At 58.6% G+C, this 57,671-nt stretch carries 46 protein-coding genes and 1 pseudogene; 21 read left to right on the forward strand and 26 right to left on the reverse strand.

Annotated features, from left to right (window positions below; all coding sequences use genetic code 11):
• Nucleotides 1-152 precede the first annotated feature (152 nt).
• Complete coding sequence (locus tag KGB06_RS14110; protein WP_223516705.1) at nt 153-2,552, reverse strand: GGDEF domain-containing protein; 2,400 nt, start codon at nt 2,550-2,552, stop codon at nt 153-155.
• A gap of 141 nt (nt 2,553-2,693) precedes the next feature.
• The gene (gene rlmKL, locus KGB06_RS14115; RefSeq protein WP_223516707.1) at nt 2,694-4,964 is read right to left on the reverse strand and encodes a bifunctional 23S rRNA (guanine(2069)-N(7))-methyltransferase RlmK/23S rRNA (guanine(2445)-N(2))-methyltransferase RlmL; all 2,271 of its coding nucleotides are present in this window, start codon (nt 4,962-4,964) and stop codon (nt 2,694-2,696) included.
• A gap of 529 nt (nt 4,965-5,493) precedes the next feature.
• Between rlmKL and rmf the strand changes: the two genes are divergently transcribed.
• A complete protein-coding gene (gene rmf / locus KGB06_RS14120) occupies nt 5,494-5,712 on the forward strand; it encodes a ribosome modulation factor (RefSeq protein ID WP_007948532.1) in 219 nt (72 codons plus the stop codon).
• A 218-nt stretch (nt 5,713-5,930) separates the two neighbouring features.
• Here rmf and KGB06_RS14125 read toward each other — a convergent pair whose 3' ends face one another.
• A complete protein-coding gene (locus KGB06_RS14125) occupies nt 5,931-6,950 on the reverse strand; it encodes a quinone-dependent dihydroorotate dehydrogenase (RefSeq protein ID WP_223516708.1) in 1,020 nt (339 codons plus the stop codon).
• Nucleotides 6,951-7,176: 226 nt separating this feature from the next.
• Between KGB06_RS14125 and KGB06_RS14130 the strand changes: the two genes are divergently transcribed.
• The 8 genes from KGB06_RS14130 to cobA all read left to right on the forward strand — a co-directional run bounded on the left by KGB06_RS14130 (nt 7,177) and on the right by cobA (nt 18,896).
• The gene (locus KGB06_RS14130; protein ID WP_223516710.1) at nt 7,177-8,388 is read left to right on the forward strand and encodes a CmpA/NrtA family ABC transporter substrate-binding protein; all 1,212 of its coding nucleotides are present in this window, start codon (nt 7,177-7,179) and stop codon (nt 8,386-8,388) included.
• A gap of 15 nt (nt 8,389-8,403) precedes the next feature.
• On the forward strand, nt 8,404-8,979 hold the full coding sequence (locus KGB06_RS14135; RefSeq protein ID WP_223516712.1) for an ANTAR domain-containing response regulator: 576 nt from the start codon (nt 8,404-8,406) through the stop codon (nt 8,977-8,979).
• A gap of 340 nt (nt 8,980-9,319) precedes the next feature.
• Nucleotides 9,320-10,531 carry a nitrate/nitrite transporter gene (locus KGB06_RS14140; protein ID WP_223516714.1) on the forward strand — a complete coding sequence of 404 codons (1,212 nt, stop codon included), beginning with the start codon at nt 9,320-9,322 and terminating at the stop codon, nt 10,529-10,531.
• 7 nt (nt 10,532-10,538) lie between these two features.
• Nucleotides 10,539-12,209 (forward strand): bifunctional protein-serine/threonine kinase/phosphatase, encoded by a 1,671-nt coding sequence (locus tag KGB06_RS14145; RefSeq protein WP_223516716.1) that lies wholly within the window; start codon nt 10,539-10,541, stop codon nt 12,207-12,209.
• Nucleotides 12,210-12,636: 427 nt separating this feature from the next.
• Nucleotides 12,637-15,090, forward strand: coding sequence for a nitrite reductase large subunit NirB (gene nirB / locus KGB06_RS14150; protein WP_223516717.1), 2,454 nt, complete (start codon nt 12,637-12,639; stop codon nt 15,088-15,090).
• Nucleotides 15,087-15,404, forward strand: a complete 318-nt coding sequence (gene nirD / locus KGB06_RS14155; RefSeq protein WP_223516719.1) for a nitrite reductase small subunit NirD — start codon at nt 15,087-15,089, stop codon at nt 15,402-15,404. The genes nirB and nirD overlap by 4 nt, the downstream gene beginning before the upstream one ends.
• Nucleotides 15,404-18,121, forward strand: coding sequence for a nitrate reductase (locus KGB06_RS14160; RefSeq protein ID WP_223516721.1), 2,718 nt, complete (start codon nt 15,404-15,406; stop codon nt 18,119-18,121). The genes nirD and KGB06_RS14160 overlap by 1 nt, the downstream gene beginning before the upstream one ends.
• Nucleotides 18,122-18,131: 10 nt before the next feature.
• Nucleotides 18,132-18,896, forward strand: a complete 765-nt coding sequence (gene cobA / locus KGB06_RS14165; RefSeq protein ID WP_223516723.1) for a uroporphyrinogen-III C-methyltransferase — start codon at nt 18,132-18,134, stop codon at nt 18,894-18,896.
• Nucleotides 18,897-18,981: 85 nt separating this feature from the next.
• Here cobA and KGB06_RS14170 read toward each other — a convergent pair whose 3' ends face one another.
• From KGB06_RS14170 to ppsA, 8 genes are all read right to left on the reverse strand, one after another.
• A complete protein-coding gene (locus tag KGB06_RS14170; RefSeq protein WP_223516725.1) occupies nt 18,982-20,025 on the reverse strand; it encodes an OmpA family protein in 1,044 nt (347 codons plus the stop codon).
• 107 nt (nt 20,026-20,132) lie between these two features.
• Entirely contained in the window at nt 20,133-20,723 is a 591-nt protein-coding gene (gene sigX / locus KGB06_RS14175) for an RNA polymerase sigma factor SigX (RefSeq protein ID WP_223516727.1), read from the reverse strand.
• Nucleotides 20,724-20,810: 87 nt separating this feature from the next.
• Complete coding sequence (locus KGB06_RS14180; protein ID WP_046053154.1) at nt 20,811-21,635, reverse strand: mechanosensitive ion channel family protein; 825 nt, start codon at nt 21,633-21,635, stop codon at nt 20,811-20,813.
• 1 nt (nt 21,636) lies between these two features.
• Nucleotides 21,637-21,885 carry a CrfX protein gene (locus KGB06_RS14185; protein ID WP_223516729.1) on the reverse strand — a complete coding sequence of 83 codons (249 nt, stop codon included), beginning with the start codon at nt 21,883-21,885 and terminating at the stop codon, nt 21,637-21,639.
• 63 nt (nt 21,886-21,948) lie between these two features.
• Nucleotides 21,949-22,944 carry a zinc transporter ZntB gene (locus tag KGB06_RS14190; RefSeq protein WP_223516730.1) on the reverse strand — a complete coding sequence of 332 codons (996 nt, stop codon included), beginning with the start codon at nt 22,942-22,944 and terminating at the stop codon, nt 21,949-21,951.
• A gap of 24 nt (nt 22,945-22,968) precedes the next feature.
• Nucleotides 22,969-23,460 carry a ribonuclease E activity regulator RraA gene (gene rraA, locus KGB06_RS14195; RefSeq protein WP_027922555.1) on the reverse strand — a complete coding sequence of 164 codons (492 nt, stop codon included), beginning with the start codon at nt 23,458-23,460 and terminating at the stop codon, nt 22,969-22,971.
• A gap of 120 nt (nt 23,461-23,580) precedes the next feature.
• On the reverse strand, nt 23,581-24,570 hold the full coding sequence (locus tag KGB06_RS14200; protein ID WP_223516732.1) for an alpha/beta fold hydrolase: 990 nt from the start codon (nt 24,568-24,570) through the stop codon (nt 23,581-23,583).
• Nucleotides 24,571-24,661: 91 nt separating this feature from the next.
• Nucleotides 24,662-27,037 carry a phosphoenolpyruvate synthase gene (ppsA, locus tag KGB06_RS14205; RefSeq protein WP_007944516.1) on the reverse strand — a complete coding sequence of 792 codons (2,376 nt, stop codon included), beginning with the start codon at nt 27,035-27,037 and terminating at the stop codon, nt 24,662-24,664.
• A gap of 174 nt (nt 27,038-27,211) precedes the next feature.
• On the opposite strand from ppsA, the gene KGB06_RS14210 reads away from it, so the two are divergent.
• Nucleotides 27,212-28,030, forward strand: coding sequence for a pyruvate, water dikinase regulatory protein (locus KGB06_RS14210; RefSeq protein WP_223516734.1), 819 nt, complete (start codon nt 27,212-27,214; stop codon nt 28,028-28,030).
• Between the two features lie 122 nt (nt 28,031-28,152).
• Here KGB06_RS14210 and prpD read toward each other — a convergent pair whose 3' ends face one another.
• From prpD to KGB06_RS14240, 6 genes are all read right to left on the reverse strand, one after another.
• The gene (gene prpD / locus KGB06_RS14215) at nt 28,153-29,637 is read right to left on the reverse strand and encodes a 2-methylcitrate dehydratase (RefSeq protein WP_223516736.1); all 1,485 of its coding nucleotides are present in this window, start codon (nt 29,635-29,637) and stop codon (nt 28,153-28,155) included.
• 174 nt (nt 29,638-29,811) lie between these two features.
• Entirely contained in the window at nt 29,812-31,002 is a 1,191-nt protein-coding gene (prpF, locus tag KGB06_RS14220; protein WP_223516738.1) for a 2-methylaconitate cis-trans isomerase PrpF, read from the reverse strand.
• Nucleotides 31,003-31,068: 66 nt separating this feature from the next.
• Nucleotides 31,069-33,663 (reverse strand): Fe/S-dependent 2-methylisocitrate dehydratase AcnD, encoded by a 2,595-nt coding sequence (gene acnD, locus KGB06_RS14225; protein ID WP_223516746.1) that lies wholly within the window; start codon nt 33,661-33,663, stop codon nt 31,069-31,071.
• A gap of 203 nt (nt 33,664-33,866) precedes the next feature.
• Entirely contained in the window at nt 33,867-34,994 is a 1,128-nt protein-coding gene (gene prpC, locus KGB06_RS14230; protein WP_223516748.1) for a 2-methylcitrate synthase, read from the reverse strand.
• Between the two features lie 43 nt (nt 34,995-35,037).
• The gene (prpB, locus tag KGB06_RS14235) at nt 35,038-35,928 is read right to left on the reverse strand and encodes a methylisocitrate lyase (protein WP_027922545.1); all 891 of its coding nucleotides are present in this window, start codon (nt 35,926-35,928) and stop codon (nt 35,038-35,040) included.
• The gene (locus KGB06_RS14240; RefSeq protein WP_404942948.1) at nt 35,925-36,641 is read right to left on the reverse strand and encodes a GntR family transcriptional regulator; all 717 of its coding nucleotides are present in this window, start codon (nt 36,639-36,641) and stop codon (nt 35,925-35,927) included. Before KGB06_RS14240 ends, prpB begins: the two co-directional genes overlap by 4 nt.
• A 302-nt stretch (nt 36,642-36,943) precedes the next feature.
• Between KGB06_RS14240 and KGB06_RS14245 the strand changes: the two genes are divergently transcribed.
• From KGB06_RS14245 to pabB, 4 genes are all read left to right on the forward strand, one after another.
• Nucleotides 36,944-37,480: an ATP-dependent zinc protease gene (locus KGB06_RS14245; protein ID WP_223516750.1), complete on the forward strand. Its 537-nt coding sequence runs from the start codon at nt 36,944-36,946 to the stop codon at nt 37,478-37,480.
• Nucleotides 37,481-37,485: 5 nt separating this feature from the next.
• Nucleotides 37,486-39,021 carry an inactive transglutaminase family protein gene (locus KGB06_RS14250; protein WP_223516752.1) on the forward strand — a complete coding sequence of 512 codons (1,536 nt, stop codon included), beginning with the start codon at nt 37,486-37,488 and terminating at the stop codon, nt 39,019-39,021.
• Nucleotides 39,021-40,007, forward strand: coding sequence for an alpha-L-glutamate ligase-like protein (locus tag KGB06_RS14255; protein WP_223516753.1), 987 nt, complete (start codon nt 39,021-39,023; stop codon nt 40,005-40,007). The genes KGB06_RS14250 and KGB06_RS14255 overlap by 1 nt, the downstream gene beginning before the upstream one ends.
• A 215-nt stretch (nt 40,008-40,222) precedes the next feature.
• Nucleotides 40,223-41,560, forward strand: a complete 1,338-nt coding sequence (gene pabB, locus KGB06_RS14260) for an aminodeoxychorismate synthase component I (protein ID WP_223516755.1) — start codon at nt 40,223-40,225, stop codon at nt 41,558-41,560.
• Nucleotides 41,561-41,672: 112 nt separating this feature from the next.
• Here pabB and thrH read toward each other — a convergent pair whose 3' ends face one another.
• A complete protein-coding gene (thrH, locus tag KGB06_RS14265; protein WP_223516757.1) occupies nt 41,673-42,290 on the reverse strand; it encodes a bifunctional phosphoserine phosphatase/homoserine phosphotransferase ThrH in 618 nt (205 codons plus the stop codon).
• A 173-nt stretch (nt 42,291-42,463) separates the two neighbouring features.
• Here thrH and KGB06_RS14270 point away from each other — a divergent pair, with 173 nt between their 5' ends.
• The 3 genes from KGB06_RS14270 to KGB06_RS14280 all read left to right on the forward strand — a co-directional run bounded on the left by KGB06_RS14270 (nt 42,464) and on the right by KGB06_RS14280 (nt 46,081).
• Nucleotides 42,464-43,204, forward strand: a complete 741-nt coding sequence (locus KGB06_RS14270; protein ID WP_223516759.1) for a phosphoadenylyl-sulfate reductase — start codon at nt 42,464-42,466, stop codon at nt 43,202-43,204.
• 552 nt (nt 43,205-43,756) lie between these two features.
• Nucleotides 43,757-45,295, forward strand: a complete 1,539-nt coding sequence (locus KGB06_RS14275; RefSeq protein ID WP_223516761.1) for an NCS1 family nucleobase:cation symporter-1 — start codon at nt 43,757-43,759, stop codon at nt 45,293-45,295.
• Between the two features lie 57 nt (nt 45,296-45,352).
• Complete coding sequence (locus tag KGB06_RS14280) at nt 45,353-46,081, forward strand: aspartate/glutamate racemase family protein (protein ID WP_223516762.1); 729 nt, start codon at nt 45,353-45,355, stop codon at nt 46,079-46,081.
• 119 nt (nt 46,082-46,200) lie between these two features.
• Here KGB06_RS14280 and KGB06_RS14285 read toward each other — a convergent pair whose 3' ends face one another.
• Nucleotides 46,201-47,124: a LysR family transcriptional regulator gene (locus tag KGB06_RS14285; protein WP_223516764.1), complete on the reverse strand. Its 924-nt coding sequence runs from the start codon at nt 47,122-47,124 to the stop codon at nt 46,201-46,203.
• A gap of 124 nt (nt 47,125-47,248) precedes the next feature.
• Between KGB06_RS14285 and KGB06_RS14290 the strand changes: the two genes are divergently transcribed.
• On the forward strand, nt 47,249-47,995 hold the full coding sequence (locus tag KGB06_RS14290; RefSeq protein ID WP_223516766.1) for a 3-oxoacyl-ACP reductase family protein: 747 nt from the start codon (nt 47,249-47,251) through the stop codon (nt 47,993-47,995).
• A 126-nt stretch (nt 47,996-48,121) separates the two neighbouring features.
• On the opposite strand, the gene KGB06_RS14295 is transcribed toward KGB06_RS14290, so the two are convergent.
• Nucleotides 48,122-48,817, reverse strand: coding sequence for an HAD-IA family hydrolase (locus KGB06_RS14295; RefSeq protein ID WP_223516767.1), 696 nt, complete (start codon nt 48,815-48,817; stop codon nt 48,122-48,124).
• A gap of 252 nt (nt 48,818-49,069) precedes the next feature.
• Here KGB06_RS14295 and KGB06_RS14300 point away from each other — a divergent pair, with 252 nt between their 5' ends.
• The 3 genes from KGB06_RS14300 (at nt 49,070) to KGB06_RS14310 (ending at nt 54,834) form a co-directional block, all read left to right on the forward strand.
• The gene (locus tag KGB06_RS14300; protein WP_223516768.1) at nt 49,070-53,932 is read left to right on the forward strand and encodes an RHS repeat-associated core domain-containing protein; all 4,863 of its coding nucleotides are present in this window, start codon (nt 49,070-49,072) and stop codon (nt 53,930-53,932) included.
• A complete protein-coding gene (locus tag KGB06_RS14305; protein WP_223516770.1) occupies nt 53,919-54,308 on the forward strand; it encodes a hypothetical protein in 390 nt (129 codons plus the stop codon). The genes KGB06_RS14300 and KGB06_RS14305 overlap by 14 nt, the downstream gene beginning before the upstream one ends.
• A gap of 97 nt (nt 54,309-54,405) precedes the next feature.
• Nucleotides 54,406-54,834, forward strand: a complete 429-nt coding sequence (locus tag KGB06_RS14310; protein ID WP_223516772.1) for a DUF6896 domain-containing protein — start codon at nt 54,406-54,408, stop codon at nt 54,832-54,834.
• 69 nt (nt 54,835-54,903) lie between these two features.
• Here the strand turns inward: KGB06_RS14310 and KGB06_RS14315 are convergent, their stop codons facing one another.
• From KGB06_RS14315 to KGB06_RS14340, 6 genes and pseudogenes are all read right to left on the reverse strand, one after another.
• Nucleotides 54,904-55,248: a hypothetical protein gene (locus KGB06_RS14315; protein WP_223516774.1), complete on the reverse strand. Its 345-nt coding sequence runs from the start codon at nt 55,246-55,248 to the stop codon at nt 54,904-54,906.
• A gap of 81 nt (nt 55,249-55,329) precedes the next feature.
• Nucleotides 55,330-55,542 carry a hypothetical protein gene (locus KGB06_RS14320; RefSeq protein WP_223516776.1) on the reverse strand — a complete coding sequence of 71 codons (213 nt, stop codon included), beginning with the start codon at nt 55,540-55,542 and terminating at the stop codon, nt 55,330-55,332.
• Nucleotides 55,543-55,746: 204 nt separating this feature from the next.
• A pseudogene (locus tag KGB06_RS14325) lies at nt 55,747-55,929 on the reverse strand (hypothetical protein); the annotation flags it as partial.
• A 126-nt stretch (nt 55,930-56,055) separates the two neighbouring features.
• A complete protein-coding gene (locus KGB06_RS14330; protein ID WP_223516778.1) occupies nt 56,056-56,532 on the reverse strand; it encodes a glycine zipper domain-containing protein in 477 nt (158 codons plus the stop codon).
• Between the two features lie 113 nt (nt 56,533-56,645).
• Nucleotides 56,646-57,017, reverse strand: coding sequence for a bacteriocin (locus tag KGB06_RS14335; protein WP_223516780.1), 372 nt, complete (start codon nt 57,015-57,017; stop codon nt 56,646-56,648).
• Between the two features lie 328 nt (nt 57,018-57,345).
• Nucleotides 57,346-57,534 carry a hypothetical protein gene (locus KGB06_RS14340; RefSeq protein WP_223516806.1) on the reverse strand — a complete coding sequence of 63 codons (189 nt, stop codon included), beginning with the start codon at nt 57,532-57,534 and terminating at the stop codon, nt 57,346-57,348.
• Between the last annotated feature and the right edge of the window lie 137 nt (nt 57,535-57,671).

Genomic DNA, 57,671 nt, shown 5'->3' on the forward strand with positions numbered 1-57,671 from the left:
AAGCACCATGCTTGAAGCATTGAGCTTGAACTCGCTGGAATAGGACTTTCGCATCATCATGCACACCTTAGATTTGGGCGCCATCATAGCGCCCTATTGATGTGTCCAATTTCATTAGGCCAGATCAAGCCCGCTCCTACAGGAGTCCAGTCTTAGCTCATCTGCGCCTCAACCCGATCCCGCCCAGCCAGCTTCGCCACATAAACCCCTGAGTCTGCCCGCAGCAACAGCGCATCCACACCCTCCCCGACGCGCCAACTGGCAATCCCGAAACTCGCGGTGACGATCCCGACGGCGTCGATCGGTGAACTGCGCAGCCCTTGCCACAACTGCAAGGCCAGCACTTGAGCCTGCTCGCTGTCGGTGTCGGGGCAGAGCACCATGAATTCTTCCCCCCCGAGGCGACAGAACACATCCGTGCGCCGCAACCGATGACCGATACGCTCGCACACGGCCTGCAATACCCGATCCCCCATGGCGTGGCCATGCTGGTCGTTGATGCGCTTGAAGTGGTCTATGTCGAGCATGATCACCGACAACTCGCCCCCGCCACGTTGGACCCGAACCATTTCGGTGGTCAGGCGTTCCTGAAAATAACGGCGGTTGTGGATCCCGGTCAGCGAGTCGGTGATCGACAGCGCGCGCAACTCTTCTTCCACTCGCTTCAAGTCGGAGATGTCGGAAATGTAGCCATGCCAGAGAACGCCGCCACCGGGCAGCTCTTCAGGGGTCGCCTCACCACGAACCCAGCGCAGGCCGCGTATGGGCAACTGCACGCGGTATTCCTCGCGCCACGGGCTAAGGGTGTCCGCTGACGCCAGGATCGAAGCACGGACCCGGGTCGAGTCCTGTGGGTGAATGCGCGTGAAGATCGATTCGGCATCGAGCAGCAGCACATCAGGTTCGAGTTCGTAGATCTCTCGAATACCGTCGCTGACGTAGATCACACGGAAGCGACCGTCGAACTCCATCTTGAATTGATAGATGCCACCGGGCACATGGGCGCTGAGTTTTTTCAATAACACGTCCCGCGCCGCCAGTGCCTCATGGACGCGCTTGCGTTCGGTAATGTCGATGCAGATCGCCAGGTGACCGACCCACAGACTTTGCTCGTCGAGCACCGGGGTCACGAGCATGTTCACCGCCAAATGGCTGCCATCGCGGCGAACCAGCGTCCACTCCCGCGCCTCGTGCCCGCCCTCTTCGCCCCCCTTGACCAACATCGCCTGACTGGTCGGAATAGGTTTGCCATACCGCGCACTCAACTCCGCCGCGCGTACCACCAACTCCCGGCGCAAGTGCAGGTTTTCCAGGGTCATGTGTCCCACGACCTCGACGCTGGCGTAACCCAGCATCTGCTCGGCACCGGCATTGAACGTATTGATGATCCCGCGCAGGTCGGTGGCGATGATCGCCACCTGAGTTGCCGCATTCAGCACAGCACGCAACTGGCCGTGAGCGCCACGTAGCTCCTGCTCGCGGGCACGTAATTCCTCAGTCCGCTGCTCCACCATTTTCAGCGCGCGCTGACGCTGACTGACCAACACGTACAACAACACACTGAGCAACAGACTCAGCAACCCGCCCAGCACCATCAGGGTCTTCACCGAAGAATGGTTGGCTTTTACAAAGGCTTCGCTCGGGGTGATGTCGACTTGATAATCGTGATCGGCCAGTCGCAACAGCCGGCTTGCAGACAAACTACTGGCTGCCGGTACGTTGAAGGATTCGAAAAGCGCTTCGTGCTGTTCGTCGATCGACAAGTCGAGAATGCGCACCGAGAGATAGTCGTGCGTGGAGTCCGACAATCCATCTGCCAGCAACTGGCGCATGCTGATCACTGCCATGACATAACCGTAGGGTTTTGCACCCGTAGCGCTTGGCATGTTGCGCAGCATCACCGGGGCCACCAACAGCACGCCACGTTCATAAGCCGGCTCGATACTGACCAGATGCATCGGCTGCGACACCGTCATAGCGCCCAGTCTGTCCGCCCGCTCAACGGTTGATCGACGCATCGACTCGGTCAGCAAGTCGTAACCCGGCAGCGAGCCCAGTCGACTTTGCGTCTGACTGTAAAGCACCGCCACGTATTCATCGCGTTCAGCGGCCAATTGCAGTTGACCGTTGCCGTCAAGTTCACGAATGGTGAAGTCGCGCAATCCCTCGCCCCGCGCCTTGCGCTCGAATTCTGCGCGCTCGGCACGCGTCACTCGCGCCGCGAATTCATAGGCTTGAGTCCGGTGCAACAGGGCTTGGGTGTAACCGTCGAACTCCTCGCGGGAGACCGAACTGGAATTAGAGAAGAACCGGCGCAGGCCGTCGAGGCGCTGCTCCTGGTCTACGAAACGTTCTTCAATGCGGCTAAAACGCTCACTGGCCAGCAGTTGGAAGCGTTGCTTGAGTTGATGGTGGAATACATTGAGCGTTGACCAGGCGAGTATCCCCGTAAGGATGCCACCCATAATCAATACCAGCAGCGCGACCAGCCAGGCCGAGGCATCTTCGCTGATAATACCCAGGATCCTGGGGCGCACGGCGTGCAACGACATAGATGCAACTCAAAACGCCAGGTGCGGGAAAACCCATTGGCCATGAGAAGAGTTATAGCCATTAGCCACTAATTTGACCAGTACTGAAAGAATCCAAAGAGCCTTTAAAAATCAAGGCTCTGTGGATCCACCGTTCAGGTGTCAACGTGCGGTGATTTTCCAGGCACGGTGGATCTTGCCGTTACGGGCGAAATCCGGGTCGATGGTCTGGGCGGTGATTTCTTCAACGGCGTAACGCTCGGTGAGGTTTTCCTCAAGGGCGAACTTGCGGAAGTTGTTGGAGAAATACAACACGCCACCGGGTGCCAGACGCGCCATGGCCAAGTCGATCAACTGCACCTGGTCGCGTTGCACGTCGAAGATCCCTTCCATGCGCTTGGAGTTGGAGAACGTCGGCGGGTCGATGAAGATCAGGTCGTATTCGTCACGGCAGGCGTCGAGCCAGACCATCACATCGCCCTGCTCCAGACGGTTCTTGTCAGAGAAACCGTTCAGCGACAGATTACGTCGCGCCCAGTCCAGGTAGGTTTTCGACAGGTCGACACTGGTAGTGGTGCGTGCGCCGCCCTTGGCCGCGTGAACACTGGCCGTCGCGGTGTAGCAATACAGGTTGAGGAAGCGCTTGCCGGCCGCCTCTTTCTGAATGCGCATGCGCATCGGACGGTGATCGAGGAACAGCCCGGTGTCGAGGTAGTCGGTGAGGTTGACCAGCAGCTTCACGCCACCTTCGTTGACCTCGACGAACTTGCCCTGCGCGGCCTGACGCTCGTACTGCTTGGTGCCGCTCTGACGCTCGCGACGCTTGACCACCACGCGGCTCTTGTCGATGTTCAGGGCCTGCGGAATGGCGGCCAGGGCATCGAACATGCGTGCCGAGGCTTTTTCCGGATCGATGGATTTCGGCGCCGCGTATTCCTGGACGTGGACCCAATCCTGATACAGGTCGATGGCCATGGAATATTCCGGCATGTCGGCATCGTAGACGCGATAGCAATCGATGCCTTCGCGCTTGACCCACTTGCCCATTGCCTTGAGGTTTTTCTGCAGGCGATTGGCAAACATCTGCCCGCCTTCGCTCAAGCGCGGTTGCTCGATCACCACCGGTGCCGGTTTGATCGGGTTACCGTTCTTGTTGTACTTCTCGTACTTGCCCGGCACCACATCGTTGCCGGCGACTTCGACTTCTGCCTGCTCGCGCTCGACCTGGCGTTGTTCCGGGGTACGACGCTCGCCCGTGACGAACTGGTCTGGCGTGACCTTGATCAGCAGCAACTTGCACGGCAGCGCGCCGTTCCAGAACGAATACTGCTTGTGGCTACGAATGCCCATGCGCTTGCCCAAGTCCGGCGCTCCAGTGAACACCGCGGCCTCCCAGTTCAAGCAGGCCTGACGCAGACGCTCGCCGAGGTTCTGATAGAGGTAGAGCAAGCTCGCCTCGTCACCCAGACGCTCGCCGTATGGAGGGTTACAGATCACCAGGCCTTTCTGGTTCTGATCCGGACGCGGCTCGAACGTACCGACTTCGCCCTGGTAGATCTTGATCCACTCGCTCAGGCCGGCACGTTCGACGTTGTTGCGGCCCGGTTGAATCAGGCGCGGGTCGGCTTCGTAACCGCGAATCCACAGTGGTGGCTTGGCCAACCCGGCTGCGCAACGTTCAGTGGCTTCTTCATGAAGCTTTTTCCACAACGCCGGGACGTGGCCCAGCCAATGGGTAAAGCCCCACTGCTCGCGACGCAGGTTCGGCGCCATGTCGGCGGCGATCATCGCGGCTTCGACCAGGAACGTACCGACACCGCACATCGGGTCAGCCAGCGCGCCGCCTTCGGCCGCAATACGTGGCCAGCCGGAACGGATCAGGATCGCGGCCGCGAGGTTTTCCTTCAGCGGTGCCGCGCCTTGCTGCAAGCGATAACCACGCTGGTGCAGACTGTGACCCGACAGGTCGAGGGAAAGAATCGCTTCGCCACGGTCCAGGCGCAGGTGAATGCGCAAGTCCGGGTTGAGTTTATCGATCGACGGACGGTCGCCTTGCGGGGTGCGCAGTTTGTCGACGATGGCGTCTTTGACTTTCAAAGCGCCGAAGTGGGTGTTGTCGATACCCGAGCCATGGCCGCTGAACTCGACGGCCAGGGTACCGGCGTTGAGCATGTGGTCTTGCCACTCGATGTCCAGTACGCCGTGGTACAGGTCTTCGGCATCCTTCATCGGGAAACGCTTGAGCACCAGCAACACCCGGTTCGCCAGACGCGACCACAGGCACAGGCGATAAGCGGTTTCCATGGTCGCCATGCCGCGCACGGCAGAGGTGTGCTCACGCGCTTCTTCAAGGCCAAGCCCGACGGCTTCCTCGATCAGCAGGCCTTCAAGGCCTTTGGGGCAAGTGAGGAAGATTTCGAATTGATCGGACATTGGATTTTCAAAGCCTTTAGCTAAGTGAACCGGCAACGCATTGCCGGCCCGGATTTCAATCAGGCGCTTTTCTAAAAGAGCGCCCGCGTGGCACGAAGGTGTGCCGTCCCACCAGTGCTGCTCAGGTTAGAAGAGCTTAGATGCACAGGCAGATAAAAAAGTTGATGCAACAAAATGTCACAAGTCGACCCTTCGTCGAATAATGCTCCCACGCAACAGAAGTCATTCTCACTAAGGATTAACCCCATCATCCTGCGGGGGGCCGATCATACAGGGCTTTACCAACAAACACGGGGCAAACATCGTGTTACTTATCGCCATAGCATCTTTATCGTTACGTCCTTATGACAAAACGATCATTCCCTCGATGTGACGCATTGGTTAGAACTCAATACAGGTTGACGCCGCAACGACGTCAACACCTTGGCTCGCGACGCCGGCAGCGGGCCCCAACGGCAGAGTTTTTTTCTGCCAGACCTCGATTGAGGTCTACGCGATGAATACAGTCAACAAGTGAGGGCAACACCCTATGAGAAGACTTAAGCGTGATCCGTTGGAAAGAGCATTTTTGCGCGGATATCAATATGGCGTTGGTGGCAAATCCCGTGAGCTTTGCCCATTTACTCTACCGTCAGTACGCCAAGCCTGGATTAACGGCTGGCGCGAGGGACGCGGCGACAACTGGGACGGTATGACCGGCACTGCGGGAATCCACAGACTCAACGAACTTCACGCCGTCGGCAATTAATTACAGGGCCTAACACTCCGACACGAAAATCTGATGACTGACTGAATTAACCACGCACGTCCCATCCGGACGGCGGGCTTCGGCCCAGGGGCTCCTTCGAGGAGCCCTTTTTTATGCCTGCTCTCTGGCTAAACACAATCCTTTGTAGGAAGCCCGGCTTGCCGGCGATAGCGATCTCAAGGACACCATCGCCGGCAAGCCGGGCTCCTACAGGGGGTTTAGCGCAGTGCTGCGATGGCGTCTACCGACTCACGAATCAACGCCGGGCCTTTGTAGATAAAGCCGGAGTAGATCTGCACCAGGCTCGCACCCGCCGTGATTTTCTCGGCCGCATGTTTGCCTTCGGTGATGCCGCCCACGGCGATGATCGGCAAGCGACCTGCCAGTTCTGCCGCCAGCACTCTTACGGTGTTAGTGCTCTTGTCGCGAACCGGTGCGCCGGACAGGCCACCCGCCTCGTCACCGTATTCCATGCCTTCGACGCCAACACGGCTCAGGGTGGTGTTGGTGGCGATCACCGCGTCCATCCCGGTTTCAATCAGCGCTTGTGCGACTTGTACGGTTTCTTCGTCGGTCATGTCCGGCGCGATCTTTATCGCCAGCGGGACATGTTTGCCGTGGCGCAACGCCAGTTCTGCGCGGCGCGTGGCCAGGTCAGCGAGCAACTGCTTGAGCGAATCGCCGAACTGCAGACTGCGCAGGCCCGGGGTGTTGGGCGAGCTGACATTGACCGTCACGTAGCTGGCGTGGGCGTACACCTTGTCCAGGCAGATCAGGTAATCGTCGACCGCGCGCTCAACCGGGGTGTCGAAGTTCTTGCCGATGTTGATGCCCAGCACGCCTTTGTACTTGGCCGCCGCCACGCGAGCCAGCAGGTGATCGACGCCGAGGTTGTTGAACCCCATGCGGTTGATGATCGCCTCGGCTTCCGGCAGACGGAAAATCCGTGGTTTCGGGTTGCCCGGCTGCGGGCGCGGGGTGATGGTGCCGATTTCGACAAAACCAAAACCCAGTTGAGCGAATCCGTCGATGGCCGCGCCGTTCTTGTCCAGACCGGCCGCCAAACCCACCGGGTTCGGGAAATCCAGGCCCATGACCGACACCGGCATTTTCGCCGGGGCCTTGCACAGCAAGCCGTTGAGGCCCAAACGCCCGCCCGCGCCGATCAGGTCCAGGGACAGATCGTGGGAGGTTTCCGGGGAAAGTTTGAACAACATCTGACGGGCCAGGGTGTACATGGGCGGGTTTGACTCTGGGCTGAAAAGTGGCGGCAATTATAGCCGGGCATCCGGTTGCAGGCGAGGCGCGCGATGAAATCAACGAGCGATGGCATATGCCTTGCACCGTCACCGGTATCAGCACTCATGCCAACGGCGCAATGGGTCGCAAGACAAAGGCGTCGTCATTGGGCCTTGCTCTGGCAAGCAGCCCTTGGCGGCGTTTTTTTTTAAAAGGTGTTTATTGATGATTGAAGTTCCAGCCGACCCTCTGGCCTGGGTCAATGGCAGCGATGCCCCGGAAAAGACCGACATCAATCTCGGTTTCATGGCCTTGAGCGACTGTGCCTCGGTCGTAGTCGCCGCGACCCAGGGGTTCGCCCAGCCCTACGGCCTGACCCTGAACCTCAAGCGCCAGTCGTCCTGGGCCAACTTGCGAGACAAACTGGTCAGCGGCGAACTTGATGCCGCCCACAGCCTGTACGGCCTGATTTATGCGGTTCACCTGGGCATCGGCGGCGTCGTCTCGACCGACATGGCAGTGCTGATGGGCCTGAACCAGAACGGCCAGAGCATCAATCTCTCCCACGGTTTGCAGGCGTTGGGCGTGACCAGTCCTGAAGCACTCGACCACCACGTGCACCAAACTCGCTCAAAACTCACCTTCGCCCAGACATTTCCCACCGGCACCCACGCCATGTGGCTGTATTACTGGCTGGCGAGTCAGGGCATCCACCCGTTGCAGGATGTCGACAGCGTGGTAGTGCCGCCACCGCAAATGGTCGCGCACCTGCAAGCCGGACGTATAGATGGTTTTTGCGTGGGTGAGCCATGGTCAGCCAGCGCGGTGCAGCAGAATCTCGGCTTTACCCTGGCGACGTCGCAGACCATTTGGCCCGATCACCCGGAAAAAGTCCTCGGCTGCACTCGTGCGTTTGTCGAGCAATACCCCAACACCGCGCGAGCCTTGGTGATGGCGATTCTGGAAGCCAGCCGGTTCATCGAGCAAAACCCTGAAAACCGCCGCAGCACCGCACAACTATTGAGCGCGCCCGACTACCTCGACGCGCCCCTCGACTGCATCGAGCCGCGCCTGCTGGGCGATTACGCTGACGGGCTGGGCAATCGCTGGCAGGACCCGCACGCGCTGCGTTTCCATGCCGGCGGCGAGGTCAATGTGCCGTACCTATCCGACGGTATGTGGTTCATGACTCAGTTCCGGCGCTGGGGATTGTTGCGAGACGATCCGGATTACCTCGACGTGGCCCGTCAGGTTCAGCAACTGGATCTGTACCGTGAGGCCGCCACCGCTGTCGGTGTCGCCACCAGTGGTCAGGACATGCGCAGCAGCCAGTTGATCGACGGCAAAGTCTGGGACGGCTCCGATCCGTCCGGCTATGCCCGCAGCTTCAAGTTGCACGCCCTGAGCGACAGCTCGCAACGATTCGCTCACCGCTGACAGGAGACTGCAAACATGCTGCGTATCCTGCTGATCAACGATACCGCGAAGAAAGTCGGCCGCCTCAAAGCCGCCCTGACCGAAGCCGGGTTTGAGGTGATCGATGAGTCGGGTCTGACCATCGACCTGCCCGAACGCGTCGAAATGGTGCGTCCGGACGTGATTCTGATCGATACCGAGTCACCGAGCCGCGATGTGATGGAGCAAGTAGTGCTGGTGACCCGCGACCAACCACGGCCGATCGTCATGTTTACCGATGAACATGACCCCGGCGTGATGCGCCAGGCGATTCAGTCCGGGGTCAGTGCCTATATCGTCGAAGGTATTCACGCACAACGCTTGCAGCCGATTCTCGACGTGGCCATGGCACGGTTTGAAAGTGACCAGGCGTTACGCGCTCAGCTTCATGCCCGCGACCAACAACTGGCCGAACGCAAGCGCATCGAGCTGGCCAAGGGGTTGCTGATGAAGATGAAAAACTGCAATGAGGAAGAGGCCTACACCCTGATGCGCCGCCAGGCCATGAGCCGGCAGCAGAAGCTGATTCAAGTGGCAGAGCAGATTATTGCCATGAGTGAGTTGTTGGGCTGAAGTTTTGTGCTGCCTTTGAAGGCCTCTTCGCGAGCAGGCTCGCTCCCACACTGGATCTGTGTAAGACCCAATCCCCCTGTGGGAGCGAGCCTGCTCGCGAATGGCTGCAACTCGGTCCCGGGCTGTTGGCACAAATCTGGCTAAGTAATCACCACAGGTAACCAACGGCGGTTGCCCCACCTACGACAACGACGTCGCTCACCCCATTTGCCTCTGGCGAATCGGGTGGCGGCGTTTTTTCGTTTTGGCCCCACAGCCCGGGGCCGGTGGTGCGGCCCACAGGCGCCCCACCTGCTAGCTCATGACTCCTTCTCGAGACTCTTCACAGCTGAGGTGCGCGATGAATTCAAGCTTCTGGAAATCCGGCCATACGCCAACACTGTTTGCGGCCTTCCTCTACTTCGACCTGAGTTTCATGGTCTGGTACCTGCTCGGCCCGTTGGCCGTACAGATCGCCGCCGACCTGCACCTGACCACCCAACAGCGCGGGCTGGTAGTGGCGACGCCGATTCTGGCCGGCGCCGTGCTGCGCTTTATCATGGGCATGCTGGCGGATCGTCTGTCGCCAAAAACTGCTGGGCTGATTGGCCAGGTGATCGTCATCTGCGCGCTGTTCGGCGCCTGGAAACTCGGGATTCACAGTTACGAACAAGCGCTGGTCCTTGGCTTGTTCCTTGGCATGGCCGGTGCGTCCTTCGCCGTCGCCCTGCCGCTGGCCTCGCAATGGTATCCGCCGCAACATCAGGGCAAAGCCATGGGCATTGCCGGCGCTGGCAACTCGGGCACGGTGCTCGCCGCGCTGATCGCCCCGGTATTGGCGGCCGCTTTCGGCTGGAGCAACGTGTTCGGCTTCGCCCTGATCCCGCTGATCCTGACCCTGATCGTCTTCGCCTGGCTGGCGAAAAACGCACCTGAGCGGCCGAAAGCCAAGTCCATGGCCGACTACTTCAAAGCCCTGGGCGACCGCGACAGCTGGTGGTTCATGTTTTTCTACAGCGTGACCTTCGGCGGCTTCATCGGCCTGGCCAGCGCCCTGCCCGGCTACTTCAACGACCAATACGGCCTGAGCCCGGTCACGGCCGGTTACTACACGGCGGCCTGCGTGTTTGGTGGCAGCCTGATGCGTCCATTGGGCGGTGCGCTGGCGGACCGTTTCGGCGGTATTCGCACGTTGCTGGCGATGTACACGGTGGCGGCGATCTGCATCGCGGTAGTCGGTTTCAATCTGCCGAGTTCCTACGCGGCGCTGGCGCTTTTCGTCTGCACCATGCTCGGGTTGGGCGCAGGTAACGGCGCGGTTTTCCAATTAGTGCCGCAGCGCTTTCGTCGGGAGATCGGTGTGATGACCGGTTTGATCGGCATGGCCGGCGGTATCGGTGGCTTCGCGCTGGCGGCAGGCATGGGCGCGATCAAGCAAAGCACTGGCAGCTATCAACTGGCCTTGTGGTTGTTCGCCAGCCTCGGCGTTCTGGCCTGGTTCGGTCTGCACGGGGTGAAACGTCGCTGGAGAACCACCTGGGGTTCGGCTGCCGTGACGGCGGCTCGGGTCTGAGCCCTCGATGAGCCTGCAACTGAGCTTTGCCCAAGCCAGCGCCACCGGCCCGCGGGAGGAAAATCAGGATGCCCTGCGCCTGGTGACGCCGGCCCCGGCGTTGGCGGTCAGCAAGGGGTACTTGTTCGCCATTGCCGACGGGGTCAGCCAATGCGCCGACGGCGGGCTCGCAGCCCGTTCGACCTTGCAGGCCCTGGCGCTGGACTATTACGCCACCCCGCAAACCTGGGGGGTCGCTCAAGCATTGGACCGCCTGCTGCTGGCGCAAAACCGCTGGTTGCAGGCCAACGGTGGCGGACAACCGCTGCTGACCACCGTCAGTGCTTTGGTCATGCGCGGCAGGCGTTTTACTCTGGCCCATGTAGGAGATTGCCGGGTGTATCGCTGGCACGCGGACCAGTTGCAGCGCGTCAGTGAGGATCATGTCTGGGACCAACCGGGCATGCAGCATGTGCTCAAGCGCGCGCTGGGGCTGGATCAACATCTGGTGCTGGATTTTCTCGATGGCGAATTGCGCCTGAACGAAAGTTTCGTACTGCTCAGCGACGGCGTTTGGGCGGTGTTGGGCGACACCGCCATTGCCGCTATTCTGCGAGATCAGCCCGATCTGGACAGCGCGGCACAGACCCTGGTGAATGCCGCGCATCTGGCCGGCAGTCAGGACAATGCCAGCGCCCTGCTGGTGCGGGTCGATGCCTTGGGAGAAACAAGCATTGGCGATGCGCTGATGCATTTACAACAATGGCCACTGCCCCCCACGCTGAAACCCGGTCAATCCTTCGAAGGCTGGCACGTCGAAGGCGTACTCGGCCACAGCCAGCAGTCACTGCTTTACCGGGTTCGCGACGGGCAACAACAACCCTGGCTGTTGAAAACCTTGCCCGCTGCGCTACGCGACGATCACCTGGCGGGGCAAGCGCTGCTTTCGGAAGAGTGGTTTCTAAAACGCGTGGCGGGACGGCACTTTCCTGAGGTCCATGCCGCCAGTCAGCGTCAGCATTTGTACTACGTGATGCGCGAATATTCCGGATCTACGCTGGCAGAACTGCATACGGGCGTAGGCTCCATGCCGCTTGAGCAATGGCGGGATCTGGCCGAACGCCTGCTAAGGGCGGTCGGCATGCTGCATCGACGGCAGATTCTGCACCGCGATATCAAACCGGAAAACCTGATGCTGGGTGACGACGGCGAGTTGCGCCTGCTGGATTTCGGCCTCGCGTATTGCGCCGGCCTGTCGGAGGATCAACCTTCTGCGCTGCCTGGAACGCCCAGTTACATTGCACCGGAAGCCTTTCGCGGAGATGCACCGACCCCGCAACAGGATCTGTACGCGGTTGGCGTGACGCTGTACTTCCTGCTGACCGGGCATTATCCCTACGGTGAAATCGAAGCGTTCCAGCGACCCCGGTTCGGTGTACCGGTCAGTGCCAGTCGTTATCGGCCGGACTTGCCGGAGTGGATTGCGCAATGTCTGGAACGCGCCGTCGCGGCGGATCCGCTTCAGCGCTTTGAAACGGCGGAGGAATGGCTGCTGCTTCTGGAACAAGGCGAGCGCCGCAGTTTGAGCGTGCGGCCCAGACCTTTGCTTGAGCGCGAACCGCTGAAGGTCTGGCGGACAATCGCACTGGCTTCATTGCTGCTGAATCTGGTGCTGCTGGTTTTGGTATTTCATCGCTGATACCGAGTCACGCCCATCGCGAGCAGGCTCGCTCCCACATGGGTTTTATGAACGCCACAAATCCATTGTGGGAGCGAGCCTGCTCGCGAAGGCGGCCTAACAGTCTCATCACATCCATCGACAAAGCGCTCCATAACCGGGCAACGCGCTTCGATGCGGTGCAAAAACCTCGATAACGACCTGTAAAAACCCTCTTGCCCCCAACAAATCCGCAGTTCTTAAACTTGGCACAACCACTGCATTACCCTTTTCACCACACATAAAGCCCGGCCTTCAACGACGAAGGTTGCGCTTCCCGAGAGAACGGGACCAGGACAAAGGCGTCCTCGCTAGGCAACTAGCGGGACGCCTTTTTTTGTTTGCGCAAAATTTGTCGAGCCAGACCTGAAGCCCTGATGAGGCGGGTCGGAGCTCCCCGGAGAACCTGATGAAAAAACTAAAACTGGTGATGATCGGCAACGGCATGGCCGGGGTTCGCACCCTGGAAGAACTGCTCAAGCTGAGTAACGAGCTGTACGACATCACGGTCTTCGGCGCCGAACCCCATACCAACTACAACCGCATCCTACTGTCGCCGGTACTGGCCGGTGAGCAGACGTTCGAAGAGATCGTGCTCAACGACCTCGACTGGTACCTGGACAACAACATCAAACTGTTGCTCAACCGCAAAGTGGTGGAGATCGACCGGGTCAAACGCCGGGTCATCGCCGAAGACGGCAGCGAGGCTGAATACGATCGTCTGCTGATCGCCACCGGTTCGACTCCGTTCATTCTGCCGATCCCCGGCAACACCTTGCAGGGTGTGATCGGCTACCGCGACATCGCCGACACCCAGGCCATGATCAACACCGCCAAAACCCACAAGCACGCCGTCGTCATCGGCGGTGGCCTGCTCGGTCTGGAAGCCGCCAACGGCCTGATGCTGCGCGGCATGCACGTCACCGTGGTGCACATCGGCGAATGGCTGCTGGAGCGGCAACTCGACAAGACCAGCGGCCAGCTGCTGCAAACCGCCCTTGAAGCACGCGGCCTGCACTTTCGCCTGTGCGAGCAAACCCAGGCGCTGCACGATGCCGGCAATGGCCGGGTCGGCTCGGTTGAGTTCAAGAACGGCGACATCATTCCCGCCGACCTGGTGGTGATGGCCGCCGGCATTCGCCCCAACACCGAACTCGCGGAAAAATCCGGCATCCCCTGTAATCGCGGGATTCTGGTCAACGACACAATGCAAACCTACGACCCACGGGTCTACGCCATCGGTGAATGCGCCAGCCATCGCGGCATCGCCTACGGCCTCGTTGCGCCACTGTTCGAGCAAGCTAAGGTTTGCGCCAATCACCTCGCACAATTGGGCTTCGCACGCTATCAGGGCTCGGTGACGTCGACCAAATTGAAAGTCACCGGCATTGACCTGTTCTCCGCCGGCGACTTCATGGGCGGCGAAGGCACGGAAACCATCACCCTCTCCGACCCGATTGGCGGGGTCTACAAAAAACTGGTGATCAAGGATGACGTTTTGGTCGGCGCCTGTCTGTACGGCGATACGGCAGATGGCGGTTGGTATTTCCGGCAGATTCGTGAGAATCACGCCATTGGCGAGATCCGCGATCACCTGATGTTCGGCGAAAACGCGCTCGGCGATGTAGGACATCAAGGCCAGGATAAAGCCATGAGCATGGCCGACACCGCCGAAGTCTGTGGCTGCAACGGCGTGTGCAAAGGCACCATCGTCAAAGCGATTCAGGAACATGGGCTGTTCAGTGTCGACGAGGTCAAGAAACACACCAAGGCGGCCAGCTCCTGCGGCTCCTGCGCCGGTCTCGTCGAGCAGATCCTGATCAACACCGTGGGCGGCGCGGCAGATGTCAAACCGAAAAGCGAAAAAGCCATCTGCGGTTGCAGCGACCTCAACCACGGGCAAATCCGCCAGGCCATCCGCGATCAGCATTTACTGACGATCGCCGGGACCATCAGCTACTTGAACTGGCGCACCCCGAACGGCTGCGCTACCTGCCGCCCAGCGCTCAACTACTACCTGATTTCTACCTGGCCGGGCGAAGCCAAGGATGACCCGCAGTCGCGCCTGATCAACGAACGCGCCCACGCCAACATTCAGAAAGACGGCACCTACTCGGTTGTCCCGCGGATGTGGGGCGGTGTGACCAACCCTTCGGAATTGCGCCGCATCGCCGACGTCGCCGACAAGTACAACGTGCCGATGGTCAAGGTCACCGGCGGTCAGCGTATCGACTTGCTGGGGATCAAGAAACAGGATTTGCCGGGCGTCTGGAAGGACCTCGACATGCCGTCCGGCCATGCCTACGGCAAATCCATCCGCACCGTGAAGACCTGCGTCGGCAGCGAGTTCTGCCGTTTCGGCACGCAGAATTCCACGCAGTTGGGCATCGAACTGGAGCATGACCTGTTCAACATGTGGTCGCCGCACAAAGTGAAACTGGCGGTCTCCGGTTGCCCACGCAACTGCTCGGAAGCGGGCATCAAGGACGTAGGCATTATCGGTGTCGACTCCGGTTGGGAGATGTACATCGGTGGCAACGGCGGGATTAAAACTGAAGTCGCCGAGTTTTTCGTCAAATTGAAAACCGCTGAAGAAGTGCGCGAATACAACGGCGCGTTCCTGCAGCTCTATCGCGAAGAAGCCTTCTACCTCGAACGTACCGTGCATTACCTGCAACGGGTCGGCATGGACCACATCAAGAAAGCCGTGCTGGAAGACCCGGAGCGACGCAAGGCGCTCAATGATCGCCTGCAATTCTCCCTGTCGTTCGAACAGGATCCGTGGAAGGAACGCCTGGAACAGCCGCTGCTGAAAAAAGAATTCGACGTCATTCCCGTGAAAAACCTGGAGGTGCTGGCATGAACTGGCTGGATATCTGCGCACTGGAAGAAATCAACGCCTTGGGTTCACGGATCATCGCCGGCCCCAAAGGTGACATCGCGATTTTTCGTACCAGCGACGATGAGGTTTTCGCCCTCGACGACCGCTGCCCGCACAAGGGCGGGCCACTGTCCCAAGGCTTGATCTACGGCAAGCGTGTGGCCTGCCCGCTGCACAACTGGCAGATCGATCTGGAAACTGGCGAAGCCCAGGCCCCGGACATCGGCTGCGCCCATCACCACCCGGCGCGGGTCGAAAATGGCCGAGTGATGCTGGCCCTGCGGGACGCAGGCTGATGGACCGCCAGATCACCGCGTCTACCTGCTGCTATTGCGGGGTTGGCTGCGGGGTGCTGATCGAGCATGACGGCGAGCGCATCCTCGGCGTCAGCGGCGATCCGGCGCACCCGGCCAACTTCGGCAAGTTGTGCAGCAAGGGATCAACCCTGCATTTGACCGGCGACTTGACGGCGCGGGCGTTGTACCCCGAACTGCGCCTCGGCAAAGGCCTGGCGCGTGGCCGCACCGACTGGGACAACGCCCTCGACCACGCCGCCAGCGTTTTCGCACAAACCATTGCCGAGCACGGCCCGGACAGCGTGGCGTTCTACATTTCCGGGCAGTTGCTGACCGAGGACTACTACGCCTTCAACAAACTGGCGCGAGCGCTGGTAGGCACCAATAACATCGACAGCAATTCGCGGCTGTGCATGTCGTCGGCGGTGGTCGGCTATAAACGCAGCCTGGGCGCCGATGCGCCGCCATGCAGCTATGAAGACCTGGAACTGAGCGACTGCGTGATGATCGTCGGCAGCAACATGGCCTACGCCCACCCGGTGCTGTTTCGTCGTCTGGAAGAAGCCAAATCCCAGCGACCACAGATGAAAGTCATCGTCATCGACCCGCGTCGTACCGACACTTGCGATTTGGCTGACCTGCACCTGGCGATTCTTCCGGGGACCGATGTCGCCTTGTTCCATGGGATTTTGCACCTGCTGCTGTGGGAAGACTGGATCGACCGCGACTACATCAAGGCCCATACCGAAGGCCTGGCCGAGTTGAAGAGTCTGGTGCGCGATTACACACCGCAGATGGTGTCGCAGCTGTGCGGAATCAGCAGCGAACAACTGCAGCAATGCGCCGAATGGGTCGGTACTTCAGCGAGTTTCCTGTCGCTGTGGTGCATGGGGCTGAACCAGTCCACCGCCGGCAGCGCAAAAAACAGCGCCCTGATTAATTTACACCTGGCGACCGGGCAAATTGGCCGGCCGGGTGCAGGACCTTTCTCGTTGACCGGTCAGCCAAATGCCATGGGCGGGCGCGAAACTGGCAGTCTGTCCAACCTGCTGCCGGGGCATCGCGACGCCGCCAATGCGCAGCACCGTGCCGAGGTGGCGACTTATTGGGGCGTTGATCACCTGCCGGAAAACCCGGGGCTGAGCGCCATCGAGTTGTTTGAGCAGGTGGGTAGCGGAAAGATCAAAGCCTTGTGGATCGCGTGTACCAACCCCGCGCAGTCCCTTCCCGATCAGACTGCCGTGCGCGCCGCTTTGGAGACTTGTCCGTTCGTGGTGCTGCAAGAGGCTTTCCGCACCACCGAAACCGCTGCGTTCGCCGATCTGCTGCTGCCCGCCGCTAGTTGGGGTGAAAAAGACGGCACGGTCACCAACTCCGAGCGGCGTATTTCCCACGTCCGCCGGGCGATCATCGCACCCGGTGAAGCGCGTCCGGACTGGGCTATCACGGTGGATTTTGCACAGCGTCTGGAGAAACGTCTGCGCCCGGAAGCGGCCAGCCTGTTTGCCTTTGAAACCCCGGCGCAGGTCTTCGACGAATACAAACAGCTGACGCGCGGCCGCGATCTGGATTTGTCTGGAATCAGCCACGCGCTGATCGACAAAATCGGTCCGCAACAATGGCCTTTTCCTACGGGTTCCAGCGCAGGCACCGCCCGGCTGTATCTGGACGGTATTTTCCCGACCGCCAGTGGCCGCGCGCAGTTCGTGGCAGATCCGTATCGCGCCGCCAAGGAACAACGGGATGCACGCTTCCCGCTGACGCTGATCACCGGTCGCCTGCGCGATCAATGGCACGGTATGAGCCGCACCGGCACCGCCGCGCAGCTGTTCGGACATGTCAGCGAAGCCGTGTTGAGCCTGCACCCCGATGAACTGCGCCGGCATCGCCTGCAATCCGGTGATCTGATCAGCCTGAAAAGCCGCCGCGGCGCAGTGATCGTGCCGGTCGCCAGTGATGACAGCGTGCGTCCGGGCCAAGCCTTTTTGCCGATGCATTTTGGTGACCGTTTTCTTAAGGGTGGCATAAACACCCTCACGCTCCCCGCCTTCGACCCTTTGTCGAAACAACCGGAGCTTAAACACAGTGGCGTACGCCTCGAACCGGTCCAATTGCCTTGGCACCTTTTCGCGCTGATAGAGGGCGATGTCCAACAGCATTTTGAGACTCTACGCCCGCTCTGCGAGACGTTTTCCTACGTCAGCCTCAGCCTTGCTGGCCGTGAGCGCCCTGCGCTGCTGATACGCGCTGCCAGTCCCACCGCGCCAGATCCGCAACTGCTACGGGAAATCGATCAATGCCTGGGGCTCAATGACGGCCCGGTCCTGGCCTACGACGACCCACGACGCTCCATCGGTAAGCGGGTGCGGATCGAGAACGGCCGGATCACTACGATCCGTTTGGCGGGTGAAACCCTCGCCCGACACTGGCTGCAGAACCTCTGGCTCGAAGGTCGCGCCGATGAACAGCTACGGCGTTGGCTGCTCGCGCCACTAAGTGCCCCGCCGGGCCAGGTCGATGCCGAAGCGACCGGCAACAAAACCCTGTGCAACTGCAAAAACGTCAGCCAAAACGCGGTCTGCGCCGGCATTCGTCGTGGCCTGGACTTGCAGGGGTTGAAACAAGAATTGGGTTGCGGCACGCAATGCGGTTCCTGCGTCCCGGAAATCAAGCGTTTGCTGGCCGCCACCGCGCAGCCGCAAGCCGCCATCTCGTGAGGAAAACACTATGAGCGCAAAAGTCTGGCTGGTGGGTGCGGGTCCCGGTGACCCTGAATTACTGACGCTCAAAGCTGTTCGGGCATTGAGAGAAGCGGATGTGGTGCTGATCGACGATCTGGTCAACGACGCGGTGCTGGAGCACTGCTGCGGCGCGCGGATTATTCCTGTGGGTAAGCGCGGTGGCTGTCGCTCTACTCCGCAAGAATTCATTCATCGTTTGATGTTGCGTTATGCCCGTCACGGCAAATGCGTGGTTCGGCTCAAGGGTGGCGACCCGTGCATCTTCGGGCGTGGTGGTGAAGAAGCACAGTGGTTGCGCGAACGTGGTGTCGAGGTTGAACTGGTCAATGGCATCACTGCCGGGCTGGCTGGCGCGACGCAATGCGATATTCCGCTAACCCTGCGCGGCGTGGCACGAGGGGTAACGCTGGTCACCGCCCACACTCAGGATGGCAGCAGCCTTAACTGGCAGGCGCTGGCCCAAGGTGGCACGACACTGGTGATTTACATGGGTGTGGCGAAGCTCAGCGAGATCCGTGAGCAACTGCTGGCTGGTGCAATGGCAGCCGATACGCCGGTAGCGATGATTGAAAATGCATCGTTGCCGCATCAAAGGGAATGCCGGAGCAGCTTAAAGGCGATGGAAGAAGATGCCTGTGCCTTCGAACTGAAAAGCCCGGCCATCCTGGTGATTGGCGCGGTCGCGGCCTGTGCGACTCGATCCCTGTGGGAGCACGGCTTGCCTGCGATGACGGCGGATCAACCAGCGTAAAGCTGCCTGAATCACTCCATTTCACCAAATCGCAGACAAAGAAAAGCCCGGCCTAAGCCGGGCTTTTCTCAGAGCTGTGCGCTAATTACTTAGCGTTAGCTTCAACCTGCGCTTCTACGCGACGGTTGATAGCACGACCTTCAGCGGTTTTGTTGTCAGCAACTGGGCGGGATTCGCCGTAGCCAACAGACTGAACGCGCGACGATTCAACACCGTACTGGTTGGTCAGAACTTGCTTAACGGCGTTTGCACGACGCTCGGACAGTTTCTGGTTGTAAGCGTCAGGACCGACGTTGTCAGTGTGACCTTCAACAGTAGTGCTGGTGGCTGGGTACTGCTTCATGAAATCAGCCAGGTTCTTGATGTCAGCGTAGCTGTCTGGCTTGACTGCCGACTTGTCGAAGTCGAATTTCACGTCCAGCTCAACACGAACAACTTCAGCAACTGCCGGGCAGCCATCAGCGTCAACAGTTACGTTGGCTGGGGTGTCTGGGCACTTGTCAACGTTGTCGCACACGCCATCGTTGTCGCTGTCGGAGCAAACTTCTGGTGCTGGAGCTGCAGCAACTGGCTTGTTGCCGCCACCGAAGTTCACGCCCAGGCCAATGGAAGGAATGTAGTCCCAACGGCCGTTGTCCAGCTTGTAGTCAGCTTCTACGCCAGCACGGGCGTAGACGTTTTCCACGAAGTAGTACTTCAGGCCAGCGCCAGCAGTCAGGAAAGTCGACTGGTCACGACCGCTGTGGCCGTTAGCTTTAACGTTGGTCATGCTGCCGTGCTTAACACCACCTTGAACGTAAGGACGCAGAGCGTCGCCAGCGTTGTTGAAGTGGTATTGAGTGTTCAGACCGAAGCTGTCGCCTTCGATTTTCTGATTGCCAGTGTTGTTGTCCGAACGGGTGTAGTCTTCAGCGTTGTAGGTGAAGTTCACCGATACATCGTCGGTCAAGAAGTAACCGATGGAGGCGCCAGGAGTGTAACCGTCTTCAACGTCGTTAACGCTGTCGTTGTACTTTTTCCCGTAGTTAAGCTCGCCTTCAAAAGCGCCTTGGCCTTGTGCCAGAACGCCGAAAGAAGTAGCGGCAATAAGAGTACCAATGGCCAAGCCCAAGGTGTTTTTCAGTTTCATCCGTTAAATCCCCATCTGGTGATTGTAAAGCAGTCCCTCAAACCGGGGGACAACTCGGCGGCTAGTCTATCAGAACTAGCCTACACGTAAGAGATATTTGCGCTGAACTAAGTTTCAGCACTGTCTGCAAATTTCTCACGCAATTTATCAAGAGCGCGTTTGTACCGCATTTTTGTTGCACTCAATCCCATATGCATAATATCCGCGATCTCCTGAAATTCCAGCTCTGCGACAAATCGTAGCACCAAAATTTCACGGTCAATCGGGTTTACATACACAAGCCAGCGATCAAGTCCACCCTTATCCTCAGGTTTCGGCATCTTTTCTTCAGATGCTTCCTCGAGGGGGTCCAGACTTAAAGCGTCCATCAAGCGACGCTTTCGCCGTTCCTTCCGATACTGTGTGATGCATTCGTTGTACGTGATGCTATATAGCCACGTCTTGAACTTCGATTTCCCTTCAAAGTTCTTCAAGCCATACAGCACCTTCAGCATCACTTCCTGACAGACATCGTCTGCGTCGCGATCGTTCCCAAGGTATCGGGCACAGACATTAAATAATGTTCGCTGGTAACGCCGCATCAGTTCTTCATATGCACGCGTTACGTGAAACAGCTCGGTATGCGAGCGCGCGACCAACTCCTCATCAGAGAGCTCGCGGGGGTCGTAGCGCGTGGAGAGCGATTGAGCTTTATTCAAAACAAGTCGGGCCGACAGTCAGGTCAATGTCCGCCGCAGCCCTTTCAGGACATTTTGCGGCGGCATACGTTAGCAGGGTTTGCCGCGTTAGCGGCTACTTACATGCTGCTCCAGGAGAATCCGATTCGAGAGAGAGACTAGCTCACCCTCATCGGTCAGCAATGTAGTTTTAACCGTGCCGATCTCTTCGATCTGCCCCTCAACCTCGCCAACACGCACTTGTTGCCCAACCTGATACAGCTCTCGCACATAGATTCCCGCAAGAATCTGCCCGGCGATTTCCCGGCTTCCCAAACCCATGGCCAGCGCAACCGCCAGACCAACGGTAATCAATACGATGACGATCACATGGTTCAAGAGGTCAGTCTTGACCTCCAACTGACTGATCGCAACCGAAATGCTGATGATAATCACCAGCCCCTGCGCAATTCGTCCCAATCCTGCAGCGTAGTCCAGTCCTACGCCTTCTGCTGCGCCGCGCACCAATCCATTGGCCAGTTGTGCCAGTAAAACACCCACCAGCAACACCAGTGCCGCGCCGAATACCTTCGGCACATACAGAGCTAGCATATCCAGCGTAGCTGAAACTCGTTCAAGTCCAAGAGATTCTGCGGCAGAAACCAGAAAAATTAGCAGAACGAACCAATAGACAATTTTGCCGATCAGGGTCGAGATCGGTACTTGAAGACCGGCGCGGGACAACAACTTAGTCAGCCCGGTGCCGCCCATCAGGCGATCGAGCCCCAGCTTGGCGAGCAGCTTGGACAATAAAGTGTCCAAAAGTTTCGCCACGACGAAACCCAACAGCAGCACCACCAGTGCGCCGAACAGGTTCGGAATGAAGTTCGCAACCTTGGTCCATAACGCAGTCATTGCAGTGACGAGGCTCTGAGTCCAGAGATCAAGTTCCATATTAATCAGCCTTATCAGCGGTGCGAACGGTAGGTTTACGGTGACGGGATACCGGCGAGACGTGGGCCGAGCCGCTATTGAGGGCAATCATCAGCGCGGGCAACCAGCGACCCAGCAGGCTGAACAGATCACCAGCGCCGACCTGGCGGTTGGCGGTTTTCAGTACACGCCCAAGGCACGCATCATCGTCCCGGGTGGACGGTGATGCATTGAGCATGTCGCGCAAAGACTGTTCAAACGGATCGTGCATACGCACCTCTCGTGATGTCTGTGAAAGACGCGGTCAAATTTGCTCGGGTCACATGACTCATCTTCAGACCCAGCGCAAACGTCGAAATAACCACCACTGCCCGAGCGCCACCGAGACCATCATCAGGCACGCAATCAGGAAGCCATAGGGACTGGCAGAGAACGGAATGCCACCCACGTTGATCCCCAAAAGACCGGTCAGAAAACTCATCGGCAAAAAGATCCCGGTGATGATCCCGAAACGGTACATCGTGCGGTTCATGCGCACGCTCAAGCGTCTGTCTTCAGCCTCAAGGACCAGCCCCACCCGCTCCCGGGTCAATTCCAGCTCCTCAAGGTAGCGGGTCAGGCTGTTGTTCAATTCGTTCCAGTAATCGCCGTCGTCGTCGACAAACCAGGGCAGCTTTATACGCGTCAGTTGCCCGAAAATCTCCCGTTGTGGTGCAAGGAAACGTTTCAGTGCAGCCGCCCTGCGACGGATCTGCAATATGGCGCCATGTTCGGGAGTATACCGTTCGTCGGCATCCAGTTTTTCTTCTTCCTCATCGACCACTTCCGAGAGGCAACTGACCAGGTCCTGCACTTTGTTGGTGAGGTATTGCGCCATGCACAGGACGAGTTCGGAGGCGGTTTTCGGCCCTTTGCCATCGGTGAGTTGCACCAGCAATTCATCGGTTGCGCGCAACGGTCGCAGACGCAAGGAGATAACTCGCTGGGCCGAGGCGAATATTCGCACCGAGACCATGTCTTCCGGTTCTGCGCCGGGGTTCAGGTTGACCCCGCGCAGAAACAGCAACAGTTCGGCGTCCGGCAAGGGCAACAGGCGCGGCCGGGTGTTTTCTTCGAGTAAAAGGTCACAGCTGAATTCACTCAGACCGCTGGATTTACGCAGCCAGGTCTGGGTTTGCGGATGACTGCGATCCCAGTGCAGCCACAGGCTTTCATGGGCCTGTAGTTGCAAGTCATCGAGCTCAGTCCGGGCTATCGAACGCGCACCGCCTTTACCGTCCAGCACCAGGGCATGCACCAGGCCCCACTGCGCGTTTTCTTCCTCGAACATCCGCATCCCTTTGTTGGTTTCTGTTTATTCAGGCATTTTCAGCGGGCTTGGCGAAATGATCACGCCGTTGTTGTCCGCATAGATGTAATGGCCTGGATGGAACGTCACGCCGGCAAAGGTCACCGCTACGTTGAGATCGCCGATCCCGCGCTTGTCGGTTTTCATCGGATGGCTGGCCAGGGCCTGAACACCCAGGTCGGTTTGTGCAATGACGTCGACGTCACGGATGCAACCGTAGATCACCAGCCCTTCCCAACCGTTTTTCGCGGCTTTCTCGGCGATCATGTCGCCCAGCAGCGCACGACGCAGGGAACCACCACCGTCGACCACCAACACCTTGCCATTACCCTTGAGCTCGGCTTGTTCCTTGACCAGCGAGTTGTCTTCGAAGCACTTGATGGTCACGATTTCGCCGCCGAAAGAATCACGGCCACCGAAATTGCTGAACATCGGTTCCAGCACCTGCACCAGCTCCGGATAGGCGTCGCACAGGTCAGGCGTGAGGTAATGGTTCATCGAGAAACTCCTGTAAAGAGGAAGACAATCGAGGGTGTCGAACGTGACCAAAATAGCTCAATGCGTCATATCTTAGCCGCAAGCCGAACAGAGCGGAATGCCCTTGTTAGAGCATCGGCTTCAAATTGCCGTGGCCAGATCCTGCTTGTCGCCCATCAAAGGCGTCTGTTGATCAGCCAACCAACGCGCCACCAATGGCCAGACTTCGGCTTGAGCGGCTTTGCTGACCAGCATTTCAACGTGACCAAAATTGTCGCCAAAGCCCTGCTCGCGACCAAGTTCAATGAATTGCTTGTGCTCGGAACCGATCTGGTCAAACAGTTTGCGACACGCCCACGTCGGGTCCTGATGATCGCCAACCGCGCTTACAGCCAACACCGGCATCGCAACGTTGGCCAAGCCAGCCCACCAGTCCTTGTCGGAATCGCCGAATCGCCCAAACAAGCCGTACCAGCGCATGCTTTCCAGGGCCAGGCCAATCGGCTCGTCCTCCGGGCCGCGCTTGAGCCGGGATCCCGACAGCTGTGCAAAGCGCTTGAGAATAAAACGCCCGCTCCATTCCACCGGTGGAATTTTCAATGGCCAGTAGGTCCGGCTGACCTGCGCACCAAAGAACGCCGCAGACGCCACCACAGGCTCGCCGATGTACTCACCGCCCAATGCCGCTGCCAGCGTGATACCGCCCAGTGAGTGACCGATCCAGTGCGGAACCTGACCGCTTTGCTCACGCACAAACGCGCCAATGGCAGGCAAATCGTAACGAGCGTAATCGGCGACACGGTTCTTGCGGTAGCCCTGGTTACGCTGGGACAGGCCATGACCGCGCATTTCCGGGATCCACACGTCGAATCCCAGACGCGTCAGGTAAGCACCCAACCCCAGCCCTTTCGGGGAAAACCAGAAGCGCCGATTGGAGAAGCTGCCGTGCAACAGAATCACCGGCACACCGCGCCCCACCGGTCCATCGGCCATGCCCAGCCGAGTAACGGCCAGTTCGACGCTAGGGTCCGGGCTGTTGGCCGGTTTCAATCGATAAACATCTTCGCTCAGATCGCCGCGTCGTTCGGCGCTGACCAGGGCGACAGGAAATAGGTTGCTGCTGCTTTGCATAATGCTCTTGCACAAAAAAGGGCGGCATCCAGAGGAGCCCGCCCTACTCAATTCTTAAAGCCCCGGCCACTTGACCGGGGCTTCATTCACATCACGCCGAAGCCTGACCTTCAGCCAGGAAGAACCAGGTTTCCAGTACGGAATCGGGGTTCAACGAAACGCTTTCAATGCCCTGCTCCATCAGCCACTTGGCCAGGTCCGGGTGGTCCGAAGGACCCTGACCGCAAATGCCGATGTACTTGCCAGCCTTGTTGCACGCGGCAATGGCGTTGGCCAGCAGCTTCTTGACCGCCGGATTACGCTCGTCGAACAGGTGCGCGATGATCCCGGAGTCACGGTCCAGGCCCAGCGTCAGCTGAGTCAGGTCGTTGGAACCAATCGAGAAGCCGTCGAAGAATTCGAGGAACTCTTCAGCGAGGATCGCGTTGGATGGCAGTTCGCACATCATGATGATGCGCAGACCGTTTTCGCCGCGAGCCAAACCGTTTTCGGCCAGCAGATCGATCACTTGGCTGGCTTCGCCCAGGGTACGGACGAACGGCACCATGATTTCGACGTTGGTCAGGCCCATCTCGTTGCGCACACGCTTGAGGGCGCGGCACTCGAGTTCGAAGCAGTCGCGGAACGATTCGCTGATGTAACGCGAAGCACCACGGAAGCCCAGCATCGGGTTTTCTTCTTCCGGCTCGTAGAGCTTGCCGCCGATCAGGTTCGCGTACTCGTTGGACTTGAAGTCCGACAGACGCACGATGACCTTTTTCGGCGTGAACGCTGCAGCCAGGGTGCTGATGCCTTCGACCAGTTTGTCGACGTAGAAGTCGACCGGGTCGTTGTAACCGGCGATGCGCTTGTCGACGCTGTCCTTGATGTCCTGCGGCAGGCCGTCGTAGTTCAACAGCGCTTTCGGGTGAACACCGATCATGCGGTTGATGATGAATTCCAGACGGGCCAGGCCCACACCGGCGTTCGGCAGTTGCGCGAAGTCGAAGGCGCGGTCCGGGTTGCCGACGTTCATCATGATCTTGAACGGCAGGTCCGGCATGGCATCGACGGAGTTTTTCTTGATGTCGAAGCCCAGTTCGCCTTCGAAGATGTAACCGGTGTCGCCTTCAGCACAGGAAACCGTCACGCCCTGGCCGTCTTTCAACAGCTGGGTGGCGTTGCCGCAACCGACCACTGCCGGGATGCCCAGTTCGCGAGCGATGATCGCCGCGTGGCAAGTACGACCGCCACGGTTGGTGACGATGGCGCTGGCGCGCTTCATGACCGGTTCCCAATCCGGGTCGGTCATGTCGGAAACCAGAACGTCGCCCGGCTGGACTTTGTCCATTTCGGACACGTCCTTGATGATGCGGACCTTGCCGGCGCCGATGCGCTGGCCGATGGCGCGACCTTCAACCAGCACAGTGCCGGTTTCTTTCAACAGGTAACGCTCCATGACGTTGGCCTGAGTGCGGCTCTTCACGGTTTCAGGGCGGGCCTGAACGATGTAGAGCTTGCCGTCGTCGCCGTCTTTGGCCCACTCGATGTCCATCGGGCACTTGTAGTGCTTCTCGATGATCATCGCTTGCTTGGCCAGTTCGCTGACTTCGGCATCGCTCAGGCAGAAACGAGCGCGATCCGCCTTGTCGACGTCGATGGTCTTGACCGATTTGCCGGCCGTGGCGACTTCGCCGTAGATCATCTTGATGGCTTTGCTGCCCAGGTTGCGGCGCAGGATAGCTGGACGACCAGCAGCCAGCGTGCCTTTGTGCACGTAGAACTCATCCGGGTTCACCGCGCCTTGTACGACGGTTTCACCCAGGCCGTAGGCGCCGGTGATGAACACGACGTCACGGAAGCCCGATTCGGTATCGAGGGTGAACATCACGCCGGCGGTGCCGGTCTCGGAGCGGACCATGCGCTGAACGCCGGCCGACAGAGCCACCAGCTTGTGGTCGAAGCCCTGGTGCACACGGTAGGAAATCGCACGGTCGTTAAACAGGGAAGCGAACACCTCTTTGGCGGCGCGAATGACGTTTTCGACACCACGGATGTTCAGGAAAGTTTCCTGCTGACCGGCGAAGGACGCGTCCGGCAAGTCTTCGGCGGTAGCGGAAGAGCGCACGGCCACGGCCATGTCAGGGTTGCCGGCCGACAGCGTGGCGAACGCAGTGCGGATCTCGGCGTTGAGCTTCTCGGGGAACTCGGCTTCCATGATCCATTGACGGATCTGGGCGCCCGTACGGGCCAGGGCGTTGACATCGTCGACATCCAGGGCGTCGAGGGCGGCGTGGATCTGATCGTTGAGGCCGCTCAGTTCCAGAAAATCACGATAAGCCTGAGCTGTCGTGGCGAAGCCACCGGGCACCGATACACCGGCACCTGCAAGGTTACTGATCATCTCGCCCAGGGATGCGTTCTTGCCCCCTACGTGCTCTACATCATGGACGCCGAGCTTATCGAGGGAAACTACGTACTCTACCAAGGTGATCTCTCCACTAACTGTGTTGGAAAAGCTCAGAAGCCGGCTGCTCAAAGGAGCGTTTGCCAGCTGTATGGCCTGGACCTGGAAAATAAGTGAGAATGCGGGCCACTGGCGGCCGACAAACCGCGCCTATCATATCCAAGATTCGTCATTAGCTTAAGGCCCAAGGTGCAAATGAAACGATCTGCTTTCTTTATTTCCGACGGTACCGGCATCACGGCCGAAACCCTGGGTCAAAGCCTCCTGGCGCAGTTCGAAAACATTACCTTTAGCAAATTCACGCGACCGTATATCGATAACGTGGATAAAGCGCGGGCCATGGTACAACAAATCAACAAAGCCGCTGAAACCGACGGCTTCCGGCCGATTATTTTCGACACCATCGTCAATCAGGACATCCGTGAGATCCTCGCAACCTCCAATGGTTTCATGATCGACATTTTCTCGACGTTCCTGGCACCGCTTGAGCAGGAATTGACCGAGCATTCTTCTTACACCGTGGGCAAATCCCACTCCATCGGCGCCAACACCAATTACATGGAACGCATCGAGGCGGTGAACTTCGCCCTCGACAACGACGATGGCGCCCGCACGCACTACTACGACAAAGCCGATTTGATCCTGGTCGGCGTGTCGCGTTGCGGCAAGACCCCGACCTGTCTGTACATGGCCATGCAATTCGGCATCCGCGCGGCCAACTACCCGCTGACCGAAGACGACATGGAACGCCTGACCCTGCCAAGCGCCCTGCGCGCCCATCAGCACAAGCTGTTTGGCCTGACCATCGACCCGGACCGCCTTACCGCGATCCGCAACGAGCGCAAGCCCAACAGCCGTTATTCAAGCTATGCCCAGTGCGAGTTTGAAGTGCGCGAGGTGGAAAACCTGTTCCGCCGCGAGAACATTGCTCACATCAATTCCACGCATTTTTCGGTGGAAGAGATTTCCGCGAAAATCCTTGTGGAAAAAGGGGTGGAGCGGCGGTTCAAGTAGTTCTGCGTCGCCTGTTATATCGCCATCGCGGGCAAGTCGAATCGTCGCACCGCCGCTCCCACAGGGAACGTATTCCAAATGTGGGAGCATGGCTTGCCCGCGATGAACGATCACACGGTCTCCTAGATAACAAATAAATCCACAAACCGGTTCACCGGTGTCGCTTCAAGCTTCTGCTGATCCTTGCACAACGCAAAAATCGCCTCACTTCGCTGCCCAGTGAATCGTGTCAGCAGGTTCGCCCTGAACTTGTCCTCCAGCAATGGAATGCCATCGACACGGCGCCGACGATGGCCGATCGGGTACTCCACCACCACGTTCTCGGTTCTGGAGCCATCCTTGAAAAACACCTGAATCGCATTGGTGATCGAGCGCTTGTCGGCTTCCAGGTATTCACGGGTGTAAACCGGGTTTTCGACGATGACCATTTTCTCGCGCAGCACGTCGATGATCGGATGCGCTTTGTGGAAGTCATCCTCGTAGTGCTCGGCCACCAGATTGCCGAAGGCCAGCGGCACAGCAGTCATGTACTGGATGCAGTGATCGCGATCGGCGGCGTTGGCCAACGGACCAACCTTGGAAATAATGCGAATCGCCGATTCGTGGGTGGTGATGACGATCCTGTCGATATCGTGCAGACGGTTTCGAACCTGCGGATGCAAGGTGACTGCCGCTTCGCATGCCGTTTGCGCATGGAACTCGGCGGGAAAACTGATCTTGAACAGCACGTTTTCCATCACATAACTGCCGTATGGCCGCGAGAAACTGAAAGCCTGTTTGTCTTCGGGCTTAAGCGCCAGGTCGTTGTTGGTGTGGCTGAACAATACGTCGTAAAAGCCCCACTGCTTGGCACTCAACACACCGGGAATGCCCATCTCGCCACGCATCGCAATGTCCGCGAGACGCACACCACGACTGGACGCATCTCCCGCCGCCCATGATTTGCGTGAGCCGGCATTCGGCGCATGGCGATAAGTGCGCAATGCCTGACCGTCAGCGAATGCGTGGGACAACGCCGAGAGCATCTGCTCGCGGTTGGCGCCCATCAGTTTGGCGGTGACGGCGGTCGAGGCGACTTTTACCAGGATGACGTGATCGAGACCGACGCGGTTGAAGGAGTTTTCCAGGGCGATTACGCCTTGAATCTCATGGGCCATGATCATTGCTTCGAGGACCACGCGAACCGTCAATGGCGCATCACCATTGGCCAGACGCTTTTGCGACAAGTGATCCGCCACCGCGAGAATGCCGCCGAGATTATCCGACGGATGACCCCATTCAGCCGCGAGCCAGGTGTCGTTGTAGTCGAGCCAGCGCACAATGCACCCGATGTCCCAGGCTGCCTTGACCGGATCGAGCCGGTAACTAGTCCCCGGCACCCGGGCGCCGAACGGCACGACCGTGCCTTCCACCAAGGGCCCCAAATGCTTGGTGCATTCGGGAAACCGCAGGGCCAGCAGGCCGCAACCCAAGGTATCGATTAGGCAGTTGCGCGCGGTATCCAGCGCCTCTTCTGACTCGATCTTGTAGTTGAGAACGTAATCGGCAATGTCCTGCAGGACCTTGTCGTAGTCGGGACGGTTGTTCAGGTCGACGTTGGCACTCATGTTCGATTCACTCTGCACGTGGCTCGTTGATGGGACCTCGGTTCAGGGCATTCTCAGTCAATGACAAATTCTTGTTATTGAAATGCGTCCCCTGTAGGAGCACGGCTTGCCGGCGATGACGATTTCAAAGACGCCATCGCCGGCAAGCCGTGCTCCTACAGGGGACGGTGTCGCTTAGAACGAGTCGCCCGGTACGCGGACAAACCCTTCCATCAATACCCGCGCGCTGCGGCTCATGATGGCTTTGTTCACGACCCACTCCCCGTTGACCTGACTGGCCTCGGCGCCAACGCGCAACGTGCCGGACGGATGGCCGAAGCGCACTGCATTGCGCTCAACACCGCCTGCCGCGAGGTTCACCAACGTGCCGGTAATTGCCGCTGCCGTGCCAATGGCTACAGCCGCTGTGCCCATCATCGCGTGGTGCAATTTACCCATCGACAATGCACGTACCAGCAGGTCGACATCACCCGCCGCAATTGCCTTGCCGCTGGACGACACGTAGTCCGCCGACTTGGCCACGAAGGCCACCTTAGGGGTGTGCTGACGCTTGGCCGCTTCGTCGAGGTTCGAGATCAGGCCCATGCGCAGTGCGCCATAAGCACGAATCGTCTCGAACATCGCCAGCGCTTTCGGATCGCTGTTGATCGCGCCCTGCAATTCGGTGCCGGTGTAACCGATGTCCTCGGCATTGACGAAAATCGTCGGGATGCCGGCATTGATCATGGTCGCCTTGAAGGTTCCGACACCGGGTACTTCGAGGTCGTCCACCAGGTTGCCGGTAGGGAACATCGAACCGCCGCCGCCCTCTTCTTCCGCCGCCGGGTCCATGAATTCGACCTGTACTTCGGCGGCCGGAAAGGTCACGCCATCAAGTTCGAAATCACCGGTTTCCTGCACTTCACCGTTGGTGATCGGCACATGAGCAATGATGGTCTTGCCAATGTTGGCTTGCCACACACGAACCACGGCCACGCCGTTGTACGGGATGCGGCTGGCGTCCACCAGACCATTGCTGATGGCAAACGAACCGACTGCCGCCGTCAGGTTGCCGCAGTTGCCGCTCCAGTCGACGAAAGGCTTGTCGATGGACACCTGACCAAACAGATAATCAACGTCGTGATCAGCCTTGAGACTTTTCGACAGGATCACAGTTTTGCTGGTGCTGGAGGTTGCGCCGCCCATGCCGTCGATTTGCTTATCGTACGGATCGGGGCTGCCGATCACGCGCAGCAACAAGGCATCGCGGGCCGGGCCAGGAATTTGTGCCACTTCGGGCAGGTCTTTCAGGCTGAAAAACACGCCTTTGCTGGTGCCGCCACGCATGTAGGTGGCAGGGATTTTGATCTGAGCTGCGTGAGCCATGTGCTCGTTACTCCTTACCTTGAAAACAGACACGGGACTTGAAGTCCCGTGTCCGTACAGCGTGTGTTAAACGGCGACTGCCGATTCTTCGAGGAAGTCCTGGGCAAAGCGTTGCAACACGCCGCCGGCCTCATAGATCGACACTTCTTCAGCGGTGTCGAGGCGGCAGGTCACCGGCACATCGACGCGTTCGCCGTTCTTGCGATGGATCACCAGCGTCAGCTCGGCGCGCGGTGTGCGCTCGCCGATCACGTCGTAGGTTTCACTGCCGTCGATGGCCAGAGTGTGACGGTTGGTGCCGGCTTTGAATTCCAGCGGCAACACGCCCATGCCCACCAGGTTGGTGCGGTGAATGCGCTCGAAACCTTCAGCGGCAATCGCTTCCACACCCGCCAGACGCACGCCCTTCGCCGCCCAGTCGCGGGACGAACCCTGACCGTAGTCGGCGCCGGCAATGATGATCAGCGGCTGCTTGCGTTCCATGTAGGTTTCGATGGCTTCCCACATGCGCATCACTTTGCCTTCCGGCTCGACCCGTGCCAGCGAACCCTGCTTGACCTTGCCGTTTTCCAGAACCATTTCGTTGAACAGTTTCGGGTTGGCGAAGGTGGCACGCTGCGCAGTTAAATGGTCGCCCCTATGAGTCGCGTAAGAGTTGAAGTCCTCTTCCGGCAGGCCCATTTTCGCCAGGTATTCACCGGCGGCGCTGTCCAGCATGATCGCGTTCGACGGCGACAGGTGATCGGTGGTGATGTTGTCCGGCAGCACTGCCAACGGGCGCATGCCCTTGAGCGGACGTGCCCCGGCCAGCGCGCCTTCCCAGTACGGCGGACGGCGGATGTAGGTGCTCATCTCGCGCCAGTCGTACAGTGGCGCAACTTTCGGGCCGGTGTCTTCGTGGATGGCGAACATCGGGATGTAGACCTGACGGAACTGCTCCGGCTTCACCGATGCCTTGACCACGGCGTCGATTTCTTCGTCGCTCGGCCAGATGTCTTTCAGGCGGATTTCCTTGCCATCGACCACAGCCAGCACATCTTTTTCGATGTCGAAACGGATGGTCCCGGCGATGGCATAAGCAACCACCAGCGGCGGCGAGGCGAGGAACGCTTGCTTGGCGTACGGGTGGATCCGGCCGTCGAAGTTGCGGTTGCCGGACAGTACAGCGGTGGCGTACAGGTCACGGTCGATGATTTCTTGCTGGATCACTGGGTCCAGTGCGCCGGACATACCGTTGCAGGTGGTGCAGGCGAAGGCGACGACGCCGAAGCCCAGCTGTTCCAGTTCGTCGGTCAGACCGGCTTCATCCAGGTACAGCGCGACGGTTTTCGAACCTGGTGCCAGGGACGATTTCACCCATGGCTTGCGGGTCAAGCCGAGTTTGTTGGCATTGCGCGCCAGCAGGCCGGCAGCGATGACGTTGCGCGGGTTGCTGGTGTTGGTGCAGCTGGTGATGGCAGCGATGATCACGGCGCCGTCGGGCATTTGGCCAGGCACGTCGTCCCACTGACCGGAGATGCCTTTGGCGGCCAAATCGGAAACTGCCACGCGGGCGTGCGGGTTGCTCGGGCCGGCCATGTTGCGCACGACCGTGGACAAGTCGAAGGTCAAGCCGCGCTCGTATTGCGCGCCCTTCAGGCTGTCGGCCCACAGGCCGGTGGTCTTGGCGTAGTTCTCGACCAGTTGCACCTGATCATCTTCACGGCCAGTGAGCTTGAGGTAGTCGATGGTCTGCTGGTCGATGTAGAACATCGCAGCCGTGGCGCCGTATTCCGGGGCCATGTTGGAAATGGTTGCGCGGTCGCCCAGGGTCAGCGCGGCAGCGCCTTCACCGAAGAACTCCAGCCATGCGCCAACCACTTTTTGCTGGCGCAGGAACTCGGTCAACGCCAGCACCATGTCGGTGGCGGTGATGCCCGGTTGCAGCTTGCCGGTCAATTCAACACCGACGCTTTCTGGCAGACGCATCCAGGAGGCACGCCCGAGCATTACGCTCTCGGCTTCGAGACCACCGACGCCGATGGCGATCACGCCCAGCGCATCAACGTGCGGGGTGTGGCTGTCGGTGCCGACGCAGGTGTCGGGGAACGCCACGCCGTCACGCACCTGGATCACCGGAGACATTTTCTCCAGGTTGATCTGGTGCATGATGCCGTTGCCTGGCGGGATCACGTCGACGTTCTTGAACGCCTTCTTGGTCCAGTTGATGAAGTGGAAACGGTCTTCGTTACGACGGTCTTCGATGGCGCGGTTCTTCTCGAACGCGTCCGGATCAAAACCACCACGCTCGACGGCCAGGGAGTGGTCGACGATCAATTGGGTCGGCACCACCGGGTTCACTTGCGCAGGATCGCCGCCTTGCAGGGCGATGGCGTCACGCAGGCCGGCGAGGTCGACGAGTGCGGTCTGGCCGAGAATGTCGTGGCACACCACGCGGGCCGGGAACCACGGGAAGTCGAGGTCGCGCTTGCGTTCGATGAATTGCTTCAGGGATTCGGTGAGCGTGGCCGGGTCGCAGCGACGCACAAGGTTTTCCGCCAGCACGCGCGAGGTGTACGGCAGGGTGTCGTAGGCGCCAGGGGCAATGGCTTCGACTGCCGCGCGGACGTCGAAGTAATCCAGATGGCTGCCGGGCAGCGATTTACGAAATTTTGTGTTCATCGTCAGGACTCGGTCACGGTAATTACAAAGGGTGGGGCCTGGTAGCGGTACTGAATTGAAACGGACCTCTGTAGGAGCTGGCTTGCCAGCGAATGCGGTGTATCAGTCAACATGAAGGTTGAATGACAAATCGTCTTCGCTGGCAAGCCAGCTCCTACAGGGTCACCGGTTCATTCAGTGACCTGTGCAGGCATCCCCACCATTCAGCGTTGTTCGATTGGCACGAACTTGCGCTGTTCGACGCCGGTGTACTCGGCGCTCGGGCGGATGATGCGGTTGTTGGCACGTTGTTCGAACACGTGGGCAGCCCAACCGGTCAGGCGCGAGCAGACGAAAATCGGTGTGAACAATTTGGTGGGAATGCCCATGAAGTGGTACGCCGAGGCATGGTAGAAGTCGGCGTTCGGGAACAGTTTCTTTTGCTCCCACATGGTCTTGTCGATGGCTTCGGAGACCGGGAACAACACCTTGTCACCCACTTCGTCAGCGAGTTTTTTCGACCAGCCCTTGATCACTTCGTTGCGCGGATCGTTGTCCTTATAGATCGCGTGACCGAAGCCCATGATCTTGTCTTTACGCTCGAGCATGCCGAGGGTGCCTTCGATCGCCGCTTCTGGCGAGCTGAAGCGCTCGATCATTTCCATCGCTGCTTCGTTGGCGCCGCCGTGCAGCGGGCCACGCAGCGAGCCGATCGCGGCGGTGATGCAGGAAAACAGATCCGACAGGGTGGACGCACAAACACGCGCGGTGAACGTCGACGCGTTGAACTCGTGCTCTGCGTAAAGGATCAACGAAACGTTCATCACCTTGACGTGCAACTCGCTCGGCTTTTCACCGTGCAGCAGGTGCAGGAAATGGCCACCGATAGACTGCTCGTCAGTCACGCAGCTGATGCGCTTGCCGTCATGGCTGAAGCGATACCAGTAGGTCATGATTGCTGGGAACGCGGCCAGCAGACGGTCGGTTTTGTCGTGCTGCTCGGAGAAATTGTTCTCCGGTTCCAGGTTACCCAGGAACGAGCAGCCGGTACGCATCACGTCCATCGGGTGGGCGTCGGCGGGGATGCGTTCCAGCACTTCTTTCAAGGCTTGCGGCAGGTCACGCAGCTTGCTCAGTTTGCTGACGTAGGCGTCCAGTTGCGCTTTGGTCGGCAGTTCGCCGTACAGCAGCAGGTAGGCGACTTCTTCGAACTGAGCGTCAGCCGCCAGTTCACGAACGTCGTAGCCACGATAGGTCAGGCCTGCGCCCGATTGGCCCACGGTGGACAGTGCGGTTTGCCCGGCAACCTGGCCACGGAGCCCGGCGCCACTGAGTACTTTTGCTTCGGCCATTGCTGTCTCCAGAATTCTTGAATTTGTTAGGGAGTTGTTCGACTTACTTCTTCGCAGCAAACAACGCATCGAGCTTCTGCTCGAAGGTGTGGTAGTCGATGCGATCGTAAAGCTCCATGCGTGTCTGCATGGTGTCGATAACGTTCTGTTGCGTGCCGTCGCGACGGATCGCGGTGTAAACGTTTTCCGCGGCTTTGTTCATTGCGCGGAAAGCGGACAGCGGGTACAGCACCAGCGATACATCGGCACCGGCCAGTTGCTCGGTGGTGTACAGCGGGGTCGCACCGAATTCGGTGATGTTGGCCAGGATCGGCGCTTTCACGCGGCTGGCGAACAGCTTGTACATGTCCAGTTCGGTGATGGCTTCCGGGAAGATCATGTCGGCGCCAGCCTCGATGCACGCAGCAGCGCGATCCAGGGCAGATTCCAGGCCTTCGACTGCCAAGGCGTCGGTGCGAGCCATGATCACGAAGCTGTCATCAGTACGCGCATCCACTGCGGCTTTGATGCGGTCGACCATTTCCTGCAACGAAACGATTTCTTTATTAGGACGGTGGCCGCAACGCTTTGCGCCGACCTGGTCTTCGATGTGAACGGCGGCAGCGCCGAACTTGATCATCGACTTCACGGTACGAGCGACGTTGAACGCCGAGGAACCGAAACCGGTGTCCACATCCACCAGCAGCGGCAAGTCGCAGACGTCGGTGATACGACGCACGTCGGTCAGTACGTCATCCAGGCCAGTGATGCCCAGGTCCGGCACGCCGAGGGAGCCGGCAGCCACCCCGCCACCCGACAGGTAAATCGCCTTGAAACCGGCGCGCTTGGCCAGCAACGCGTGGTTGGCGTTGATCGCGCCGACCACTTGCAATGGATGCTCGCTGGCGACCGCATCGCGGAAACGCTGGCCTGGAGTGCTCTTGTTCAAACTCATGACTCACCTCGTTTGGCTGTCGGGTTAGCGCCGTCCTGGTAATGACGGGCGATATTACGTTTGGAGGCGCCGATGTGACGGCGCATCAACAACTCGGCCAGTTCACCGTCACGGTCGGCGATGGCATCGAGAATTCGGTGGTGCTCGGCAAATGCCTGGTGCGGGCGATTGGGTACGGTGGAAAACTGGATGCGGTACATGCGCACCAGTTGATAGAGCTCGCCGCAGAGCATTTGGGTCAGCGTGCGGTTGCCGCTGCCCTGGATGATCCGGTAGTGGAAGTCGAAATCGCCTTCCTGCTGGTAGTAGCCTCGTCCGGCCTGAAACGCCTCATCGCGCTCGTGGGTTTCGAGGACGCGGCGCAGTTCGTCGATTTCTTCGAGGGTCATGCGCTCGGCGGCCAGACGGCAGGCCATGCCTTCAAGGGACTCACGGATTTCGTAGAGTTCCAGCAACTCGGCATGGTTCAGCGAAACCACTCGTGCCCCAACATGCGGCACGCGCACCAGCAGACGCTGGCCTTCCAGGCGATGGATCGCTTCACGCAGCGGCCCGCGGCTGATGCCATAGGTGCGCGCCAGCTCCGGCTCGGAGATCTTGCTGCCCGGGGCGATCTCGCCCTTGACGATGGCCGCTTGAATACGCCGAAAGACGTTTTCGGAAAGTGTCTCCGAATCGTCTTGGGTAGTGAGCGGGGGATCCAGTTGATCCAACATATTGTCGACACCTTGAAAGCTGATGCCGCAAAAACTAGCGAAAACAGGCCGCGCAGTCAAAGGTTAATTCGATATTGTCGACAATCGTCTAATAACCGACCGCACCATAACAAAGCAGCACAATGGTTTATAGCCGCCTGCCAGCGCTGGCGCCATCAAACCACCGTGCTAGAATGCCGCCCGCATTTGTTTGTGGCATCTGCACTGCTTGTCATAAATAGCTGACAGGCATACGAGGGAGCTTGTGCAGCAATGCCAGGGCCTTGAATCGAAGTACGGACCGCTGCGCGCCAGGATTTATGAGACTCAAGCCCTTCCCGACATTCCTTTATCTACTTTGCCTGCCCGGTTTTGCCGCGGCAGGGGAAAAGACGGTGTACGGCCTTAACGAGTACGCGTCCCTGGATGGCATCAACCTTGAAGTCGCGGCCAAACTCGACACCGGAGCGAAGACCGCTTCTCTGAGTGCCCGCGACATCAAACGCTTCAAACGCAATGGCGAGTCCTGGGTGCGCTTTTACCTGGCTATCGACGCCGCTCATTCGCACCCGATCGAACGCCCACTGGCCCGTGTCAGCAAGATCAAGCGCCGGGCCGGTGACTACGACCCGGAAGAAGGCAAGAAGTACACGGCCCGCCCGGTGATCGAGCTGGACATTTGCATGGGTTCGGCTTTGCGCAGCATCGAAGTGAACCTGACCGACCGCAGCGCTTTCCAATACCCGTTGTTGATCGGCTCCGAAGCGCTCAAACGCTTCGACGCGCTGGTCGACCCCAGTCTTAAATACGCTGCTGGCAAACCCGCCTGCGCCACCGACGCTCATACCGCAGAGTAATTCCAATGCGCTCTCTTAACCTCCATCTGAAAATGCTGATCGCCATCCTGGTGGTGCTGGGCATTTCAGTTACGGCCTATCAGATCTTCGTGCTCGGCATTCCCGTGACCGAAGACGCCACCGACGACTTGTGGAACATCGACGCCAAGGTCGAGTTCGTCGCCAGTGCCAAAGACCCGGTCAAGATCCAGATGTTCGTGCCGCCGCTGAGCCGCGACTTCGTCAGTCTCAACGAGAGCTTCATCTCCAATAATTACGGTGTGGCGGTGAACCGTGTCGACGGCAACCGCAAGGTCACCTGGTCGGCGCGCCGGGCCAAGGGCAACCAGACACTGTATTACCGCCTGGTGCTGACCAAGCGCTACTCCGGCGAAAAATCCAAAGTCAAAGGCCCGACCTTCCGCGACAGCATCGCCGTCGAAGGCCCGGAAAAAATCGCCGCCGAAGCCCTGCTCGCGCCGATTCGCCAGCACTCGGCCGACGTCGAAACGTTCATTGGTGAGGCGATCAAGCGGGTCAACAACCTCAGCGACGACAATGTGAAACTGCTGCTGGCTGGAGATCCGTCCAGCGCGAACAAAGCCAAAATCGTCGAGCTGGTACTGTCCATCGCCCACGTGCCGGTGGAAAAGGTCCACACCATTCGTCTGGTGGCCGATCAGCCGCAAGTACCTGAATTGTGGCTGCGCAGCTTCAACGGCACCGACTGGCTGTACTTCAACCCGGAATCCGGGGAACAAGGCCTGCCGACCGACCGCTTGCTGTGGTGGACCGGCGACGAAAACCTGATCACGGTCGATGGCGGCAAAAAAGCCAACGTGACTTTCAGCCTGAACAACAGCGAAATGAACGCCATTCGCCTGGCCAAGCTGACCGATGAAAACACCGACGCCAACTTCCTCGAATACTCGCTGTATGGCTTGCCGCTGCAAACCCAGCAGACGTTCATGATCATGGTGATGATCCCGATTGGCGTGCTAGTGATTCTGATCCTGCGCAACCTGATAGGCATTCAGACACTCGGCACCTTTACCCCGGTGCTGATCGCCCTCGCCTTCCGTGAAACCCAACTCGGCTTCGGCATCGTGCTGTTTACGATCATCACAGCGCTGGGGCTCTCGCTGCGTTCCTACCTGGAACACCTGAAGCTGCAAATGCTGCCGAGGCTGTCGGTGGTGCTGACTTTCGTGGTGGTGCTGATCGCGACCATCAGCCTGCTCAGCCATAAACTCGGCCTGGAACGCGGGCTGTCGGTGGCGCTGTTCCCGATGGTGATCCTGACCATGACCATCGAACGCCTGTCGATTACCTGGGAAGAACGCGGCTCGGGCCATGCCATGAAAGTGGCTGTCGGCACCCTGTTCGCCGCCTCCCTGGCGCACTTGATCATGACCGTGCCGGAGCTGGTGTACTTCGTGTTCACCTTCCCGGCGATCCTGCTGATCCTGGTGGCCTTCATGCTGGCGATGGGTCGCTATCGCGGTTACCGCCTGACCGAACTGGTGCGCTTCAAGGCGTTCCTGAAGAAGGCTGACGCCTGATGTTCGGTTTCTGGAAGACCTGGAAGGCCCTGGAAGCCCGGGGCATCATGGGTATCAATCGGCGCAATGCAGACTACGTGCTCAAGTACAACAAGCGCAGCCTGTACCCGATTGTCGATGACAAGATCATCACCAAGGAGCGCGCCATTGCTGCCGGCATTCATGTGCCGGAATTGTATGGCGTGATTTCTACCGAGAAAGAAATCGACAACCTCGACGAGATCATCGGCGGGCGCACCGACTTCGTGATCAAACCGGCCCAGGGCGCGGGCGGTGACGGCATCATTGTGATTGTCGACCGTTTCGAGGGCCGCTACCGCACGGTGTCTGGCAAGATCATCAGTCATGAGGAAATCGAGCACCATGTCTCCAGCATCCTCACCGGCCTGTATTCCTTGGGCGGGCACCGCGACCGCGCGCTGATCGAATACCGGGTGATCCCGGACCAGATCTTCAAGAGCATCAGCTATGAAGGCGTGCCGGACATTCGCATCATCGTGCTGATGGGCTACCCGGTGATGGCCATGTTACGCCTGCCGACCCGGCAATCCGGCGGCAAGGCCAACCTGCACCAAGGCGCGATCGGCGTCGGCGTCGACCTCGCGACCGGCGAGACACTGCGCGGTACGTGGCTGAACAACATCATCACCAAACACCCGGACACCACCAACGCCGTGGACGGCGTGCAACTGCCCTACTGGGACGGTTTCATGAAACTCGCTGCCGGCTGTTATGAGCTGTGCGGATTAGGTTACATCGGCGTTGATATGGTCCTGGACCAGGAAAAAGGCCCGCTGATCCTTGAGCTCAATGCCCGGCCGGGGTTGAACATTCAGATCGCCAACGATTGCGGCCTGACCTTGCGCACGCACGCGGTCGAAGCGCGTCTGGAAGAATTGAAGGCTCGCGGGATTACCGAGAAGGTGAAGGAGCGAGTGGAATTTGCGCAGGAGATGTTTGGGCATATTCCGGTGGTTGAAGTCTGATCCGGGACCGAGTCGCCACCATCGCGAGCAAGCTCGGCTCCTACAAGGATTGCGCAAATCCTGTAGGAGCCGAGCTTGCTCGCGATGGCGGATTTCCAGCCGATACAACACTCTACCCGTCCCCCAACCTGCCAATCCCCGACATCTCCTCTAGGAGCAAATCCTGCAGAGGACTACAATCGCCACCCCGCCTCGATGGCTGATCCGTCCCGCCCATGTTGACCTGTTCCGTACATCCACTCCCTTATCGCGCCAACCCCGCCGAGTACTTCGCGGCGATTCGTCATGCCCCCGGTGCCGTGCTGCTCGACAGTGGCCGGCCGAGTGCCGAACGTGGCCGTTTTGATCTGCTCAGCGCCTGGCCGCTGGAGCAATTGGCGGTGCTGCCTGACGAAAGCGGCAGCGATTTCCTGCAACGCCTGCGCGACCATCTGACACGACTCGGTGAAGCGGCTGTTCCTCATGAACTGCCCTTCGCCGGCGGCCTGATCGGTTATCTGAGCTACGACTTCGGTCGGCACCTGGAGCATCTGCCGAGCCAGGCGCAAGACGATCTGCACTTACCCGACGCGCGTTTCGGGTTGTATGACTGGGCCTTGATCAGCGATCACCACGTGAAGACCAGTCAACTGGTGTTTCACCCGTCGTTGATCGAAAGCGAACGCCAGCGTCTGATCACGCTATTCAGTCAGCCGACCGCTGAAGCTGTTGAACCCTTCACACTGAAAGCGCCGATGAAGGCCGATCTGAGCGCCGACGAGTATCGACGGGCGCTGGAACGTATTCAAAACTACATCCAGGCCGGCGATTGCTACCAGGTCAATTTCGCCCAACGCTTCCGCGCTGAGTGCCAAGGCGATCCATGGGCGGCGTATGTCGCCCTGCGAGCCGCGTGCCCGACACCCTTTTCCGGTTTCCAGAGCCTGCCCGATGGCGGCGCGGTGCTGAGCCTTTCCCCGGAGCGCTTCGTCAAAGTCAGCGAGCGTCATGTGGAAACCCGCCCAATCAAAGGCACCCGCCCGCGCGGCCTGACCGCAGCCGAAGATGCCGCGAACGCCGCCGAACTGCTGGCCAGCCCCAAGGACCGCGCGGAAAATTTGATGATTGTCGACCTGCTGCGCAATGACTTGGGCCGTACCTGCCGCATCGGCTCGGTGCGGGTGCCGGAGTTGTTCAGCCTGGAAAGCTATCCGAACGTGCATCACCTGGTGAGCAGCGTGACCGGTGAACTGGCGGATGAGCGGGATGCGCTGGACCTGATCGCCGGCAGCTTCCCCGGCGGCTCGATCACCGGCGCACCGAAGATTCGTGCGATGCAGATCATTGATGAGCTGGAGCCGACCCGGCGCGGCTTGTACTGCGGGTCACTGCTGTATCTGGATGTGCGCGGCGAGATGGACAGTTCCATCGCGATTCGCAGCTTGCTGGTCAAGGATGGGCAGGTGTGTTGCTGGGGTGGCGGCGGGATTGTCGCCGATTCCGAATGGCAGGCTGAGTACCAGGAATCGATTACCAAGGTAAAGGTACTGCTCGATACCCTGCAGAACCTTTAAAAGCATCGCGGGCAAGCCTTGCTCCTACGGGTTTTGAGTCGTTCCGATTTCCGGCGTACGACACAAAACCTGTAGGAGCAAGGCTTGCCCGCGATGGCGTCCTCGAAAACGATTACAGACCCAATGCCCGATTCGAAGCCTTGATAAACTCCTGCTTCAGCTCTTCAAATGTGTGCACCGCCGGAAACTGCGGGAACTCGCGGATCACATTGTCCGGCGCATGGAACAGAATCCCGGCATCCGCCTCACCCAGCATCGTGGTGTCATTGTAAGAATCCCCCGCCGCAATCACCCGGTAGTAAAGGCTCTTGAAGGCCAAAACCGACTGACGCTTGGGATCTTTCTGACGCAACTGATAGCTGGTCACCCGACCCGAATCGTCGGTAATCAGACGATGGCAGAGCAAGGTCGGGAAGCCCAGTTGACGCATCAGCGGCTGGGAAAACTCGTAGAACGTGTCTGACAGAATCACCACCTGAAAACGCTCACGCAGCCAATTGACGAACTCAATGGCGCCATCGAGCGGCTTGAGCGTGGCAATCACTTCTTGAATGTCGGTGAGTTTCAAGCCGTGTTCGTCGAGGATTCGCAGACGTTGCTTCATCAGCACGTCGTAATCGGGAATGTCCCGAGTGGTGGCCCGGAGCGATTCGATCCCGGTTTTTTCGGCGAAAGCGATCCAGATTTCCGGGACCAGTACACCTTCAAGATCCAGACAGGCAATTTCCACAAGACACTCCCATTTGTATTGATTATTGAGTCGAGCGAGTAAAAAGACTGCCGAACTCTAGCGATTCAGACTGACCGGCGCAACGCAGAGGGCGCGCCAGCGACTGCAGGATTTTGTTACCATCAGGACCATATAGAGCGCCCAGCGCCACCGACCTGTAGGAAGCCGCCCTGATGAGCCCAACGTTCGACGTCGTGGAACTCGCCACGACCTATGCCAATAAATCTGCGCAGGACATTCTGAAACTCGCGTTTGCCGAGTTTGGCGATGACCTGTGGATATCTTTCAGCGGCGCCGAAGACGTGGTGCTGGTAGACATGGCCTGGAAACTGAACAAGAACGTCAAAGTGTTCAGCCTCGACACCGGCCGCTTGCACCCGGAAACCTACCGTTTCATCGATCAGGTGCGCGAGCACTACAAGATCGACATCGAACTGGTGTCACCGGACCACACGAAACTTGAACCGTTCGTGAAGGAAAAAGGCCTGTTCAGTTTCTACAAGGACGGCCATGGCGAATGCTGCGGTATCCGCAAGATAGAGCCGCTGCGCCGCAAGTTATCCGGCGTAACCGCCTGGGCCACCGGTCAGCGCCGTGACCAGAGCCCCGGCACCCGCAGCGCCGTCGCCGTGCTGGAAATCGACACCGCGTTCTCTACCCCCGAGCGCACCCTGTACAAATTCAACCCGTTGGCGCAAATGACCAGCGAAGAGATCTGGGGCTACATCCGCATGCTGGAGCTGCCGTACAACAGCCTGCACGAGCGCGGGTTCATCAGCATTGGCTGCGAACCCTGCACCCGGCCAGTGCTGCCGAATCAGCATGAGCGCGAAGGTCGCTGGTGGTGGGAAGAGGCGACGCAGAAAGAATGCGGGTTGCATGCCGGGAACATCATCAGTAAATCCAAGGCATAACCTGTAGGAGCCGAGCTTGCTCGCGATTGAGGACTGCCATTCAACCTCTATTTTGACTGTTAGACCGCTATCGCGAGCAAGCTCGGCTCCTACAGGATCGTGACTGGCTTTAGAAATGTGTACACACGAATGTCACCATAGGTGCCATTTGTGTGTGCACTTTTTGTTTCTACGCCCCAAAAAGTTACACCCTCTTCTTCAGACTTCCTCAGTCGATCATCCCCGCAATTCCCATCGAAAAATAAATAGCTGTTCAATCGGTCAATTTATATCGTCTTTTTTTCAATTACTTACTGGAAACCGATAACAAAACGAAATTACTGAAGGTTTTCATAGATCCCTGGCTGGCATGGATCTGGCTTCAGTGCATACATGTTTTGTATACAATCACATCAAAACATACACACACTTTCGATCCGCAAGCCTGAAGCGCCCTATCCCGTACAGGCTGCAGATGCCCCGTAACCAATGATGCTGACTGCCCGCGACGAAGATTTGTCGAGCCCACGCTCATGCACAGTCATCGCGACGCCTAGCTCGGAGCCTGCCGGAATGCGTACTAGCCTCTCAAATAACAATATCGCGCTGGATCTGCCCTCCTTTCCCACTGCCGCCCCCCACGGCCCAACGTTTCAAGACCCCGTGGTGCTCAGCCCTCGCCTGCACAACAAAGACCTCGCGCCGACCAAAGCCGAGGGCCGGCGCTGGGGCCGCTACAGCATCTTTGCCCTGTGGACCAACGACGTTCACAACATCGCCAACTACTCCTTCGCCATCGGCCTGTACGCCCTCGGCCTGGGCGGCTGGCAGATCCTGCTGTCGCTGGGGATCGGCGCGGCGCTGGTGTATTGCTTCATGAACCTGTCGGGATACATGGGACAAAAGACCGGCGTGCCGTTTCCTGTCATCAGCCGGATCAGTTTCGGCATTCACGGAGCGCAGATTCCTGCACTGATCCGCGCCGTTATCGCCATCGCCTGGTTCGGCATTCAGACATACCTGGCCTCCGTTGTCTTTCGTGTGTTGCTGACGGCGGTGCATCCCGGTTTCGCCGACTACGACCACAACTCGATCCTTGGCCTGTCGAGCCTGGGCTGGGTGTGTTTCGTGGCGATCTGGTTGGTGCAACTGGGGATTCTTGCCTATGGCATGGAGATGGTGCGGCGCTACGAAGCGTTTGCCGGGCCGGTGATCCTGCTGACCGTCGCTTCCCTCGCCGGGTGGATGTACTTCCAGGCCGATGCGACCATCGCCTGGTCGATCCGCGAACCGCTGACCGGTGGCGAGATGTGGCGCAATATCTTCGCCGGCGGCGCGCTGTGGCTGGCGATTTACGGCACGCTGATCCTGAATTTCTGCGACTTCGCACGCTCGTCGCCGTGCCGCAAAACCATCAAGGTCGGAAATTTCTGGGGCTTGCCGGTGAATATTCTGGTGTTCGCCAGCATCACCGTCCTGCTGTGTGGCGCGCAATTTCAGATCAATGGCCGGATCATCGAAAGCCCGACCGAAATCATCGCCTCGATCCCCAATACCTTCTTCCTGGTGCTTGGCTGCCTGGCATTCCTGATCGTCACCGTGGCAGTGAACATCATGGCCAACTTCGTGGCCCCGGCCTTCGTGCTGAGTAACCTGGCGCCGAAGTACCTGACGTTCCGCCGCGCCGGGCTGATCAGCGCGACCATCGCGGTGCTGATCCTGCCGTGGAATCTCTATAACAGCCCCTTGGTGATTGTGTATTTCCTCTCCGGCCTCGGCGCCCTGCTCGGGCCGTTGTACGGCGTGATCATGGTCGACTACTGGCTGGTACGAAAAGGTCAGGTCAACGTGCCGCAGTTGTACAGCGAAGACCCCAACGGCGCTTATTACTACAGCCGTGGCGTCAATTTACGCGCCGTGGCGGCTTTTATTCCCGCAGCGTTGATCGCCATCGTCCTGGCGCTGGTACCCGGTTTCCACAGCGTATCTCCGTTCTCCTGGCTGATCGGCGCCGGGATCGCCGGAATGCTCTACCTGATCATCGCCAAACGGCAGCCCCACTACGCCGACGTTAGCGGTGAAGCCATCGCGGTCGACAACGTCAGCCATTAATCCCTTGGCGACCCGACAGCGTCGGGCCGCAGAACCACCCCGCTATAAGGACTTCTCATGCGAATTCTCGTGGTCAACGTCAACACCACCGAATCCATCACCCAGGCCATCGCGCGTTCGGCTCAATCGGTGGCCGCACCGGGCACGGAAATCATCGGCCTGACGCCGCACTTCGGTGCTGACTCCATCGAAGGCAATTTCGAAAGTTACCTGGCCGCCATCGCCGTGATGGACCGGGTGATGTCCTACGACCAGCCTTTCGACGCAGTGATTCAGGCCGGTTATGGCGAACACGGCCGCGAAGGCTTGCAGGAACTGCTCAACGTGCCAGTGGTGGACATCACCGACGCGGCGGCCAGCACCGCGATGTTCCTCGGCCATGCCTATTCGGTGGTAACCACGCTGGACCGCACCGTGCCGCTGATCGAAGATCGTCTCAAACTGTCCGGCCTCTGGGATCGCTGCGCATCGGTGCGAGCCAGTGGGCTGGCGGTGCTGGAACTGGAGTCCGATCCGCAGCGGGCGCTGGAAGCGATTGTGCGTCAGGCGGAATTGGCGGTGCTGGAGGACAAGGCCGAGGTGATTTGCCTGGGCTGTGGCGGGATGGCCGGGCTGGATGAACAGATCCGTCAGCGCACTGGCGTGCCGGTGGTGGATGGCGTGACGGCGGCGGTGACCATTGCCGAATCACTCGTGCGGTTGCGGTTGTCGACGTCGAAAGTGCGCACGTATGCGACGCCTCGGCCGAAGCACATTGTTGGCTGGCCGGGACGGTTCGGGCGGTAGACCGCGTTATCGTTCATCGCGGGCAAGCCACGCTCCCACAATGGATTTTGGGTGCTCAAAAATCCCCTGTGGGAGCCGGGCTTGCCCGCGATGGCAGCACCTCCGGTATCAAGCCAGGCTCAAACCGCACTAAACCGCTGCCCCAACCCCTGCTCCGCAAACTGCTCAATGATGAAATCCACAAACGCCCGGGTCTTGCCCGGCAACAGTTTGTGTTCCGCGTAATAGATCGAAATGTTGCCATCGTCGATGTACCAGTCCGGCAGCACTCGTTGCAGCTTCCCGCTCTCCAGATAACCCGAAGCGAACGGCATGCTCACCAGTGCAATCCCCAGCCCCTGGGCTGCCGTCGCGCACGCCGCTTCCGAATCGCTCATGGTCATTCGCGCCTTCAGCGTCAACGGACTGTGCTGCTGCGTGCGACTGGTCAACTGCCAGGAACGCACCCGGCCGGTCTGCGGCGAACGAATCAGAATGCCATCGTGGTGCTTGAGATGATCGGGCTCGACGATGACGTCGTGCGCCTCCAGATAACCGGCTGACGCCACCAATACCCGATGCGCCGGCGTCAGCTTGCGCGCCACCACACCTTGGGGCAGTTCGAAACCGCCGCCGATGGCCGCGTCGAACCCCTGCGCGATCAAATCCACCTGACGGTTATCGAAGTGCCAGTCCGGATTAATCGCCGGAAAGCGCCGCAAAAACTCCCCCAGCAACGGCACGATATACAGACGCCCGAACACCGTCCCCATGCTGACCTTCAACGTCCCCGCCGGTCGCCCTTCAGCGCTGGCCAGATTGGCCACGGCATTCTGGATGGTGTGCAGGCTGGAACTGACCTCGCCGAGAAACAGCTGACCGGCTTCCGTCAATGTCAGGCTACGGGTGCTGCGTTGAAACAGCCGCACACCGAGCCGCGCCTCAAGTTTTGCAACACTCTTGCCCACAGCTGCCGGGGTCAGACTCAAGCGCCGAGCGGCTTCGGCAAAGCTGCCGACCTCGGCGCTGCGCACGAAGCATTCGATACTGCTGAAGGTTTCCATAAGCGCCACTATAAACTTTTGGTTTACACAGACTATCGCAATTACCGTCTACTCAGCGTGTAATCCGCAATCGATACTAGGCTCCATCAACCGAGGCATCCGCCTCGGGACTTTGGAGATCGATATGACTACTCAGAACCTCAGCGGCAAAGTGGCGTTGATCCAAGGTGGATCTCGCGGTATCGGCGCAGCCATCGTCAAACGCCTGGCCGCTGAAGGCGCGACCGTTGCCTTCACCTACGTCAGTTCCACAACCAAAGCCGAAGAATTGCAAAACAGCATCACCGTCAGCGGCGGCAAAGCCCTGGCCATCAAGGCGGACAGCGCCGACGCCGAGGCCATTCGCAGCGCCGTGAGCGCTACCGTCAAAGCCTTTGGTCGCCTGGACATCCTGGTCAACAACGCCGGCGTGCTGGCCGTTGCCCCCCTGGAAGATTTCAAACTCGAAGACTTCGACCAGACCCTCGCCATCAACGTGCGCAGCGTGTTCATCGCCACCCAGGCCGCTGCCACACACATGACCGAGGGCGGTCGCATCATCAACATCGGCAGCACCAACGCCGATCGCATGCCCTTCGCCGGCGGTGGCCCGTACGCCATGAGCAAAGCGGCACTGGTTGGCCTGACCAAAGGCCTGGCCCGCGACCTCGGCCCACGCGGCATCACCATCAACAACGTGCAGCCCGGCCCGGTCGACACCGACATGAACCCGGCCGACGGTGACTTCGCTGAAAGCCTGATCCCGTTAATGGCAGTGGGTCGTTACGGCAAAGCCGAAGAAATCGCCAGCTTCGTTGCCTATCTCGTCGGTCCGGAAGCCGGTTACATCACGGGTGCCAGTTTGACCATCGACGGTGGTTTCGGCGCCTGATGCGCTAGACGCAATCAAAAGGTGGGAGCGAGCCTGCTCGCGAAGACGGTGCGTCAGGCAACATTGTTGTTGTCTGACCTATCGCATTCGCGAGCAGGCTCGCTCCCACATTTGTCAGCTGTTGCGTTAAGCCCATTCCAGGGCAGGTAAGCCGCATACGCTCGGCGTGAACGCCTTCAACGTACGAAGAATCCCATCGGCATGTGCGTATTTTTCGTCCGCCATGGCTTCGTCCGGGATCGCTATCGCAGTCATCCCCGCCGCTTTCGCCGCGGTGACACCAAACGGTGAATCTTCAAACACCAGGCAATCCTCCGGCGCGACGCCAAGGCGTCGCGCTGCCGTGAGGAAGATATCCGGTGCCGGCTTGGCTGCGCCTACTTCCGGGTCATCGGCCGTCACGATGAAGTCGAACAGCGCAAACCAGTCACGGTGCAACGTGGTTTTCTGACCGAACGACTGACGCGAAGAACTGGTGCCCACGGCTATCGGAATATGGTTGGTCTTCAAGTGCCGCACCAGTTCCTCTGCACCCGGCATCGCCAGAGCTGTAGGAAAACGCTCGCGTATCAGCGGCTCACGGATCACCAGGAACTCTTCGGCGGTGATCGGCAGATCGAGCGCATCGACCACGTAACGCGCCAGATCACCGGCACCGCGACCGATAATATTTTGCTTGATGCTCCAGTCAAAAACCCGACCGTAACGCGCGGCGATCAGGGACGTGACCTCGGTATAAATGCCCTCGGTGTCCAGCAACAAGCCGTCCATGTCGAAAATCACAGCCTTGATCGGGCCGAACTGATTGAGCGGTGCATTCATCGCATCGGATCCGTTTTCTAATGACATCCCAGAGGCGGCTCAAATACGGCCGGGTCCGTGATCGATTAAAGGATTCAGCAGCATAGCGAGCGCGACTGACATTGGGCAACGGGCAATGCCTGACCGTTACAAAAAGTGCTAGTCGTCATTTAGCGATTTTCCCTACATAAAACGCCTCCTTTCCCGACTTCTTTACCCGCTGATCCCAAGCAAAGTCTCGCGCTCACATTTGATCTGCGCGAGGGACTGCGAATGTTCGTACCTGACAAGGTACTGGCCTTGAATAACGCCATCGGGCTGCTGGTGGTCGCTGCCATGGACCCTGAGCAGCCGGACGTCAAAGCGCTGCTCGCAGACTTTCGGCTGTGCCTCAACGACTACGACGCCTGGGCGGAGAGTTTCTGGACCGGCAAGGCGCTGGATATCGAGCAGGTATTCAAGGTCGGCAACGAAGTCCGGCTGGTCGCACCGAAGCATTCCACGACACCTGTCAGCGCAACCGTCGCCGCGTGTCCGGCCAGCGGCCCGTTGACGCTGGTGCACATGTTCGATGCTGCGCGATTCGTGCCGATTGGCAATACGCCGGTGATGCTGGAGCCGTTGAACGCTGATGGCACCTATGGCGAGCCGGTCAACCACGAGATCGGCCCCAGCGGCATCCTCGAAATCCCCGAGTGCGAGCGCGGCCAGCGTTACCGCATCACCTTCTTTCCGAATGTTTCCACTGACCATGTCAAAGCGTTGTACGCCTCGTATCAAGGTGTCATCGACGACCTGGAAAACTGGCTGCGCAACGAGTGGTCGAGCGAATTCGAATCATCATGGGCCGCGTATTCCGAGGCCGGATTCATCCAGCGCTACGGCCTGTTGCAACAGGCTGACTGGCTCGGTTTCGAGAACTCGCTGAATGGTTTGTGGGACGACGTGAAGCAGATTTACGAGCTGATCACGGACCTGCAAGCCAACAGCGAAAAACTCCTTGAATACCTGACCGAGGCCGAACTTGAAACGCTGTTGAAGGCCTCGGCTGAATCGATTGCCAATCTGTTGTTGGTGTTGAGTGACGAGCCGTTGATGTTCATCCATCTGGCGGCGTTCACCAGTTGGCTGCGGATGATGCCACCGCAGCACATCGCCGAGGTCGTGGCGGAAATTTGTACAGGGATATTGATCGGATTCCTGTTGGCATGCGCTACAGGTCCTATGGGACTGACGTCCGGCATCAGCGCCAGAGTGCTGAGCAAAATCAAATCGGTGCGAGCGCGCAAATGGCTGGCTGCCGCGAGTTTTCGCCTGGCCGCCCAATCCGACCTGACGCCCCATGCGGGTGTACTCAAACCCCTCGCGCTCAACGTCCGGACTGCTCCGCTGAACCCTGCGCCTGCGGTGCCGTTGCAGATCAGCGCGGGCTCTACGCCGGCTGTACTGGTGAACAACCCGGTTGCCATCGCGCGCAACAAATCCACAGCAAAAACTCGCCTGAGCCGCAAGGAAAACCGTGACGACGCCCCCGAGCAGGCGAAAAACCCCAACGGTGACAGCGCCGATTGCGCACCACTGACCTGCACCAACGGTTGCCCGGTGTCGATGGTCACCGGCGAAGAGCTGCTGACCCTGGAAGATGGAACGCTCAACGGTTTACTGCCGTTTGCGTTCACCCGGTTGTACCGAACCAGCGCCGTGGAAATCGATTGCGGGCTGGGCTGGGGCTGGAGTCATTCGCTGGCGCACCGGTTGGAGCTGGACGCAGAACACGTCGTCTGGATCGACCATGAAAACCGCCGCACGACGTTTCCGCTGCCCAGCCAGGAATGCCCGGCCATTCACAACAGCCTGTCGCGGGCGGCGATTTATCTCGGGGATCAGCCTGAAGAATTAGTCCTCGCCCTGGCTGGCGAGACGGTGCGCTTTTATCACTTTCGCAATGGGCGGCTGACCGAGATCAGCGACGCCTACAACAACCGGTTGCACGTCACCCGTGACCGACAGGATCGCATTCAGCGCCTCGACAACGGTGCAGGTCGTTCGCTGCTGTTGCGCTACGAGCGCCGGCACATCATCGCTGTCGAGTATCAGTCGTTTCACCCTGCCGACAATGCGGATGACACCTGGCGCACAGAGCAAACGCTGATCGCCTACCGCTACGACGCCCGACAGCGACTGATTGAAGCGACCAATGCCGCCGGGGAAAGCGAACGGTACGACTACGACGACCAACACGTGATTCTCCAGCGGCAACTGGCCGGGGGGGCAAGTTTCTTTTGGGAGTGGGAGCGGTCCGGCAAAGCCGCGCGATGTATTCGGCACTGGGCGACGTTCGCGCAAATGGATACGCGTTATGCCTGGGACGACAACGGCGCAGTACTGGTTAAAAACGTCGATGGCAGCGAGGAAGTGTATGTCCATGACGACACCGCGCGACTGGTGCGCCGGGTTGAACCGAATGGTGCCGAGCACCTAAAGACGTATGACCACAAGGGTCAGCTGATTGCCGAACAGGGGCCGCTGGGAGCAATTACTCAATACCGCTACGACGAAATCGGGCGGCTGATTGCGCTGATTCCACCTGAAGATGAGCCAACGTCCTACGAGTACCGCAACGGTTTCCTGCATGCGTGCTATCGCGGCAAAGCGGTATGGAAATATCAACGCAATGCTCAAGGCGATGTTACCGAGGCCATCGATCCCGACGGCGAGATCACCCACTACCACTACGACGCTCAAGGTCGCCTGCTGTCGATCCGTTATCCGGACAACAGTCGTCATGTTTTCGTTCGGGATGCTATCGGGCAACTGATTGAGGAAACGCTGCCGAACGGCGGACAGCGACGGTTTTCCTACGACGCGTTGGGACGGCAAATTACCCGTCAGGACGAACACGGTACTGTCACTCAATACCAGTGGGATGCCGTTGGCCGACTGATTCAGACCATTCTTCCTACTGGCGCCAGCCGTGCCTTCAGCTACAACGCCTACGGCAAGATCACCGCCGAACGCGATGAGCTGGGCCGCATCACGCGTTTTGAGTACGACGATGACCTGCACCTGGTCAGTCGCCGGACCAACCCCGACGGCACGCAACTGCGTTATCGCTATGACAACGCACGGCTGCTGCTGACCGAAATCGAGAATGAATCCGGCGAACGCTATCAGCTGGACTACACGCCCAGTGGATTGATCCGACAGGAAAGCGGATTTGACGGTCGACGCACCGCGTACGTCTACGACCTCAATGGCCATCTGCTGGAGAAAACCGAGTTCGGCGATGACGGCTCGCAGCTGACAACCCGTTATCAACGGGACTCGGCCGGTCGCCTGCTGATCAAAACCCTGCCCGACGGCATCAAGGTCGAATACCACTACGACAGCCTGGGCCGCTTGGTCAGCGTTAATGACAACCATGATCACCCACTGGAATTCGAATACGACACTCAAAACCGGCTGATCACTGAACACCAGAGTTGGGCCACGTTGCGTTATGGCTACGACGCTTGCGGCCGACTCAGCCACCTGCGCCTGCCAGACAACAGCAAACTCGCCTACCACCGCGCCAAGGGTGGCGCACTGACAGCCATCGACCTTAACGGCACACGTCTTACCAGCCACACCTATCAATTCGGCCGTGAATTACAGCGCCAACAAGGCTTGTTACACAGCCAGTACGAGCACGACGAACAAGGTCGCCTGAAGGCCCACGCGGTCAGCCAACACCAGCAATCGCTATACCGACGTGACTTTACCTACAGCGCCAACGGCAATCTCGACGCCATCGCTGACACCCGCCATGGCCAACGCAACTACCAATACGATCCCCTCAACCGCCTGATCCGCGTCCGCCATTCCCGCGATCAACAACCCGAAAGCTTCGCCCATGATCCGGCCGGCAATCTGCTGATGCAGGATCGCCCCGGCCCGTCCACCGTCAAAGGCAATCGCCTGTTGATGCAAGGCGACCGCCACTTCGACTACGACGCCTTCGGCAACCTGATCCGCGAACGCCGAGGCACTGCGCAAAAACTCGTCACCGAATACCGCTACGACTGCCAGCACCGACTCATCGGCGCCACCCTGCCCAACGGCACCTGCGCGACCTACCGCTACGACGCCTTCGGCCGCCGTATCAGCAAAACCGTCGACGGCAAAACCACCGAGTTTTTCTGGCAAGGCGACCACCTCATCGCCGAACACAGCCAGGACCACCATCGTAGCTACCTCTACGAACCCGGCACCTTCCGCCCACTCGCCATGCTCGACGGCAAAGGCCCACGCCAGGCCTGCCCGTTCTACTACCAACTCGACCACCTCGGCACCCCGCAAGAACTCACCGATTACAGCGGCGACATCATCTGGGCCGCGCAATACACCGCCTACGGCCGCCTGACTCGACTGAACCGCGATACGCATCAAGTGCTGGATCAACCGCTGAGGTTTCAAGGGCAGTATTTCGACGCGGAGACGGGGCTGCATTACAACCGGCATCGTTACTACAACCCGGATCTTGGACGGTATCTGACACCGGATCCGAGTGGGTTGGCGGGTGGGATAAACGGGTATCAGTACACGCGGAATCCGACGGGGTGGGTTGATCCGTTGGGGTTGAGTGAGTGTCCTGGAGGGGATGGGTGTAAGAGGCCGGCGTTTGGGGAGGAGGATCCGGCGGGGAAGGTTTGGGTTGATGAGGGTGAAGTAACGCTTCCCGTACCTAACGGCAAGATTGATTATCTCTATCGGGGCGACGTGAAGCACCCCGACGAAATCTTCAGAACGGGATTTAAGAGTAAAGGGGAAAGCAATGACCTATTGCTTCATGCTATCGACAGCGATGATCCGCCAAGCAATTTCGTCAGCACCTCACCATCTAAGGGTACGGGCATCCAATTTGCTACGAAATTTAGAACAAGAAAAGGCTTTTTGTACACACTCAGACAAATTGATGGGATAGATGTCAATAAAGAGTTGAAAAACCTTGTTCCGTTTGCAGATGAAACTGAAATAGCCATCCCAAACAGGATTGATACAGCAGATATAATAGGCGCGACACCGATGAAAAAGGACGGGAGCTACGTCGGATACTCCATTCCTAACCCAAATAGGAAACCAAATGGAAACCACTAAAATCACAATAGTAATTGACAACCATGAGGAGCAGGCAAAGCTGCAATATGATGCCGCGAAGATGGTTATAATTTTTACAATGAAAAATGGTTTCCGAAAAAGGTATGAAAGCGAGGATCTCTATCTATGCCTAGCAAAAATAAGGCTTGATTTCCCCCATGTAAAATTTTTATGTAAAGGGGCAAAACTAAACGTAACCCCTTCCAGAATGTGCTCACAAATGAGTGGCGGATTCGTTGCATACGAACTAAAAATGGGAAAATCCGCGACATTTGATGACATCGTCTACATATTTGACTACGAAGAAACCAATATCGTAAACACATTAAAAGAGCAAAGAGATTTTTATAAAAAATGGCTACAGTCATTGAAATAGAGTGATCCGGATCTGCACCCACCTTCCTAAACGGTATTGAGAAGGCCTTGGAATCTTCAAGCAACGTGGGACATGACAGACTGGAGCATCGAAGAAGATGAATCACAGAAACGACAGTCTTGAACAACTTGTATCCGACTTTCTTTCGATGGTGAATAAAGCAACTGCCCTACTCAGAGAAAAATTTGGCACTAGATGCATCCTCAGGCTATGGCACACCAATAAAATCGAGCGATGCGGAACAATTACCGGGGACATAACCTATGAACTATACGGGGTTGGATGTGCTGTTTACTTCCCTGAATTGTGCATAGACTTTGATTACGGACCGGAAGGCAGGACAGACGGCTTTGATGTTTGGAAACTTTATATTTTTGCTTGCGAGTCGCCGCAAAAATACAAAAAACATACTGACAAGAAAGTTCTCAAAGCCGAGTTCGAGGAATATTTAAAACTGGGTAAATTTGAAAAAATGTCGGACTCCCCCGGTGAACTGTATTTTTTAAAAGCTCCTACCAACGTCTAAACAAAATCCATCAAGTAACTATTTCTCTATCGAATGCCCCCTAGCATGTGGTGCTAGGGGACAAGTAGCTCAACCACCCGAACCGTCTGAACCACCTCCAGTTCCACTCATCTCGGAGCTATCAAAACTACCAGATCCTGCAGACCCACTCCCCATCGAACTCCCACCACTCACCACCCCACTTCCCGCCTCCGACCTCGTGCTGCTCCCATCCGCATCACCACCATTCCCGCTTTGGATAGAACCAGGTGGCAGCGCCTTACCATCCGAAGAGTTCGCATTCATTTCGGTATACGGAGGCATTCCCCCTTTATCCACAGGCGCATCATTCCCGTTGGATTGAGCAACGGCGGTCAATGAACCGACAGACAACAGCCCTGCAATGATCAGGGCTGTTAGTTTTGAACTGATCATGGTGCATCTCCTTTAAAAGGTGCATACCAGATCTGGCAGCGCTCACTTTTTAAAGTTGCCGCACAATCGACCAGCGGCTTTTCAGCCGGGTTCACCCGAGTAATCATCACTGGCAATGTCCGGATCCTCAGGCTCCGCCTCGACATCTCCGCGCTTCACATCATCAGCTGGCAGTTGCCCCACCGCCGTATCGTCATCCGGCGGACGTTGATCACGACTCAATGAGTTGGTCGGTGAAGGCAGCGGATATTCAGGGGTGTCGTCGATATCTGTGTCTTTCAGATCTGTGTTCATAAGCACCTCTCGAAGGGCCTGAAAATCAGGTCCTAATACTTCGAGGGGATGATGCAGGGGAGTGTTCGATCAGAGAGACGATCGGTCGAAGCGCGGCGCCAAAGATAAATCTTCGTCTTCGTCCTCTTCGTCCTCTTCGTCCTCTTCGTCCTCTTCGTCCTCTTCGTCCTCTTCGTCCTCTTCGTCCTCTTCGTCCTCTTCGTCCTCTTCGTCCTCTTCGTCCTCTTCGTCGTACTCGAGGTTCCCCACATCGCCCGCGTCATCAGAATCGTTGAGCGGCACCGTGGTGTCGTCCATCAGTGAACCTGGATCTTCGTTGCCAGGGTCGTTGATGAACGGAAGCCCGCTCGGACCTTTTTGTTCGTTGCCGTCGGTTTCAGGCGTCATGGCATGCCTCGTAATTTTTGGTTGTGTATTAAGTTCGAGACTGCCTTTGGCCGAACGTTCCGGCTTGCGAAGCCCAGATACGAAAAACCCGGCGCGGGGCCGGGTTTTTTTCTACTCGAGAGCAAGTTAGTGATGTTTGTTTTTATGTTTGTGATTGTGCTTGTGACCACCACCGGAATGGGAGCTGCCATGATCATTGTCGTCGTTGCCCAGGTTGTTGCCGACGCCACCACCCGCTGCACCACCAAGACCAGCACCAATGGTCGCACCCGTTGAGCCGCCGAGACTGTTGCCAATCACCGAGCCGCCTGCCGCCCCTAAGCCACCGCCAATTGCCGCTTCATTGCGACTGCCCTTATTTGCCCCGACTGCGCTCCCTGCCGCACCGCCGACACCGGCGCCAATGGCTGCGCCCGTGCTGCCGCCCAATTGTCCGCCGACGACATTACCCAGCGCACCACCCAGACCGCCGCCTACTGCTGCGGTGCCGTCGTTGGCTGCCATTGCTCCTTGAGCCATCAACAGTCCAACCACAAACGCGGAAAGCGCCAAACGTCGAGCACTTACGCTTCTAGTCTTTTTGCCGTTATTAACCGGTGTCATAGGACGCCTCGTATTCTTCTGGGGTATATGGGCTTTGAGACTATGTTTAAAGAATCGTTCATAAAAGAAAAACCCGGCATTTAGCCGGGCTCTTCAATGCTGATCGATCAGGATCAGTGACGCTTGTGACCTTTGCCCAGGTTGCTGCCTACGCCGCCGCCCAACGCACCACCCAAACCTGCACCGATGGTGGAGCCGCTCTTGCCGCCCAGGCTGTGGCCGATCATCGAACCACCGGCTGCACCAACACCGCCACCAATGGCGGCTTCAGTACGGCGGCCTTTAGGCGCCGCAACAGCGCTGCCGGCTGCGCCCGCTACGCCAGCACCAATCGCTGCGCCGGTGCTGCCACCCATGCTCTGGCCGACCACATTACCCAGCGCGCCACCAAGACCGCCACCGATCGCGGCGGTGCCATCACTGGCAGCCATCGCACCTTGAGCAACCAGAAGCCCAAGAACCAGAGCAGGCAGTGTTAAACGCATGACGAAAACCTCAAAAATAGGGGAAAAAAGAAAGCCGGGGATTGAATGCTGTAACGCAGTAAACGTCCACAAAAAATCATCCGCACTTCGCAATTAGCGACGGTTGGACAGCTTTTATGGAAAAGGTTTTATGACAGGCGAAAAAAAGCCCGCTGGGGAACGGGCTAGGGTACAGCTTTCTAACGGATGGTTTGAGCCTACGGACGAGCTTGTGAAAAGTCTGTGAAAAATAAAGGGAACGTCATGACCGAGCGACTGAGGTCCGGTTTTGAATCGATACTGCGAAAATGAAAACCCCGCTCGAATACGGGGTCTGTCCGGTTAACAGTTATTTCCTGGAAGGCGCCGCCACTCTTGGCAGAAATTTCGCCTTTGGGCCTCTGGGCGTCGTCGATTTCACTTTGCTGATCTGGACCGGGTCTTCCCCAAAGCCCGCCACATACTCTGTCTGGCCACAATTAACGCAATTGTTGATCGGAAATTCAGCCCCGTCGTCTTCGATATACGGATCAGCCATACCTCTTCCCCTCTCAAAAGGGTCGACACCGGCAAAGCCCTTTGCCTGAAAAATATCGACCGCCAAGGTTTTTGAGACTAGCCGGTCACTACCGGACTTGTAATTCATATTTCCGCACGCCCGACGAGTGGCCCGCG

The sequence above is a fragment of the Pseudomonas sp. GL-B-19 genome, assembly GCF_019956415.1.
Taxonomy (GTDB): domain Bacteria; phylum Pseudomonadota; class Gammaproteobacteria; order Pseudomonadales; family Pseudomonadaceae; genus Aquipseudomonas.

Coding starts and splice junctions, on each gene's coding strand:
- KGB06_RS14110 (WP_223516705.1), bottom strand. CDS start 2,552: ATGTCGTTGCACGCCGTGCGCCCCAGGATCCTGGGTATTATCAGCGAA.
- rlmKL (WP_223516707.1), bottom strand. CDS start 4,964: ATGTCCGATCAATTCGAAATCTTCCTCACTTGCCCCAAAGGCCTTGAA.
- rmf (WP_007948532.1), top strand. CDS start 5,494: ATGAGAAGACTTAAGCGTGATCCGTTGGAAAGAGCATTTTTGCGCGGA.
- KGB06_RS14125 (WP_223516708.1), bottom strand. CDS start 6,950: ATGTACACCCTGGCCCGTCAGATGTTGTTCAAACTTTCCCCGGAAACC.
- KGB06_RS14130 (WP_223516710.1), top strand. CDS start 7,177: ATGATTGAAGTTCCAGCCGACCCTCTGGCCTGGGTCAATGGCAGCGAT.
- KGB06_RS14135 (WP_223516712.1), top strand. CDS start 8,404: ATGCTGCGTATCCTGCTGATCAACGATACCGCGAAGAAAGTCGGCCGC.
- KGB06_RS14140 (WP_223516714.1), top strand. CDS start 9,320: ATGAATTCAAGCTTCTGGAAATCCGGCCATACGCCAACACTGTTTGCG.
- KGB06_RS14145 (WP_223516716.1), top strand. CDS start 10,539: ATGAGCCTGCAACTGAGCTTTGCCCAAGCCAGCGCCACCGGCCCGCGG.
- nirB (WP_223516717.1), top strand. CDS start 12,637: ATGAAAAAACTAAAACTGGTGATGATCGGCAACGGCATGGCCGGGGTT.
- nirD (WP_223516719.1), top strand. CDS start 15,087: ATGAACTGGCTGGATATCTGCGCACTGGAAGAAATCAACGCCTTGGGT.
- KGB06_RS14160 (WP_223516721.1), top strand. CDS start 15,404: ATGGACCGCCAGATCACCGCGTCTACCTGCTGCTATTGCGGGGTTGGC.
- cobA (WP_223516723.1), top strand. CDS start 18,132: ATGAGCGCAAAAGTCTGGCTGGTGGGTGCGGGTCCCGGTGACCCTGAA.
- KGB06_RS14170 (WP_223516725.1), bottom strand. CDS start 20,025: ATGAAACTGAAAAACACCTTGGGCTTGGCCATTGGTACTCTTATTGCC.
- KGB06_RS14180 (WP_046053154.1), bottom strand. CDS start 21,635: ATGGAACTTGATCTCTGGACTCAGAGCCTCGTCACTGCAATGACTGCG.
- KGB06_RS14185 (WP_223516729.1), bottom strand. CDS start 21,885: ATGCACGATCCGTTTGAACAGTCTTTGCGCGACATGCTCAATGCATCA.
- KGB06_RS14190 (WP_223516730.1), bottom strand. CDS start 22,944: ATGTTCGAGGAAGAAAACGCGCAGTGGGGCCTGGTGCATGCCCTGGTG.
- rraA (WP_027922555.1), bottom strand. CDS start 23,460: ATGAACCATTACCTCACGCCTGACCTGTGCGACGCCTATCCGGAGCTG.
- KGB06_RS14200 (WP_223516732.1), bottom strand. CDS start 24,570: ATGCAAAGCAGCAGCAACCTATTTCCTGTCGCCCTGGTCAGCGCCGAA.
- KGB06_RS14210 (WP_223516734.1), top strand. CDS start 27,212: ATGAAACGATCTGCTTTCTTTATTTCCGACGGTACCGGCATCACGGCC.
- prpD (WP_223516736.1), bottom strand. CDS start 29,637: ATGAGTGCCAACGTCGACCTGAACAACCGTCCCGACTACGACAAGGTC.
- prpF (WP_223516738.1), bottom strand. CDS start 31,002: ATGGCTCACGCAGCTCAGATCAAAATCCCTGCCACCTACATGCGTGGC.
- acnD (WP_223516746.1), bottom strand. CDS start 33,663: ATGAACACAAAATTTCGTAAATCGCTGCCCGGCAGCCATCTGGATTAC.
- prpC (WP_223516748.1), bottom strand. CDS start 34,994: ATGGCCGAAGCAAAAGTACTCAGTGGCGCCGGGCTCCGTGGCCAGGTT.
- prpB (WP_027922545.1), bottom strand. CDS start 35,928: ATGAGTTTGAACAAGAGCACTCCAGGCCAGCGTTTCCGCGATGCGGTC.
- KGB06_RS14245 (WP_223516750.1), top strand. CDS start 36,944: ATGAGACTCAAGCCCTTCCCGACATTCCTTTATCTACTTTGCCTGCCC.
- KGB06_RS14250 (WP_223516752.1), top strand. CDS start 37,486: ATGCGCTCTCTTAACCTCCATCTGAAAATGCTGATCGCCATCCTGGTG.
- KGB06_RS14255 (WP_223516753.1), top strand. CDS start 39,021: ATGTTCGGTTTCTGGAAGACCTGGAAGGCCCTGGAAGCCCGGGGCATC.
- pabB (WP_223516755.1), top strand. CDS start 40,223: ATGTTGACCTGTTCCGTACATCCACTCCCTTATCGCGCCAACCCCGCC.
- KGB06_RS14270 (WP_223516759.1), top strand. CDS start 42,464: ATGAGCCCAACGTTCGACGTCGTGGAACTCGCCACGACCTATGCCAAT.
- KGB06_RS14275 (WP_223516761.1), top strand. CDS start 43,757: ATGCGTACTAGCCTCTCAAATAACAATATCGCGCTGGATCTGCCCTCC.
- KGB06_RS14280 (WP_223516762.1), top strand. CDS start 45,353: ATGCGAATTCTCGTGGTCAACGTCAACACCACCGAATCCATCACCCAG.
- KGB06_RS14285 (WP_223516764.1), bottom strand. CDS start 47,124: ATGGAAACCTTCAGCAGTATCGAATGCTTCGTGCGCAGCGCCGAGGTC.
- KGB06_RS14290 (WP_223516766.1), top strand. CDS start 47,249: ATGACTACTCAGAACCTCAGCGGCAAAGTGGCGTTGATCCAAGGTGGA.
- KGB06_RS14295 (WP_223516767.1), bottom strand. CDS start 48,817: ATGAATGCACCGCTCAATCAGTTCGGCCCGATCAAGGCTGTGATTTTC.
- KGB06_RS14300 (WP_223516768.1), top strand. CDS start 49,070: ATGTTCGTACCTGACAAGGTACTGGCCTTGAATAACGCCATCGGGCTG.
- KGB06_RS14305 (WP_223516770.1), top strand. CDS start 53,919: ATGGAAACCACTAAAATCACAATAGTAATTGACAACCATGAGGAGCAG.
- KGB06_RS14310 (WP_223516772.1), top strand. CDS start 54,406: ATGAATCACAGAAACGACAGTCTTGAACAACTTGTATCCGACTTTCTT.
- KGB06_RS14315 (WP_223516774.1), bottom strand. CDS start 55,248: ATGATCAGTTCAAAACTAACAGCCCTGATCATTGCAGGGCTGTTGTCT.
- KGB06_RS14320 (WP_223516776.1), bottom strand. CDS start 55,542: ATGAACACAGATCTGAAAGACACAGATATCGACGACACCCCTGAATAT.
- KGB06_RS14330 (WP_223516778.1), bottom strand. CDS start 56,532: ATGACACCGGTTAATAACGGCAAAAAGACTAGAAGCGTAAGTGCTCGA.
- KGB06_RS14335 (WP_223516780.1), bottom strand. CDS start 57,017: ATGCGTTTAACACTGCCTGCTCTGGTTCTTGGGCTTCTGGTTGCTCAA.
- KGB06_RS14340 (WP_223516806.1), bottom strand. CDS start 57,534: ATGGCTGATCCGTATATCGAAGACGACGGGGCTGAATTTCCGATCAAC.